The 56,959-nt window shown below is 65.7% G+C and carries 48 protein-coding genes; 25 read left to right on the top strand and 23 right to left on the bottom strand.

Annotated features, from left to right (window positions below):
• Positions 1-55: 55 nt before the first annotated feature.
• Complete coding sequence (locus ACZ1H8_RS07950; protein WP_465180785.1) at positions 56-520, bottom strand: Lrp/AsnC family transcriptional regulator; 465 nt, start codon at positions 518-520, stop codon at positions 56-58.
• A gap of 99 nt (positions 521-619) precedes the next feature.
• Between ACZ1H8_RS07950 and putA the strand changes: the two genes are divergently transcribed.
• A complete protein-coding gene (gene putA / locus ACZ1H8_RS07945) occupies positions 620-4,228 on the top strand; it encodes a trifunctional transcriptional regulator/proline dehydrogenase/L-glutamate gamma-semialdehyde dehydrogenase (RefSeq protein WP_465180784.1) in 3,609 nt (1,202 codons plus the stop codon).
• 278 nt (positions 4,229-4,506) lie between these two features.
• On the opposite strand, the gene ACZ1H8_RS07940 is transcribed toward putA, so the two are convergent.
• Genes ACZ1H8_RS07940 through ACZ1H8_RS07930 form a run of 3 tightly spaced genes read right to left on the bottom strand, consistent with a single transcriptional unit; the run spans position 4,507 to position 6,131 of the window.
• On the bottom strand, positions 4,507-5,286 hold the full coding sequence (locus ACZ1H8_RS07940; RefSeq protein ID WP_465180783.1) for a sulfite exporter TauE/SafE family protein: 780 nt from the start codon (positions 5,284-5,286) through the stop codon (positions 4,507-4,509).
• A gap of 7 nt (positions 5,287-5,293) precedes the next feature.
• Complete coding sequence (locus ACZ1H8_RS07935) at positions 5,294-5,812, bottom strand: rhodanese family protein (protein ID WP_465180782.1); 519 nt, start codon at positions 5,810-5,812, stop codon at positions 5,294-5,296.
• 4 nt (positions 5,813-5,816) lie between these two features.
• Positions 5,817-6,131, bottom strand: a complete 315-nt coding sequence (locus ACZ1H8_RS07930) for an ArsR/SmtB family transcription factor (RefSeq protein ID WP_465180781.1) — start codon at positions 6,129-6,131, stop codon at positions 5,817-5,819.
• A gap of 71 nt (positions 6,132-6,202) precedes the next feature.
• Between ACZ1H8_RS07930 and ACZ1H8_RS07925 the strand changes: the two genes are divergently transcribed.
• Positions 6,203-7,078, top strand: coding sequence for an MBL fold metallo-hydrolase (locus ACZ1H8_RS07925; protein ID WP_465180780.1), 876 nt, complete (start codon positions 6,203-6,205; stop codon positions 7,076-7,078).
• A gap of 393 nt (positions 7,079-7,471) precedes the next feature.
• Here ACZ1H8_RS07925 and ACZ1H8_RS07920 read toward each other — a convergent pair whose 3' ends face one another.
• Positions 7,472-7,615, bottom strand: a complete 144-nt coding sequence (locus ACZ1H8_RS07920) for a hypothetical protein (protein ID WP_465181365.1) — start codon at positions 7,613-7,615, stop codon at positions 7,472-7,474.
• Positions 7,616-8,351: 736 nt separating this feature from the next.
• Between ACZ1H8_RS07920 and ACZ1H8_RS07915 the strand changes: the two genes are divergently transcribed.
• The 3 genes from ACZ1H8_RS07915 to ACZ1H8_RS07905 all read left to right on the top strand — a co-directional run bounded on the left by ACZ1H8_RS07915 (position 8,352) and on the right by ACZ1H8_RS07905 (position 11,554).
• Positions 8,352-9,293, top strand: coding sequence for an ArdC family protein (locus ACZ1H8_RS07915; RefSeq protein WP_465180779.1), 942 nt, complete (start codon positions 8,352-8,354; stop codon positions 9,291-9,293).
• Positions 9,290-9,688, top strand: a complete 399-nt coding sequence (locus tag ACZ1H8_RS07910; protein ID WP_465180778.1) for a DUF2958 domain-containing protein — start codon at positions 9,290-9,292, stop codon at positions 9,686-9,688. The genes ACZ1H8_RS07915 and ACZ1H8_RS07910 overlap by 4 nt, the downstream gene beginning before the upstream one ends.
• 99 nt (positions 9,689-9,787) lie before the next feature.
• Positions 9,788-11,554, top strand: coding sequence for a ParB/RepB/Spo0J family partition protein (locus ACZ1H8_RS07905; RefSeq protein ID WP_465180777.1), 1,767 nt, complete (start codon positions 9,788-9,790; stop codon positions 11,552-11,554).
• Positions 11,555-11,635: 81 nt separating this feature from the next.
• On the opposite strand, the gene ACZ1H8_RS07900 is transcribed toward ACZ1H8_RS07905, so the two are convergent.
• A complete protein-coding gene (locus ACZ1H8_RS07900) occupies positions 11,636-11,851 on the bottom strand; it encodes a hypothetical protein (RefSeq protein ID WP_465180776.1) in 216 nt (71 codons plus the stop codon).
• 382 nt (positions 11,852-12,233) lie between these two features.
• On the opposite strand from ACZ1H8_RS07900, the gene ACZ1H8_RS07895 reads away from it, so the two are divergent.
• The 10 genes from ACZ1H8_RS07895 (at position 12,234) to ACZ1H8_RS07850 (ending at position 20,107) form a co-directional block, all read left to right on the top strand.
• Positions 12,234-12,533: a DUF736 domain-containing protein gene (locus tag ACZ1H8_RS07895; protein WP_110151342.1), complete on the top strand. Its 300-nt coding sequence runs from the start codon at positions 12,234-12,236 to the stop codon at positions 12,531-12,533.
• Between the two features lie 141 nt (positions 12,534-12,674).
• On the top strand, positions 12,675-12,902 hold the full coding sequence (locus ACZ1H8_RS07890) for a DNA-binding protein (protein ID WP_465180775.1): 228 nt from the start codon (positions 12,675-12,677) through the stop codon (positions 12,900-12,902).
• Positions 12,899-13,477 (top strand): S26 family signal peptidase, encoded by a 579-nt coding sequence (locus ACZ1H8_RS07885; RefSeq protein ID WP_465180774.1) that lies wholly within the window; start codon positions 12,899-12,901, stop codon positions 13,475-13,477. Before ACZ1H8_RS07890 ends, ACZ1H8_RS07885 begins: the two co-directional genes overlap by 4 nt.
• A complete protein-coding gene (locus tag ACZ1H8_RS07880; RefSeq protein ID WP_465180773.1) occupies positions 13,465-14,058 on the top strand; it encodes a lytic transglycosylase domain-containing protein in 594 nt (197 codons plus the stop codon). The genes ACZ1H8_RS07885 and ACZ1H8_RS07880 overlap by 13 nt, the downstream gene beginning before the upstream one ends.
• Before the next feature lie 218 nt (positions 14,059-14,276).
• The gene (locus tag ACZ1H8_RS07875) at positions 14,277-14,633 is read left to right on the top strand and encodes a hypothetical protein (RefSeq protein WP_465180772.1); all 357 of its coding nucleotides are present in this window, start codon (positions 14,277-14,279) and stop codon (positions 14,631-14,633) included.
• Between the two features lie 255 nt (positions 14,634-14,888).
• The gene (rlxS, locus tag ACZ1H8_RS07870) at positions 14,889-16,853 is read left to right on the top strand and encodes a relaxase/mobilization nuclease RlxS (RefSeq protein ID WP_465180771.1); all 1,965 of its coding nucleotides are present in this window, start codon (positions 14,889-14,891) and stop codon (positions 16,851-16,853) included.
• Positions 16,854-16,983: 130 nt separating this feature from the next.
• Positions 16,984-17,367 (top strand): DUF305 domain-containing protein, encoded by a 384-nt coding sequence (locus tag ACZ1H8_RS07865; protein WP_465180770.1) that lies wholly within the window; start codon positions 16,984-16,986, stop codon positions 17,365-17,367.
• A gap of 1 nt (position 17,368) precedes the next feature.
• Positions 17,369-18,799 (top strand): YncE family protein, encoded by a 1,431-nt coding sequence (locus ACZ1H8_RS07860; protein ID WP_465180769.1) that lies wholly within the window; start codon positions 17,369-17,371, stop codon positions 18,797-18,799.
• A gap of 7 nt (positions 18,800-18,806) precedes the next feature.
• On the top strand, positions 18,807-19,325 hold the full coding sequence (locus ACZ1H8_RS07855; RefSeq protein WP_465180768.1) for an RNA polymerase sigma factor: 519 nt from the start codon (positions 18,807-18,809) through the stop codon (positions 19,323-19,325).
• Positions 19,322-20,107 carry an anti-sigma factor family protein gene (locus ACZ1H8_RS07850; protein WP_465180767.1) on the top strand — a complete coding sequence of 262 codons (786 nt, stop codon included), beginning with the start codon at positions 19,322-19,324 and terminating at the stop codon, positions 20,105-20,107. Before ACZ1H8_RS07855 ends, ACZ1H8_RS07850 begins: the two co-directional genes overlap by 4 nt.
• Positions 20,108-20,283: 176 nt before the next feature.
• On the opposite strand, the gene ACZ1H8_RS07845 is transcribed toward ACZ1H8_RS07850, so the two are convergent.
• From ACZ1H8_RS07845 to ACZ1H8_RS07830, 4 genes are all read right to left on the bottom strand, one after another.
• Entirely contained in the window at positions 20,284-20,727 is a 444-nt protein-coding gene (locus ACZ1H8_RS07845; RefSeq protein WP_465180766.1) for a hypothetical protein, read from the bottom strand.
• A gap of 245 nt (positions 20,728-20,972) precedes the next feature.
• Positions 20,973-21,926 (bottom strand): ribosome-inactivating family protein, encoded by a 954-nt coding sequence (locus ACZ1H8_RS07840; RefSeq protein ID WP_465180765.1) that lies wholly within the window; start codon positions 21,924-21,926, stop codon positions 20,973-20,975.
• A gap of 265 nt (positions 21,927-22,191) precedes the next feature.
• Positions 22,192-24,315 (bottom strand): Atxe2 family lasso peptide isopeptidase, encoded by a 2,124-nt coding sequence (locus tag ACZ1H8_RS07835; protein ID WP_465180764.1) that lies wholly within the window; start codon positions 24,313-24,315, stop codon positions 22,192-22,194.
• The gene (locus ACZ1H8_RS07830; RefSeq protein ID WP_465180763.1) at positions 24,309-26,900 is read right to left on the bottom strand and encodes a TonB-dependent receptor domain-containing protein; all 2,592 of its coding nucleotides are present in this window, start codon (positions 26,898-26,900) and stop codon (positions 24,309-24,311) included. Before ACZ1H8_RS07830 ends, ACZ1H8_RS07835 begins: the two co-directional genes overlap by 7 nt.
• 255 nt (positions 26,901-27,155) lie before the next feature.
• Here ACZ1H8_RS07830 and ACZ1H8_RS07825 point away from each other — a divergent pair, with 255 nt between their 5' ends.
• The 4 genes from ACZ1H8_RS07825 to ACZ1H8_RS07810 all read left to right on the top strand — a co-directional run bounded on the left by ACZ1H8_RS07825 (position 27,156) and on the right by ACZ1H8_RS07810 (position 33,174).
• On the top strand, positions 27,156-27,887 hold the full coding sequence (locus ACZ1H8_RS07825) for an ImuA family protein (RefSeq protein ID WP_465180762.1): 732 nt from the start codon (positions 27,156-27,158) through the stop codon (positions 27,885-27,887).
• Entirely contained in the window at positions 27,808-29,352 is a 1,545-nt protein-coding gene (locus tag ACZ1H8_RS07820) for a Y-family DNA polymerase (protein WP_465180761.1), read from the top strand. The genes ACZ1H8_RS07825 and ACZ1H8_RS07820 overlap by 80 nt, the downstream gene beginning before the upstream one ends.
• Before the next feature lie 72 nt (positions 29,353-29,424).
• Positions 29,425-29,799, top strand: coding sequence for a hypothetical protein (locus ACZ1H8_RS07815; protein WP_110152038.1), 375 nt, complete (start codon positions 29,425-29,427; stop codon positions 29,797-29,799).
• 57 nt (positions 29,800-29,856) lie between these two features.
• Positions 29,857-33,174 carry an error-prone DNA polymerase gene (locus tag ACZ1H8_RS07810; protein WP_465180760.1) on the top strand — a complete coding sequence of 1,106 codons (3,318 nt, stop codon included), beginning with the start codon at positions 29,857-29,859 and terminating at the stop codon, positions 33,172-33,174.
• A 25-nt stretch (positions 33,175-33,199) separates the two neighbouring features.
• Here the strand turns inward: ACZ1H8_RS07810 and xth are convergent, their stop codons facing one another.
• The gene (xth, locus tag ACZ1H8_RS07805) at positions 33,200-34,018 is read right to left on the bottom strand and encodes an exodeoxyribonuclease III (RefSeq protein ID WP_465180759.1); all 819 of its coding nucleotides are present in this window, start codon (positions 34,016-34,018) and stop codon (positions 33,200-33,202) included.
• A complete protein-coding gene (gene ligD, locus ACZ1H8_RS07800; protein ID WP_465180758.1) occupies positions 34,015-35,886 on the bottom strand; it encodes a DNA ligase D in 1,872 nt (623 codons plus the stop codon). Before ligD ends, xth begins: the two co-directional genes overlap by 4 nt.
• A gap of 103 nt (positions 35,887-35,989) precedes the next feature.
• Between ligD and ACZ1H8_RS07795 the strand changes: the two genes are divergently transcribed.
• Positions 35,990-36,166, top strand: coding sequence for a DUF3606 domain-containing protein (locus ACZ1H8_RS07795; protein WP_110152042.1), 177 nt, complete (start codon positions 35,990-35,992; stop codon positions 36,164-36,166).
• 36 nt (positions 36,167-36,202) lie between these two features.
• Here the strand turns inward: ACZ1H8_RS07795 and ACZ1H8_RS07790 are convergent, their stop codons facing one another.
• Complete coding sequence (locus tag ACZ1H8_RS07790) at positions 36,203-36,610, bottom strand: hypothetical protein (RefSeq protein WP_346245019.1); 408 nt, start codon at positions 36,608-36,610, stop codon at positions 36,203-36,205.
• Between the two features lie 15 nt (positions 36,611-36,625).
• Positions 36,626-37,147 carry an SOS response-associated peptidase family protein gene (locus ACZ1H8_RS07785; RefSeq protein ID WP_110152044.1) on the bottom strand — a complete coding sequence of 174 codons (522 nt, stop codon included), beginning with the start codon at positions 37,145-37,147 and terminating at the stop codon, positions 36,626-36,628.
• 49 nt (positions 37,148-37,196) lie between these two features.
• On the opposite strand from ACZ1H8_RS07785, the gene ACZ1H8_RS07780 reads away from it, so the two are divergent.
• Positions 37,197-37,823, top strand: coding sequence for an SOS response-associated peptidase family protein (locus tag ACZ1H8_RS07780; protein WP_110152045.1), 627 nt, complete (start codon positions 37,197-37,199; stop codon positions 37,821-37,823).
• Between the two features lie 204 nt (positions 37,824-38,027).
• The gene (locus ACZ1H8_RS07775) at positions 38,028-38,207 is read left to right on the top strand and encodes a hypothetical protein (protein WP_465180757.1); all 180 of its coding nucleotides are present in this window, start codon (positions 38,028-38,030) and stop codon (positions 38,205-38,207) included.
• Between the two features lie 67 nt (positions 38,208-38,274).
• Here the strand turns inward: ACZ1H8_RS07775 and ACZ1H8_RS07770 are convergent, their stop codons facing one another.
• A complete protein-coding gene (locus tag ACZ1H8_RS07770; RefSeq protein ID WP_465180756.1) occupies positions 38,275-39,561 on the bottom strand; it encodes a sigma-54-dependent transcriptional regulator in 1,287 nt (428 codons plus the stop codon).
• Positions 39,558-41,237, bottom strand: coding sequence for a sensor histidine kinase (locus ACZ1H8_RS07765; RefSeq protein WP_465180755.1), 1,680 nt, complete (start codon positions 41,235-41,237; stop codon positions 39,558-39,560). Before ACZ1H8_RS07765 ends, ACZ1H8_RS07770 begins: the two co-directional genes overlap by 4 nt.
• A gap of 230 nt (positions 41,238-41,467) precedes the next feature.
• Between ACZ1H8_RS07765 and ACZ1H8_RS07760 the strand changes: the two genes are divergently transcribed.
• Together ACZ1H8_RS07760 and ACZ1H8_RS07755 are read left to right on the top strand one after the other, a co-directional pair.
• Complete coding sequence (locus ACZ1H8_RS07760; RefSeq protein ID WP_465180754.1) at positions 41,468-42,820, top strand: dicarboxylate/amino acid:cation symporter; 1,353 nt, start codon at positions 41,468-41,470, stop codon at positions 42,818-42,820.
• A gap of 10 nt (positions 42,821-42,830) precedes the next feature.
• On the top strand, positions 42,831-44,273 hold the full coding sequence (locus ACZ1H8_RS07755; RefSeq protein WP_465180753.1) for an alginate export family protein: 1,443 nt from the start codon (positions 42,831-42,833) through the stop codon (positions 44,271-44,273).
• A gap of 17 nt (positions 44,274-44,290) precedes the next feature.
• Here the strand turns inward: ACZ1H8_RS07755 and ACZ1H8_RS07750 are convergent, their stop codons facing one another.
• From ACZ1H8_RS07750 to ACZ1H8_RS07725, 6 genes are all read right to left on the bottom strand, one after another.
• A complete protein-coding gene (locus tag ACZ1H8_RS07750; RefSeq protein ID WP_465180752.1) occupies positions 44,291-45,166 on the bottom strand; it encodes a sulfotransferase domain-containing protein in 876 nt (291 codons plus the stop codon).
• Positions 45,167-46,066 carry a hypothetical protein gene (locus tag ACZ1H8_RS07745; RefSeq protein ID WP_465180751.1) on the bottom strand — a complete coding sequence of 300 codons (900 nt, stop codon included), beginning with the start codon at positions 46,064-46,066 and terminating at the stop codon, positions 45,167-45,169.
• A gap of 101 nt (positions 46,067-46,167) precedes the next feature.
• Positions 46,168-47,796, bottom strand: a complete 1,629-nt coding sequence (locus ACZ1H8_RS07740; RefSeq protein WP_465180750.1) for an alkaline phosphatase D family protein — start codon at positions 47,794-47,796, stop codon at positions 46,168-46,170.
• Between the two features lie 14 nt (positions 47,797-47,810).
• Positions 47,811-50,174 (bottom strand): TonB-dependent receptor, encoded by a 2,364-nt coding sequence (locus ACZ1H8_RS07735; RefSeq protein ID WP_465180749.1) that lies wholly within the window; start codon positions 50,172-50,174, stop codon positions 47,811-47,813.
• Between the two features lie 131 nt (positions 50,175-50,305).
• A complete protein-coding gene (phoA, locus tag ACZ1H8_RS07730; RefSeq protein WP_465180748.1) occupies positions 50,306-51,715 on the bottom strand; it encodes an alkaline phosphatase in 1,410 nt (469 codons plus the stop codon).
• Positions 51,716-51,798: 83 nt separating this feature from the next.
• Complete coding sequence (locus ACZ1H8_RS07725; RefSeq protein ID WP_465180747.1) at positions 51,799-54,546, bottom strand: TonB-dependent receptor; 2,748 nt, start codon at positions 54,544-54,546, stop codon at positions 51,799-51,801.
• A 418-nt stretch (positions 54,547-54,964) separates the two neighbouring features.
• On the opposite strand from ACZ1H8_RS07725, the gene ACZ1H8_RS07720 reads away from it, so the two are divergent.
• Positions 54,965-55,903, top strand: coding sequence for a 3-keto-disaccharide hydrolase (locus tag ACZ1H8_RS07720; protein WP_465180746.1), 939 nt, complete (start codon positions 54,965-54,967; stop codon positions 55,901-55,903).
• A gap of 6 nt (positions 55,904-55,909) precedes the next feature.
• Here ACZ1H8_RS07720 and ACZ1H8_RS07715 read toward each other — a convergent pair whose 3' ends face one another.
• Positions 55,910-56,917 carry a LacI family DNA-binding transcriptional regulator gene (locus ACZ1H8_RS07715; RefSeq protein ID WP_110152056.1) on the bottom strand — a complete coding sequence of 336 codons (1,008 nt, stop codon included), beginning with the start codon at positions 56,915-56,917 and terminating at the stop codon, positions 55,910-55,912.
• Between the last annotated feature and the right edge of the window lie 42 nt (positions 56,918-56,959).

Genomic DNA, 56,959 nt, shown 5'->3' with positions numbered 1-56,959 from the left:
ACGATGCCGATATGTTAAGAAGCCGTTGGTCGATTTTACATCCAGGTAAACCGACTTAGCCATCCTTAACAGTCTCCATCGCCACGAACGTCGACGTGCTCGCGACGTGTGGGAGGCTTGAGATCTTCTCGCCCAAGACCGTGCGATAGCGCCGAATGTCAGCTGTCCGAACCTTTAGTAGATAGTCGAAGCTGCCTGCAATCATGTGACATTCTTCCACTTCGGAGATTCGGCGAACTGCCGAATTGAAATCGTTGAGCGCCTGTTCCCGGGTGTCAGATAGCTTCACTTCCGCAAATGCTACATGATTGAGCCCTAGTTTTGCGAGATCAAGCGTGGCTCGAAAGCCGATGATGACGCCCGCGTCGATCAGCCTGCGCATCCGCAGATGACACGGCGTCTTCGACATCCCAACTTTCTTGGCCAAGTCGGTCACGCTCATGCGCCCATCCTCCGCCAGAGCAACTAGGATTTTGCGGTCGAAGACATCTAGTTCGACTTCCTTAGGATGCATTTCCATAATTTTCGTCCCGAATCCTCTAAAAAATAGGTCGAATCGTTAGCATATTTGCCTAATTTTAGGACGGAATAGCTTCGACTTCCAGAGTATGCTGGCTCTATGAATGATCAGCTCCCGTTCGCGTCCTTCGCTGCGCCGATAAGGCCTGCCTCACTGCTGCGGCAGGCCATCACTGCTGCCTATCGGCGCGATGAGGCCGAATGCATCGTTCAGCTACTCGATGCCGCGGCGCTCGAAGAGGGGAGGAAAACCGCTGTTCGCAACACTGCCCGGTCGCTCGTGAAAAAGCTCCGCGCCGCGCATAAGGGTAGTGGTGTCGAAGGACTCGTGCAGGAATATTCCCTGTCGAGCGAAGAGGGAATTGCGCTGATGTGTCTCGCCGAGGCGCTCCTCCGCATTCCCGACGACGCGACGCGCGATGCCCTTATTCGCGACAAGATCGCCGATGGTAATTGGAGCTCCCATCTTGGCGGTGGCCGGTCCCTGTTCGTTAATGCCGCGACGTGGGGCCTGGTCGTTACCGGGAGGCTGGTCGGCAGCGTCGACAATCGAGGCCTGGGAGCAGCGCTCGCACGACTTGTGGCGCGAGCCGGCGAGCCTTTGATCCGTCGCGGCGTCGATTTGGCAATGCGGATGATGGGCGAACAATTCGTAACCGGGGAGACGATCGCCGAGGCACTCAGGCGCGCTCGCGCGAGAGAATCCGGGGGTTTCCGCTATAGCTACGACATGCTGGGCGAAGCTGCGACGACGATGGCAGACGCCGATCGCTATTACGCTGATTACGAGGGCGCAATCCACGCGATCGGTAAGGCGAGCGCAGGCCGCGGCATCTATGAGGGCCCGGGCATTTCGATCAAGCTCTCGGCGCTCCATCCCCGCTATGTACGCGCGCAAGCCGATCGCGTCATGGGCGAACTGCTGCCGCGCGTGCGCAAGCTCGCCCTGCTCGCCAAGGGCTATGACATCGGCTTCAACATCGATGCCGAGGAAGCCGACCGATTGGAATTGTCGCTTGATCTGCTCGAAAGCCTCGCTCTCGACACCGAACTTGCCGGATGGGATGGACTCGGCTTCGTTGTGCAAGGCTATGGCAAGCGCTGCCCCTATGTGATCGATTGGATCGTCGATCTTGCCGGACGCGCAAAGCGGCGAATCATGGTCCGGTTGGTCAAGGGCGCTTACTGGGATGTCGAGATCAAGCGTGCCCAGGTCGATGGGCTTGCCGACTATCCGGTCTACACGCGCAAGATCCATACCGACGTTGCCTACATCGCCTGCGCCAGAAAACTCCTCGCCGCGCCGCAGGCGATCTTTCCGCAGTTCGCCACGCATAATGCGCAAACCGTGGCGACAATCTACCACCTCGCCGGGCCAAATTTCACTGTCGGTCAGTATGAGTTTCAATGCCTGCACGGCATGGGCGAGCCGCTCTATGATCTGGTGGTCGGCAAAGAGAAGCTAAATCGCCCGTGCCGCATCTATGCGCCGGTCGGCACGCATGAAACGTTGCTCGCCTATCTCGTTCGCCGCCTCCTTGAAAACGGAGCAAATTCCTCCTTCGTCAATCGCATCGCCGATCCGACGGTCTCGATTGACGAATTGATCTCCGACCCCGTGGACTTGGTCCGCGCAATGCCGCAGCCCGGGTCGCGGCATGATTTGATCTCGCTCCCCGCCGGTCTTTATCCTGATCGCCGCAACTCGGACGGCGTGGATGTCAGCGACGAGAGCGCGCTCGCCGCGCTGAGCGTCGCGCTTCGCGAAAGCGCCGCAATCGACTGGCGCGCTGCCCCTGCCGATGGGACCGGCACGCCGCGTCCCGTGGTCAATCCCGCCGATAATCGCGATATTGTCGGCACCGTCATCGAAGTCACGCCCAGCAGCGCCGCGGCGGCCGCAACGACGGCGGTCGCTTCACGCTGGGGCACTGTGACCGTGGGCGACCGCGCCGCGATCCTCGATCGTGCGGCGGACGCGGTGCAGGCACGCATGCCAATCCTGCTCGGCCTGATCATGCGGGAGGCCGGCAAGTCGCTCCAAAACGCTATCGCCGAGGTCCGCGAGGCGGTCGATTTCCTGCGCTACTATGCAGCACAAGCGCGCCATACCCTCGGGCCAGGGCAGGCCCCGCTCGGACCCATAGTCTGCATCAGCCCCTGGAACTTCCCGCTTGCGATCTTCACCGGCCAGATCGCCGCGGCGCTGGCCGCGGGCAATCCGGTGCTCGCCAAGCCGGCGGAGGAGACCCCGCTGGTTGCCGCCGAGGCCGTCCGCCTCCTCCACGAAGCCGGCGTGCCTGCCGATGCGCTTCAGCTCCTGCCTGGCGACGGTGCTGTCGGCGCCACGCTGGTCGCGGCACCCCAGACCGCCGGCGTGATGTTCACCGGTTCGACGGAAGTCGCGCGGCTGATCCAGCGCCAGCTCGCCACGCGGCTGTCGCCCGCTGGCAAGCCCATTCCTCTGATCGCGGAGACGGGCGGCCAAAATGCGATGATTGTCGATAGCTCGGCGCTGGCCGAACAGGTCGTCGCTGATGTTATCACCTCGGCCTTCGACAGCGCCGGCCAGCGTTGCTCGGCGCTGCGCATCCTCTGCCTGCAGGAGGAGATTGCCGATCGCACGCTCGTCATGCTCAAGGGTGCGATTAAGGAATTGCGGATCGGTCGCACCGACGCTCTGAAGGTCGATATTGGCCCGGTGATCACCGCCGAGGCCAAGGAGACGATCGAGAAGCATATCGCCGCAATGCGCAAGGAGGGGGCGCGGATCGAGCAGCAGGCCTTGCCGGCTGAAGCGATCAACGGAACCTTCGTCGCGCCGACGATCATCGAAATCAAGAACATCGCGGATCTCAAGCGCGAGGTGTTCGGCCCCGTCCTCCACATTTTGCGCTTTCGCCGCGATCAGCTCAGCGCGCTGATCGATGCGATCAATGCAACCGGTTATGGCCTCACCTTCGGCCTGCACACGCGACTTGATGAGACGATCGCCCATGTCACCGCACGAGTGAAGGCGGGCAATCTGTATGTGAACCGCAACGTGATCGGCGCGATCGTTGGGGTGCAGCCGTTCGGAGGCCACGGACTTTCGGGTACTGGGCCCAAGGCTGGCGGGCCGCTCTATCTTGGTCGCCTCGTTGGTCAGCCGCCGAGTTTCGCGGCGCGCGCTGAGCATCTCGACACTCCGCTCCACGATTTCGCGGAATGGCTCGAAAGCGAAGGCGAGCGCGACACCGCCAGCAAGGTCCGCCGCTATGGCGAAGCGTCTGCGCTAGGTGTGGACGTCGAATTACCGGGCCCAGTCGGTGAAAGCAACCGCTATACCCTGCGTGCGCGGGGGCGCATCCTGATGAAGCCGACAAGTCAGGCTGGTCTCTTCGAACAGATGGCCGTGGTGCTCGCCACCGGAAATCGAGGGCAGATCGAGGGAATGGCGCTACCGACAGGCCTGCCGGCCAATGTCGCGGCGGCATTCGGGGCGGACCCGTCCGGATCCTATAGCGCTGCGCTGGTCGAGGGCGACAGCGCCCTTGTAACCGCTACAGTTGCCGAGGTCGCAGAAATGACCGGGTCGATTTTATCCATACACGTCGCTTTGCCTGATCAGCCGCTCGCATATGCGTGCGACTGGCTGCTCGAAGAAGTCTCGATCTCGGTCAACACTACTGCGGCGGGCGGCAACGCAAGCTTGACAATGATTGGCTGAACCATCTCGATCTTAATCGGCGGAATGCCGGCGTTCGAAATCGAGCACTTGGAGTGGCAAATCACAGAGGGCTCGGAAACGGTTTCTAAGGCAGAAGGCCGTCAGCAGCGCAACAAGCATCCGCCGTCTTGAAAAGCCGGCGATCGTTGGCGTCATGGCCTGAGGTGTTCCCCAAGACCCCTCAAGTCATAGTTGCGGTCCGAGGTCCGGCGCGCCCCCCCTCCCGCCGACATCGACGCAGGAGCAGTACCATGTACTGTGCGACGGAGTGCAAAGCGTCACAAAGAGGACGCGAGAACATATCCGCCAACCGCCATGACCATGACCGCAAAACCCAGGTCCAGAAGCCCTTTTCGACGGACCAGTAGCTTGCTTATTGCAATGCTCATGACTGTCCCGGCGGCACCCCCTGCAACCAACAGCGCGGTTACGCTCCAGTCTACGAGCCCTGACAGCGCGTAGGAGATCGTGGTCGTCAGACCTAGCGCACTGACGACGACCAACGACGTGCCAATGGCAAAAGGCATCGGCATGGCTGTCGCGAGCATGAGCCCAGGCACGATCAGAAACCCGCCGCCGATTCCAAAGAACCCGGCTGCCAGGCCGACGATCAATCCGATTGGCACCAGTCGCGGAAGCAACCTGGGCGCGCTGTCGCGGGTCAGCCGCACGTCAGGCGCCTCTGCCGTGCGGCGGTCACGTAGCATAGACAGGCCGACCCCGATCATGAGCAGCCCAAACAGGGCGAGCAACCGCTTGCCGTCTACCGCCTTGCCCAGTTCGGCGCCTATGGCTGCGCCAATAATCCCCGACACCGCGAACACGCTGGCACAACGCCATTTCACCCGGCCCGCACGGGCATGGCCGATCAGGCCGGCGAGCGCATTGATCGCCACGGCGACGGCTGCCGTTCCGATGGCGGCGTGGGGCGAGCCTATGCCGACGACATAGATCAACAGCGGCACGGCGAGAATCGAGCCCCCTCCGCCCACAAGACCGAGGATCAGGCCGATCACGCCTCCTGACGCCAGGCTGGCGAAGATGGTGGCAGCGTCCACGCTCGCCTCAACCCACCGCGCGGCGGTTCCACGGCATCATGCGAAGCAGATTGGCCATGCCGCACCACCCTGTCACGCCCGCGAACATCAGCCCAGCACCGGCAAGTGCTGACAGACAAAAGAAGACGGGAGCGACGGACGCGCCGAGCCATACACCGATCAATACCAAGGTGCCTGCTGCGATTTGGACCTGCCGCATGATTTCCAGCGGTTGCGAGCGATCGGCCACGGTAGGCTGCCCTGCCTGCCGCCAGGCATCAATGCCGCCCCCGACGACATAGGCCGGCGCCCCACCCACTGCTGCTGCAAGCTGTGCCGCATTGGCCGCGGTGCGCATGCCTGATTTGCAGTGGAAGACGACCGGACGACCGTCGCGCGGCAGATCGTCGATCCGGTCAAGTGGCAGGTTCAAGGCTCCGGGAATGTGCTCACGGGCATATTCGTCGGCACCGCGGATGTCCACCAGACGAGCGCCCGCATTGATTGCGGCGAGCGAGTCAGCGGGCGAGAGAGTGGCAAGTGTCACTGCATCAATCCTTACAGTAAAGTTGGTAAAGGGTGCCGAGCAGCATTTCGACGCGTGCGTCGGCGATGGCGTACCAAAGCGTCTGGCTTTCGCGCCGGTAGGCGACGAGGCCCTCATCGCGCATCTTTGCGAGGTGCTGCGAGCAGGCCGACTGAGAGAGGCCGACATCGCGCGCCAGGTCGCCGACCGTCACCTCGCCACGCTCGACCAACTTGCACAGCAGCATCAGCCTTCGCGTGTTGCCGATCGCTTTCAGCGTATCAGCAACCTGTTCAGCCTTCGCCTCGAATGTAGTCAGGTCCATGGTCAGTTTGAGCATCACCATCACTCCATTAGAGATTGCTTATGTAGTGATATCTAATATATTAGCAAGAGCTAACGGAGGAAATTATGACCAAGCCCTTCATTGAGGCATTTTTTGACGAGCCGACCAACACGATCAGCTACCTCGTCGGCGATCCCGCGACGAGGACGGCGGCGGTGATCGACCCAGTGCTCGGCTTCGACCTAGCGAGCGGTGTCGCAGACACGCGCTCAGCGGAGCGAATCGTCGCCTTCGCGCGCAGACATGGCTGGAGGATCGAGATGGTGCTGGAGACGCACGCACATGCCGACCATCTCTCGGCTGCACCATTCATCAAGGCCCGTACCCGCGCATGGATTGGGATCGGCGCGCATATCCGGGACGTGCAGAAGATCTTTCGCCCGGTATTTGCGATGAACGATCTGAAGGCGGACGGTTCGGACTTTGACAGGTTGTTCGAGGACGGTGACCGGTTCGCGATCGGTGAGTTCGAGGTCGAAGTAATGCACGTTCCCGGGCACACCCCAGCCGACGTCGCCTATCTCATCCGCGACGCGGCCTTTGTAGGCGACACGCTGTTCATGCCCGACTATGGCACAGCGCGCGCCGATTTTCCGGGGGGGAACGCACAGATGCTTTATCGGTCGATCCGCCGCATTTTAGCGCTCCCTGACGAGACGCGGCTGTTTCTTTGTCACGACTACAAAGCGCCGGGACGCGACGATTATCGTTGGGAGACCACCGTGGGCGAGCAGCGCCGGTCGAGTGTGCACGTCCACGATGGTGTGAGCGAGCAGGAATTCGTCTCCATGCGCGAGCAGCGCGATGCCGGTCTCTCGGTCCCTAAGTTGCTGCTGCCCTCGATCCAGGTCAACATTCGGGCCGGCCATTTCGATGAGGCCGAGGCGAACGGCATTTCTTATCTGCGCATCCCCGTTAAATGGGAAGGAGACCAAGATTGATGGGAACCCGGCGCCGGATGATGATGGTATAAATGTCGCCAAGGCAAGGACGACCGCCGCGTCGACTGCGTGGCTATGGTGCGAGGGTCCGGAGCCCCGCGGCTTCCGAGCCCGGCTCAGGCTGATTCTTCGATGGGGCAGGCGTTCTCGCCGTCTGACGACGTTTGACGCGGGCTTCCGCCCCACCACCGGTCGAACAGCGTCCAGGTCACGCCTATCTGCATGAAGGGCTATGCCAGTAGGGCAGTTCATCAATGTCATTGAAGCACCGAAGCCAACTGACGTTCGGGACCCCGTGCGAGGGGCACCACCAGCGTTTCTGCGAAGCGCCGGAGTCTGAGCCCTGGGGACCGTCGCCGAGAGACCGTTGCCATGGGCCCTTGGTCTGCCTGTTCATCTGCGGATTGGCGCGATCCGGTTGGCAAGGTCGGGGGCGGCGACATAATGGGGTGCGGTCCGTGCGCGCGCCTGGACGTCACGCGTGCGTCCCCGCTCGTTCGACCACCAGGCACGATAGTCGCTCGCCGATTGCGGCAGGTCGCCACCATCCGTGCGACCGCCTCGAACGAGAGGTGGATGAGCGGACGGCCATCGGCCTCGAGATCGTCGCGCAGCGGGTCATATTTGGCCGTGCCGACCGGATAGCGTAGCCGCGGGCTTGGAGAAGCCGTTGATTGCGGTGTGCTCGTCGACCGGGGTCACTCCCGGGTGAGGAGCAAGGCTGAGCGCGGGAAGTCGTGCGCCATGGCGCCTCGTGGCGCGATCCTTGTCGGGGCGCGGCTGTCTGATGGGCGCACGCTGGGGTTGCGAGGCAGCCCCAGGGTTCGCGCTCATGGTCCGGGCCGCGCGGCACGCTTGCCTTTGACCGGGGGGCGCGTCGGCGGCTGGCGCACATGTCTGCGCGCGCACGCCGCCGCGCCTGCGGTGCCAGCAAGAGTGCGTGTTCGTCGGGATCGCCGGGCCGCCACCGCGCTCTACGGCTGCGCCGCCGGGCCGCATGCGCGTCCCGGCCCTGCGGGTGACGATCGCTGGCGCTGATCTGCGGTCGGCGCTGGTAGCGCCGGCGTTTCGGGTCCGGCCTCGACAAGCGGGGTGGCCGGCGCGCCCTTCTAGGCCCGCTCGGGCGCGGCGCAACCCGGCCCTGCGAGCCGGGTCCTCCACTTCGTTGCTGCCTCCGGTGCGCCGCGCCCTGGTCCGCGTGCCTTTGCGGGCTTCCTCGCCGCCCACCCCGCTTTCCGGGGCCGGGTGTGGCTTTGGGTCGAGGAGGCTGGGCATGGGCAGGGGTCGAAGGGGTCGCGCGGGGGGAGGGGCAGGGAGCGCCGGGCGCGCCTCGCTCTATGACGAGGTGACGGCGCGGATCGTCGCCGAGCTGGAGGCGGGGCGGTTTCCGTGGGTGCAGCCATGGGACACCGCCGCCGCCGCGCCGGGGCTGCCGCGCAATGCCGTGTCGGGCCGCGCCTATTCGGGGATCAATGTCCTGATCCTGTGGGGCGAGGTCATCGCGCGTGGCTATGCCTCGCAGGGCTGGCTGACCTTTCGGCAGGCACTGGATGCAGGCGGAGGCGTGCGCAAGGGCGAGCGCGGCGTCGGGGTGGTCTATGCCGATCGGTTCACCCCCGAGGCCGAGCGCGAGCGCGCCGCTGCCGAAGGCGGTGAGGCGCGCGCGGTGGCATTGCTCAAGCGCTTCACCGTGTTCAATGTCGCCCAATGTGACGGGCTGCCCGAGCGCCTATTGGCCGGGACCGCCCCGCTGCCCGAGCGCGAGGTCGTGCCGGTCGCCGAGACGCTGATCGCAGCGTGCCGAGCCGACTTCCGGATCGGCGGCGTAGAGGCCTATTATTCGCCGCGCGGCGATTATGTCCGGGTACCGCCCCAGCCCGCGTTTCGCGACCAGATCGACTGGTATCGCACCGCGCTGCACGAGCTCGGTCACTGGACCGGGCATGGGTCGCGCCTCGCGCGCGACCTGTCGAACCCATTCGGCAGCGCCGGCTATGCCCGCGAGGAGCTGGTCGCCGAGCTGACCTCGGCATTCCTGTGCTCGGCGCTCGGCATCGCCCCCAGCGTCCGCCATGCCGATTATCTCGGCGCATGGCTCGAGGTGCTGCGCGCCGACGCGCGCGCGGTCTTCCGCGCCGCCAGCCTCGCCAGCAAGGCGTCCGACTACCTGCTCGCCTTTCTATCGGACGCCAACGCGATGGGAGAGGCCGCATGAGCCTGCTCACCCCCGAACTCCGCGCGGCACTGCGGGTGCAGTATCGCAGCGACGCCGCCGACAAGCGTCCGTTGGCGAAGTTCTTCCACCCGCTTTCCCCCGCGACATGGCTGGCGAGCGAACTCGCCGAGGACGGCGATGCGTTGTTCGGCCTCGCCGACCTCGGGTTCGGCTGCCCCGAGCTTGGCTGGTTCTCGCTGTCCGAGATCGAGGCGCTACGGCTGCCCTACGGGCTCAGGATCGAGCGCGACCTGCACTTCTCGACGACGCTGCCGCTCGCCGGCTGGGCGTCTTGGGCGCGCAAGGCCGGGTCGATCCTCACGGCCGAGGCGCTGCTGCGCCGCGCGAGCGACACTGCCCGCGATCTGGCCGACCGATTTCCGCCGTCAGGGTGACGGCGCGAAAGGCGCGCGGCGCGCCTTTCGCCGCATGTCAAAACCGGTCCCGCCATGCCTCGCCACGGGTGTGACCGGTGCCCACAAGGAGCACGTGTCATGAAACTTCAGTTCATCGAACTCGACAAGCTCTATGTCGACCCCACCAATATGCGTTTCGCCAAGGGCCAGCCCGATGTTACCGACATCCTGCCGAGCATCCGCAAGCGCGGCATCCTCCAGAACCTGATCGTGCGTGCGGACAGCGAGGATCGGTTCGGCATCCTGGCGGGTGCGCGCCGCTTCCGCGCTGCCGAGATCGTCGCCGCTGGACGGGCCGAGGACGACGCCGAGCCATTTCTCCTGCCATGCGCGATCCTCGAAGCCGGCGACGATGCCGACGCGGTCGAGGCGTCGGTGATCGAGAATATGGCGCGGCTCGACCCCGACGAGGTCACCCGCTGGGAAAGCTTCGTGCGGTTGGTGCGCGAAGGCCGCTCGCCCGAGGACATTGCCAAGACCTTCGCCTTGCCGGTGCTGAGCGTCCGCCGCACGCTCGCGCTCGGCAATTTGCTGCCGCGCATCCGCGACCTGCATCGCTACAATGCGATCGACATTGCGACGGTGCGCCACCTCACCCTTGCGACCAAGGCGCGACAGAAGGCGTGGCTGGAGCTCTGGGACGCACCCGATGCGCATTGTCCGATCGGCTGGGAGCTCCGCGCCTGGCTGCTCGGCGGGCGGGGGATCAGCGTTCATCATGCCTTGTTCGATGTCGAGGCGGCGGGGCTGGCGGTGGTCGCCGACCTCTTCGCCGAACAGCGTTACTTCGCCGATGCCGAGGCGTTCTGGCGCGCCCAGAATGCCGCGGTCGAGGCGCGCCGCGCTGCCTATCTGGAAGCAGGCTGGAAAGGGGTCGAGATCATCGGCCCGACCCAGCATTTTCATGGCTGGGAGCATGAGAAGACGCCCAAGCGCAAGGGCGGGCGCGTCTTCATCGATGTCCGCGCCGATGGCGAAGTGGTGTTCCACGAAGGCTATCTGCACGCCAGGGAAGCACGCCAGATCGCTCGCGGCGAGGCACCCGAGGCAGCACCGGCAAAGCCCGTGCGCCCCGAGCTCAGCGGCCCGCTCCAGACCTATATCGACCTGCACCGCCATGCGGCGGTGCGCGCCGCCTTGCTCGCCCGGCCGGGCGTCGCGCTGCGGCTGATGGTCGCGCACGCCATCGCCGGATCGCACCTTTGGCGGGTCGACCCCGAGCCGCAACAGGCCCGCAGCGATGCGGTGCAGGAGTCGGTCGAGACCTGCCGCGGCGAGACCGTCTTCGACGAGAAGCGGCGGACCATGCTGGCGCTGCTCGGCTTCGATCCCGAGGCGCCGACGCTGTGTCGCGGGCATGACGGACGCGGTTTGGTCGGCGTCTTCCTGAGCCTGTTCGACCTGCCCGATGCCGATCTGATGGATGTGATCGCGGTGCTGATGGGCGAGACGCTCGCCGCCGGAAGCGCGGCGGTCGAGGCGGCCGGGTCCGAGCTTGGCGTCAGCATGGCCGAGTGGTGGGAGGCAGACGATGCCTTTCTGGCGCTGGTGCGCGACAAGGAAGTGCTCGCCCGTCTCGTCGCAGACGTGGCCGGCAAGACCATCGCCGATGCCAATGCCGGCGCGACCGGCAAGGCGATGCGGCGGATCGTGGCCGATCATCTGAGCGGTGCCGGAGGGCGAGCGAAGGTCGAGTTCTGGGTCCCGCGATGGATGGCGTTCCCGCCCTCAGCCTACACCACGCGCGGCGGTGTCGGCACGCTCGATGCGCGCGCCGAGCTGGATGCTGCGCTCGCGGCAAGAGCATCCGAGCCGCAGCCGGAACCCCGGCCGCTTGCCGCCTGAACCTATACGGGGCGGCTTCTGGTCGCCCCATTTCCTGGCCTGTGGTCGATTACCTACCGCGATGCGGACGCCGGCAGCGGCTCAGCGTGCGCCTTTGCGGATCACCAGCTTGGTCGCACCGCACAGCGCACACTCGTCCTTGCGGCGCTCGAATCCGTCCCGCCCGGCGAGCTCGCGGCTATTGCTACTGGCATGCTGCCGGATGCCCAGGCCGAGCCGCTGCGCGATACAATCGTCGCACACCGGCTCCGGCGCGAGCCGCTCGATCAACCTGCGGACCTGTTCCAATATCGTCATGCCATCCCCCGGGGCGGGCCTGATAGCGCGCGATACGGTGTCATGCAGCCTGGCTGCGGCGAGCCGATCGGAGATCGACCGAAGCTGCCGATCGCAACGCTCGAGCCAGTCTCTCCTGTGCTCGCAGCCCCATGCGGCCTCTCCACGATGGCCGACTGGCACCGCGCGGCCTTGGCCAGCAACGGCGTCGCCGACTTTCTTCCCCGGCTTGGGGCGCTTCGCCCCGGCGCCTTCCTCGCGAGGCAAGAAAGCCGGCTTTGGCCGCCCTTCGCTACGCTGCGGCCCGGCTCTTCGAGCCCGGTGCATGCCGGCCGCCTGGCGGTGCCCGGGCGTCGCCATCGAGGCCGCACTGGCGCGGCTTCGAAGCACAAGGAGACGCATCATGGCTACCATCGGCACCTTCACCCGCGACGATTCGGGCGTGTTCACCGGCACCATCCGGACCCTGACCCTCAACGCCAAGGCAAGCATCAAACCCTCGCCCAAGGACAATGACAAGGCGCCCGACTACCGGATCACGACCGCGCAGGGCGTCGAGTTCGGGGCCGGCTGGACCAAGGTCTCGCGCGAGGACCGGCCCTATGTCTCGGTCAAGCTCGACGATCCTTCGCTACCCGCGCCGATCTACGCGACGCTGGTCGAGGGCGAGCAGGGCGGCTTCTCGTTGATCTGGTCGCGGTGAGCCCAGGCGCCCCGTGCTGGGCGGCACGGGGCGCCCTCAAGCGGGGGGTGTCGGAATCGGCATCCCCGGTTTTCGACACTCCCGACCAGGTGTCCCGCCCGTCATCCCCGGTCGCGTTCGATGCAATGGAGGGATTTGGGCATGGACGGCGACGATATCGACCGGGCGACCAGTGCCAAGCGTGGTTCGCCCTTCCTGAATACGGATCAGGCGGCAGCCTATCTCGGCATCTCCAGCCGGCTGTTGAAGGGGCTGCGGATGCGCGGGCTGGGCCCTGTGTTCCGGCGGCACAGCCGCTTCGTCCACTATCATATCGACGATCTCGACACGTGGAGCCGCGAGCATAGTGCCCGCGGAACCCGCCCGTGACGGCCCCCCGAGGGCAGGGCGAGACGCCGCTCCTCGCCTGGGGCGAGACACGCCGCGCACACGAGCTGGAACGGTTGCATCGTGTCCGTCTCGCAATCCTCGGCGGTGCTGCGGTGCTGTTGCTCGCGGCACCGCCGGTCTATTCCCCGGCGCCGCGACTGGTTTGGAACGCCAGTGCAAGCGCGCCGATCGGGCTCTACTGGGTGTGGCCGGGCGATGCGCCCGGGCGCGGCGAGATGGCGATTGCCTGGATCCCTCGACGCTGGCGCACGCTCGCTGCCGAGCGCCATTATCTCCCCGGAAATGTCCCGCTGGTGAAGCGCGTCGCCGCCGTGAGGGGCGACCTGGTCTGTGGCTCGGGACCGCGGGTTTTCGTGAACGGCGTGGCGGTCGCGAATCGTCTGGCGCGCGACCCGAGCGAGCGTGCCCTGCCCTGGTGGCAGGGCTGCCGGCGGCTCGGGCGCGGCGACTTTCTGCTGCTGATGGACGCGCCGGGCTCGTTCGACGGGCGCTATTTCGGGGTGAGTTCTGGCCGGGACCTTGTCGGCCGGGCGAGGCTGATATGGCGGCGCTGAGCCTCGCCCTGCTGCTTCTCGCCGGTCGCGTCGGGGCGGACGAGACGTGGCGCTGGTCGGCGCAAATCGACGCTGCAGCTGCGCGCTGCGGCGTCCCGGCCGAGTGGATCGCACGGGTGATGCGGTTCGAAAGCGGCGGCCGGACCACTCTGAAAGGGCGCCCGATCCGCAGCAGCAAGGGCGCGATCGGGCTGATGCAATTGATGCCGGCGACCTGGGCGGAGCTGCGACGCGAGCTCGACCTTGGCGACGATCCCGACCTGCCTGCCGACAATATCGTCGCCGGTGCCTGTTATCTGCGGCGCATGTATGACCGGTTCGGTTATCCCGGAGCGTTCGCAGCCTATAATGCCGGGCCGGCACGCTATGCGGCCTGGCGTGCCGGCAAGGCGCGGCTGCCCGCCGAGACGGTCACCTATCTGGCGCGTGTGACGGGCGCTCCCCCGGCCCCGCCCGGGAGCGAAACCCCAGCGCCGCCGCCCCTGTTCCTGGTGCGCCGGGAGGTGCCCGCCACGCCGCTGGAGCCGTCTGCACCGCCTCCGGGATCGGCGATCTTCATGCTCCGCCGCGAGGGGCCCTGAGATGGACAGGCAGGGGAGGCTCGTCGTGAAGTCCCAGCATGACGGGCGGCGAAGCGGCCCTCAAGGCCCATGGGTGCCCCCCAATTTGCTGCGCAAATCGGTTCCCCCCAAGTCCGCTTCGCGGCGCCTGCGCTTCGCGCAGTCGGCCCTGACCGCCGCTTCGCCGCCCGTCGCCTTGGGCCTGTCCTCGATGGTGAGGGCCGCAAGCGGAGACAGTCATGGCAGAGCTACAATCCCTCTCGGACGCATCGGATCGCGTGATGGCGGCACTGGTTTCAGGGCTCGAGATCGAGTTCGGGGCGCGCACAGGCAGGGCATTGGCGAAGCGTTTCCTCGAGGCGGAGGAAGCCGATTTCCACTGGGACGCACGGCTCGAGGTGCGCTGGCTCGGCCGCTATTTGGATTGCGGCGGGGTCGATGTCGAGCTCGACCGGGTGCGAATTCTCGGCCGGATCGACGGGTGCTGGTTCGTTGCGGTGATGCTCGTCGATGGCGAGGGCGAGGCCCAGGCCATGCTCGGCAAACGCAGATTCGGGCGGGCGGCGCAGGCTAGGCGGGCGTTCTTCGATGCGTGAAAATCACCTCGGTTCGGGCCGGGATGCGCTGCGATATCGGCAGCGTATCCCGGCTCTCTTTTTGTGCCGGATCGGGGGCAGGCAGGGGGAACAGGGAAAACAAGATAAAGGCAGTGTCTCACGACCCTTGCCAAGTGATTGTCTGCACATCTTTTTTTCGGGAGATTCGGCAGCGGCGCCGCGAGGCAGGATCGGCAGGAATGGCGCAGATCCGCGCTTTCCCGCGCTTCTGCGCGAGACTCGGCGAGGCTGGCGGTGAGCGAGGACGAGTTCACGCCCAGGCTCGGCAAGCCCGGGGCGAAGGACGGCAAGCGCCTCGCCAGATATGGCGGCCGGGTCCTTGCTGCGGCGCGCCTTGCCGGCAGCAAGCCGGGTGTGCGCTCGGGGCGGTTCGACGGGAGCCGGATCGGCCGCGGCGCGAGCATCGGCAGGCTGCTTTCGAGCCGGGACCGGTTTGCCGGCGCCCGGGCGCGCCGGGCGGTCGTCAAGGTGCGGCTGGTGCGCATGGCCGGCAGAGGCTTCGCGGCGGCGCGCGCGCATCTGCGCTACATCCAGCGTGACGGCGTGACGCGCGAGGGCAATCCCGGCGAGCTTTACGGGCGCGAGCTCGACGCAATCGACGGCAAGGAATTTCTCGAACGTTGCGCTGGCGATCGCCACCAGTTCCGCTTCATCGTCTCGGCTGAGGATGGCGCCGAATATCCCGATCTCAAGCCCTATGTCCGCCGGCTGATGTCGCAGGCCGAGCATGACCTCGGGACGCGGCTCGACTGGGTCGCGGTCGACCATTTCAATACCGACCAGCCGCACACCCACATCATGCTGCGCGGGGTCGACGACCAGGGCCAGAATCTCGTCATCGCGCGCGAATATATTGCGCACGGGCTTCGCGAGCGCGCGGCCGAACTCGCCACGCTCGATCTTGGCCCCCGCACCGATCGCGAGATCGAGGAGCGGCTGCGCCATGATGTGACCCAGGAAAGGCTCACCGCGATCGACCGCCGGCTGATCCGCGGGATGGACGCCGATCGCGTCACGGGTCCGGCCCATAACGACCCGTTCCAGCAGGCTGTCGCCACCGGGCGATTGCGCAAGCTCGGCACCATGGGGCTGGCGGAAGATCTCGGCGCGGGAAGCTGGCGGCTCGCCGATGGGTTGGAGCAGACGCTGCGCGACATGGGTGAGCGCGGTGACATCATCCGGCTGATGCAGCGCGAGCTGACCGCCTGCCGGGTCGAACGGGCACAGGCCGACCGGGTCATCGACCGCGAGCTGCGGACGCCGGTGGTGGGACGCGTCCTGCGACGCGGTTTCGCAGACGAGCTTCGCGACCGGCACTATCTCATCGTCGACGGGATCGACGGTCGGGCGCATTATCTCGACATCGGCCTTGGTTCTGCGATCGATCCAACACCCCAGGGTTCCATCGTTCGTATCACGCCGCGAACGCTGGCCGTTCGTGAGGTCGACCGGACGATCGCCGCGGTGGCGGCCTCGCAGGGCGGATGCTATTCGGTTGCCCTCCATCTCGAGCATGACCCGCAGACGAGCCGGGCGTTCGCCGAGGCGCATGTCCGCCGCCTCGAGGCAATACGCCGCAGCGGGCTGGTCGACCGCCAAGCGGACGGCAGCTTTCGCATCCCTGACGATCATCTCGAGCGGGTGGCTACCTATGAGGCGCGCCTGCTGCGAGACCGGCCGGTGGTGATCGAGACCCTATCGCCGGTCCCCCTTGAGAAGTTGCCCTCAGCCGATGCCGCCACCTGGCTCGACCGCGCCCTGGCCGGAGAGGATTCCGTTTCGGCGCGTGACGCTGGGTTCGGTCGCGAGGTACGGGTCGCGCTCGCCGCGCGGCGTCAGTGGCTGGTCGAACAGGGGTTGGCGGAGGTCGGAAGCGACGACCAGGTCCGGCTGAAGCGAGGAATGCTCGCCGCACTTCAGCGGCGAGAGCTTTTGCGTGTCGCGAGCGGATTGAGCGAGGAGCTCGGCAAGGCGTTCGTGGAGGTCGGCCAGGGCGCTAAGATCGAGGGCCGGCTGACCAGGAAGGTCGAGCTGGCAGGCGGACGCTATGGATTGGTCGAACGCAGCCGTGATTTCACGCTGGTCCCGTGGCGATCGATACTCGAGCGCGAACTGGGCAAGCCGGTCGCAGGAGTGGCTCGGAGTGAAGGCATCAACTGGCAGCTTGGTCGCAACAGGGCTGGTCCACAGATCTCCTGAGCCTCGCCATTCGGATCGGTCCGGTCGCCCCGCCGTGTCTGGCGTGCTTCGATAAATATTCTCCCGCGCCGGGAATAGTCGGGGTCGGGCGGTGTCCACCCCTGCGACTGCTCTGACGATGGAGGCCGAGATGCGCCGAACCCTGATGCTTCCCCTGACCTTTGCGCTGGGCGCCGCGGCGCATGCCGCCGGCGGATCGAGCGATTTCGCCGCGGCGATGGACACGGCGATGGACCGGATGATGGCCGACATGCATGTCGCGCCGACCGGCGATGCCGACCGCGACTTCGTGACGATGATGATCCCGCATCACCAGGGCGCGATCGACATGTCGGTCGCGGTGCTGAACCATGGCCGCAACCCGCAACTGAAGCGGATCGCGCAGGAGATCATCGTCGAGCAGCAGCAGGAAATTGCGGCGATGCGGCTGGCGATCGGGGATCCGTTGCCGCCCTCCATGCCCGTGCCGACGCAGCAGGGTGGCGCGGCGGACGCGCATCGGGAGGGACATTGAGATGAATATGCTCCCGATCGCAGCGGCGATGGCCGCGCTCGCCACGCCGGCATTCGCCCAGCACGGGCCGCAGGCGCCGTGGGGCCGGGACGTGCCGGCCAGCCACCGCGACCGCGTCTACGCCGCCGAGCAATTCTCCAACACCGTTTCGGTCACCGATCCGGTCGACGGCACCCTGTTGGGCGTGATCCGGCTGGGCGATCCGCAGCCAGCCAATTTCAGCCCGCTCTACAAGGGGCAGGTGCTGGTCCACGGGATGGGCTTTTCGCCCGACGGCCGGACGCTGGCGGTGGTGTCGATCGGGTCGAACTCGGTCACCTTCATCGACACCGCGACCAACGCGGTGAAGCACACGGCCTATATCGGAAGGTCGCCGCACGAGGCATTCTTCACGCCCGACGGGAAGGAAGTCTGGGTCACGGTGCGCGGCGAGGACTATATCGCGGTGCTGGACCCGGTCACCTATCAGGAAACCGCGCGGCTGAAGACGCCGGGGGGACCGGGGATGACGATCTTCACGCCCGACGGGAAATACGGTTATGTCTGTTCGTCGTTCAATCCCGAGCTGGTGGTGTTCGACGTTTCCCAACACGCGATCGTCGGGCGGGTGGCGCAGCCCAGCCCCTTTTGTCCCAACATCGCGGCAACCCCCGACGGGCAACAGGTGTGGTACACGCTGAAGGATGTCGGCAAGACCGTGGTGATCGATGCGAAGCCACCCTTCGCCACGATGAAGGTGATCGATACCGGCCCGATCACCAACCATGTCAATTTCGCGCGGACCGCGCAGGGGCTGTTCGCCTATGTCACCGTCGGCGGGACGGGCGAGGTGCAGGTGTTCCGCACCGACAGCTTCGCAAAGGTCGCGACGATCCAGGTCGGGCGGTTGCCGCACGGGGTGTGGCCGTCGGGGGACGGCAAGACGGTCTTTGTCGGGATGGAGAATGACGATGCGCTGGTCCGGATCGACACCGCCACCAACCAGGTCACGGGGAAGGTGGCGATCGGACAGGCGCCGCAGGCGATCGCCTATGTCGCCGGCGCAGTACCGGCGGGGACGGGTCGCGAGAACCTCCAGCCGCTGGGCGTCGCGGGACAGGCGACCACCCTGGCGCTGGGCGCCGGTGACAAGGGGACGACCAGCGTGACGCTGTTCGACCAGGGGCTGATCCAGATCCTGCAGGCGTCGGTCACCGGGCTGGCGCCCGGACAATCCTATCAGCTGGTTTTGACCGATCAGGCGGACGGAACGGGTACGGTCGAGCCGCTGGCCGACTTCAAGACCAATCCGGCGGGATCGGCGATCGTCAATGCGAGCGGGCCGATCCGGCAGGTGGTGCAGGGTCAGGGTGCCACAGCCAGGCGCTGGCTGGCGATCCGCGCGGGGACGTCGGCCGCGCCGGGGGCGATCGTGCAGAGGCAGATGCCGTGAGGACCGCATGCGCGACATGATCCTGCTGATCGAGCCGGTCATCCCGCGGCTTCGGCGCTATGCCCGGGTGCTTCTGCGCGATCGGGCGGCGGCGGACGACCTGGTGCAGGATTGCCTGGAGCGCGCGGTGGGGCGGTGGCACCAGCGGCGGGGGGAAGGCGATCCGCGAACCTGGATGTTCGCGATCCTCCACAATCTGGCGATGAACCAGCTGCGCCAGCGCGCGCGGCGTGGAACTGCGGTGGCGCTGGACGAGGCAAGCGATGCCGCCCTCGCACGACCGGCGGAGCAGGAGGCGGGGCTGCACCAGCGCGACATCCTGGCCAGTCTCGACCGGCTGCCCGACGAGCAGCGCGTGGTGATCCTGCTCGTGACGATCGAGGAGATGAGTTACGCCGACGCCGCCGAGACGCTGGGCGTTCCGGTCGGGACCGTCATGTCGCGCCTGTCGCGCGCCCGCGCACGGCTGCGCGAGGCACTGAGCGGGGAGGCGCCGCCGGTGATGCATTTGAGGAGCGTGAAATGACCAGTCGTCCGATCGGGGAGGACGACCTCCACGCCTATGTCGACGGCGTGCTGGACCGGCATCGCCGGGCCGAGGTGGAGGCGGTGCTGGACGCGCAGCCCGAGCTTCGCGCCCGGGTGGCACAGGATATCGAAGCGCGCGATGCGCTGCGCGCCGCGCTGGCCGGGATGGCGGACGAGCCGGTGCCGAGCGAGTTGAGCCTGGCGCATGCGATCGAGCGGCGCCGACGGCCCGACCGGCGGCGCTGGACGCTGCCGGTCCAGGTCGCGGCTGCGGCGATGCTGCTGGTAATCGGCGGCGCGGGGGGGTGGATGATGCATGCCAGCCAGCAGCAGCCGACCGTCGGGATCGCGGCGCTCGCCGAGGAAGCGAAGCAGAGCTATGCGGTCTATGCGCCCGATGCGGGCCGGCCGGTGGAGATCGCCGCGTCGGATGCGCCACAGTTCGTGCAATGGGCATCGCGCAGGCTGGACCGGCCGGTCGCGGTGCCAGACCTGTCGGCGGCGGGCTATCGCTTCCTGGGCGGCAGGGTGGTGCCGACCCCGCACGGCGCGGCGGTGATGTTCATGTACGACAATGCCGCCGGCCAGCGACTGACGCTGTTGTCCCGAAACATGGCGGTCGACAAGGAAGCGCCGATGGCGGTGGATCGCGAGGGAGCGGTGACGACCGTTAGCTGGGCGCGGCGCGGGCTGGGGTTCAGCATGGTCGGGACGATCGACGGCGCGGCGCTGCATCCGATCGCGGACGCGGCGCGCGCGCAGCTCGACAAGACGATCTAGCCGGGGCGCCCGCTACGACGCTTGAATTGTCGACCGTGGCTCACGGACGTGTACCCGCTGGCGTCGAGTTCTTTGACGTGGCCTCCGCCCACACCAACGTGGATCGCGGGGCTCGCTGGGCAGCCCGGTATCCGCGCTCCTGGGACAATCCGCAGAACTTCCAACGCCCAGCAGTTCTACATCTGATTGGCAACGCGACGCACATATGTGCGAAACGCGGTAGACCCCGCGTTCAGGTCCGCCTCACCAGCGACATACTCCAGGTCGTATTCCGAGAGATAAATCTTGAAATGAGCATCCCGAGCCTGCGACTGCCACAACTCGCGCTCCGACGGAGTAAGGTGGCCATCTATTCGGCAGATGGTCGCGGCGCACGTAGCCTTGAAGCCCGCTCCGAGATTTGGGTACAGCAGCCTGGTTAGAAGACTGTTTAAGCTGTCCTCGGAGACTCTTGCCCATTCAGGGTCACGTCGCTCGGTGGCCATATACCGATCGAGTTCCTCTAAACGGAAATATGGCCCTTGAGTATCGGCGGGCGCTTTCTCAGCGATGACCGTGGGCGTTGCGTCCGTTGGTGGGAGCGCTCCAAAATTACGTTCATCTTTCTGCAGGATGACCACGTGGCCGTTGCTCGGTATCGGATCGGACCCGAAAGCAAGAGCAAGCGATGCTAGGCAGACCGCAGCTGCGGTGGCGCAAAGTGCAACCCTCATAAATTCCTATCACTTTTATTTGGGGCTGCCGAGATGGCCTTCAGATTTTCTGCTATCAAAGCGTTCCCGACACTGTGCTATTGCAATCGCTTAAGGGCATTGCTGACAGCGGCCTTTGTGACCTGAGCTCCAGCATCAGCACTAGGGAACCGCTATCTCGGAGGTTTGAAGCCTCGTATAATCGCGAGCCGTGCCCTGACGTCGTCAAAGGTATTATAATTTCCCGATCCGGTCAGGAGTGTTCCCCGAGGAGTACCGTTTGCTCTATCCCGGGTCCATGTCGAGATGACGTCCCAATCGTTCTCCAGCGAGATTTGAAGCTGGCCAAGCGGGTGGTTATACGCCGTAGATGCGAAGGCTGCCGAGAACTGACCGCGAACGTCATACAAGCGCGCTGATTCGGAAAGCAGTCCGATCATAAACTGCAATGCCGGACGAGGATTGATGACGCCAGCTCCATGGCTGACTGCGGTCTGCATCGACCGGTCCAACGATTCAAAATGAGCGCGGAAGCTGGCGTAGGATATCACTTGGGTAGCCCTGCCGGTGGAAGGCGGAAATGCTCCATTCAACGGCGACGCCAAACTCGCGTAAGATCCCGTCGTGCCCATTTCATAACTGGTATCGAGCGCCCACTGCTGACCGCTCCGCAATAACGCGCTCCTTAGGCCGCTGTCGCGGAACGCTGCCGTTCTGTTTCCATTTCGGCCTTCAGCGCCGGCCACTCTGTCATAAGCTGTATATCCTAACACATAAAGGTCGTACGGACGCAGCCATAATATAACGTATCTGTTATCCGACCTTCTGACGAGATTTACCCTTATCAAGCCATGATTATTCGTGTCTTGGTTTTGGGTGATGAACATGCGGTCATTGAAATAATGCCCTGAAGCAATACGGATTTGGTTGAGGCCGTCCTCGTAACTGCGACGGGTATTATCTGTGATGCTGTCATCAAACGTGATCGTGACGTTTCTAACGGTATTGGGGGCTACATCAGCCTGTGCGGTCGGAGAGAGGCAGAGAGTAGAAACGCCGAAAGTGGCAGCGGCAGCCCTGAATGACAGGCGAGCGGCATTCGCCAAGATGACTGTATGGAGTTTCATGGATCTCTCTCGCGGTTTGCCGCATCGATTGTTTTTGATGCATGTTGGAAAATTCGAAATGAGGCTAAATAAAATCAGAATTGCCGGCAATATATTAAGTATTACGAGTGTAGCTCGGCTGAGCACTCATCGATAAACCCTAAGATGATATTTGCGGCGATGCACGTCGCCGATATGAAGATGTGCGCGCATCGATCGTGGCGGTGTGGATCCGGCGCCAGTTCTTGCATTTGCTGAACATGTCCCGACCCGGGGGGGGCTGGCGCTAGCGTACCGCGTCATGCGGGTCGGCCGCGGAAGCGGCTTTTTCAGCCGCGTCGGAAATGGTCTCACGCATCGCGGCCCACCGTGCAACCTCCTCGTCGCGGCCTGTAATCCTGGCCCCGTTCAGCCAGAAGTCGAACCAGTCGATCGAGCGGGTATAGACTGCGAGGCGGTGCGCTGGCTGCCATTTGACGTGATGCTCGTCGGGAAAGACGAACATGTCGATCGGCCGGTCGAGTTCGCGCAGCGCGGTATAGGTCTGGAGCGCACTCAGGACTTCATCGTCCGACACCTGGACCAGGATTGGAGCCCGGATCGAACGCGCATTGGGGGAGATTGCAATCCGGTCCCAGAAGGCCTTGGCTGCCGGACTATCGTCCGTGGCCTGCGGATACCCCATATGGTAGAAAAGTCTGGCCGCGCTGGGGCCGACGCGCATCGCCAGGTTGGTGTCCCAGCAGCAGCTGCTCATCGCATAGGCCGCGAAGAGCTTGCTATGGAGCAGCGCAAAGCCGGCGGTCGATGAACCGTCGCTCAGGCCGGTGATCCCAATGCGAGCCGGATCGGCAATGCCACGCGCGACCGCGACCTTGACGGCGGCCTCCAATCCTTCGAGCACGCTGCGGCGGTCGGCGAAGTCCTTGAGGTTGATCCGGTCGGCCTCGATAAAGTCCGTCGTCGACTTGAAACCGACCTGACGTGGTCGGTCGAAGCTCAGCACGGCAAATCCCCGGTTCGCAAACGCCTGGATCGGATAGTCGTCGCCGGTGCCGCCGCGCAAAAAGCCGCGCGAGACATATTGCACCACGACCAGCGGGTAGCGCTTTCCACGCTGATAGCCGACTGGGAGGACGAGATCGGCGAAGGATTCGATGCCGAAGCTGTTGCGCGAGCGGATACGCTCGACCTGGCCGAGCCTGAAATTGGCGAATTCCGGGTTCGGGTCGAACAACACTTCGCGATGCCCGCTGACCGGATCCAGGCGTTCGAGCCGGCGTGGTTGGAGTGGCCCCTCGCGCAGGCAAGTCAGCGTGCCGCCCGCGGGCACGCACCCCAGGAACAAGTCGTCCGTGCCGTAGAGCCGGCGCGCATCGCTCGAGCCGGGCTTCCATTCATAGATCGCGGTCGTGGCCTTCGCCCAGCCTTCGCGCCGCAAGAAGCGCACCGAGTTGCCAGCCCACCATGGATAGCTTGCGTCCGCGCAGGCTGGCGCGTCGCAGGCGATCGTGCGGCTGCCGGACGTTACCGTTAGCTGGCCTCGCGAGGGGTAGAGGGTGTCGGATGGGATCTTAAGCCACGCACGGTCGCCGGCATCCGATAGAACCTCGGTCCAGCTGCCCTCTCGCATCGACGGTTTATCGAGCAGGGCAGCCTCCTCCGGCGTCGCCTTGCGTATCGTTCGGCTTCCGAGGTCTAGGAAGCTAGCCACCCTCGCGATCGGTGCGGGCGCAAAGGGCCGATAGCTGGCCGAGGGCGCGAACCGATCGTCATAGTGAAAGCCCGAGAGCGCTTCCCGATCGATTTTGGCCTCTGCCTCGCGGAGGCCAGGCCTGGTGGCGTAGACGACCCCGCGCCCGTTCTCGGTGAAGCGGAAATCCTCGATGTCGTCCAGGCTCGACGTGATTGCTGCGCTCCCGCCGCCGTCCACTCGAGCTTGCCACAGCTGCACAGCGCCCTGATCGCGTCGGCGATACACGATCCACTTCCCGTCGGGTGACCAGCGGGGCGTGATCGGGTCCGTGAAACCGGTCTTGAACCCGGCCTTGCCCCGAAAGTCGTAGCGAACGCGCATGAACGCCCCGCCCCGGTCGACCACTCGAGGCACGGCGCCTGAGCGGAGGTCGACGACCAGCATCGCGAGGCAGAAGCCGTTGGTCGAGGGATCGCCGCGCCTGAGCTGAAAGGCGGCCTGGCTACCATCGGGCGACACCGAGAACAGACCCTCGTCCTGCTGGTTGGGATCGACCGGCCCGATGTCGCGTAGGCGCACTAAGTCCTCGGGTACCAGATTGCGAAGCGGCAGACTCGTTCCCGACGGCAGCAGGTCGGCGCAATCTGGCGCGGCGGACGCCGCTGCCGGCGCCAGGAGCGATGCGGCAACGAGTGCGATGCGCAGGCTTACCACTGCTTCGTTACCGAGACGCTGACGAACCGCCCCACTGGGGACTGGTTGGTCGAATCGAAGGGGATTGCGGAGGCCGCCGAATTCCTGATCGGGTCGGGTTCCTCGTCCAGCAGATTCTGAAGGTTGAGTCGCAACTCGAGATTCGCGAGCGGTCCCCGGTCAATGGCGGGGCGAAATGCTCCGCTCAGGTCGAGCGTGGTGAAGGCGCCGATCGTCTCCGTATCGGGGAACCGGTTGTCGAGCGTGCTGCCGACATAGTTGATCGTCGCCGAGAGCTGGAGGCTGCCGCGCTGCCAGTTTGCCGAGCCATGTGCCCGGAAGTGTGGCGGTGTAAAGATCAGTCCCGCCCGCCCTTCATAGGGCTGGTTGGCGACGGGCTGACGCTTCCCCTCAAGATAGCTCGCCGAGGCGGCCAGCTGCAATTGGCCGCCCCCCGGTAGTCCTGAGCTGTAATCGACTGCGAGGTCGACGCCGCGCGCCTGCTCGCGCGCTGTGTTGCGCAGGCTTGAGTCGACGATGGCGAACACCTGAGCCGCGTCATAGGCTTGCCCGCTCTGGTTTTGCAGCCCGAGTGGCGCGTCTGCGATGAGCGCCTGCTGCAGGCTGGCACTCGGACCATAGAGGACGAAGTCCGCAGCGACGGGATTGGTCAACGCCGTGCTGAAATCGCTGACCCCGCTTGCGATGCGGCCGCGATAGTCGATGTCGAAATAGCTCAGCTCGACCCGGAGCCCGGCGAGGAAGCGCGGCTCGAACTGGATCGAAAGGGTCGAACTCGTCGCCCGTTCTGCGCGCAGGTCGGGGTTGCCGCCTCCGAGGAGCAGGACGGTCGAGCCGGCGGGAAGCGGCGGAGCCGGCTGCGGCGAGAACTGGTCCTGGCTCAGCAAGATGGCTTCGCGCGGCTGATTGACCTGATTAAGCGTCGGGATCTTGAACGACCGGCCCCAGCTATATTTGAGGACGAGGTCGGGATGAGGCGCGTAAATCAGCCCGAGCTTCGGGGTGGCGACCTCGTCAATGCCCGAATATCGCTCGTAGCGGACCGCAGCGCTGAGGCGCAGGGCATCGATCAGGGGGACGGCATTGGCAGCTCCCACCAACGGCACCGACAATTCGCCATAGCCGAAAGCGCTTTCCCGACGCTCGCTGGCGTCGCGGGTTACGCGGGTGACGCCACCACTGGTCGAGCGAATATTGAAGTCGAGCCTGAACCGACGATAGCCGCCGCCGAGCGCGAGGCGGACATCGCCTCCGGGCAGGCGGACGAGCGGACCTTCGGCGCTCGCCTCGAAGTTGGTGAGGCGATTGTCATAGGCCGAGCGCCCGACCTGCACGACGCCACCGACGTAGCGTCGCGCTGTGCTGACGGTATTGCTCTCCCCGCTCGTCATCTCGAACGTTGCTTCCCAGCCGCCACCGGGCCGCAGATGCAGCGACGGGGTAACCGCATAGGAGCGCACAACCGGCAGACTGAGCTGCCCGAAAGTCGTGACGGGCGCCGTCGCCGAGAACGCGTTGCCCTTGCGCGATCGCCGGTCTGCGAACTGGGCGTCCACCTCGAACGACGCCCAGCTTGCCAGATCCTGGTGGCCGGTGAGCACGCCGCTCACCTGCCGACTTCCGGTCGCGATCATTTGTGTGGGGTGAAGCCTGCGCGAATAGGATCTGTCATCGGCATAGATCGGCGTGGCCCTGTTATAGTCGATCGCCACCATGAAGCCGCCGTCAGCCCAGCGCTGGCCACCGACGCCCCAATATTGCTGCTGTTCGTTGCCGCCTTGGGTGGAGGTGCCAACACGGGCACTGGTGGACAGCCCATCGAAGTCGCGCCGGAGGATGATGTTGGCGACCCCGCCGACGGCGTCAGAGCCGTAGAGTGCTGATGCCCCATCCGCGATCACCTCAATGCGGTCGAGTGCGGCGAGGGGAATGGTCGAGATGTCGACGCCCTGGTTGACTGCGTCGTAAGGAAGGCGGTGACCATTGATGAGCGTCAACGTCGCGTCCGAGCCCAGCCCGCGAAGGTTGAGCGTCGTGGAGTTGTTGAGATTATTATATCCGCCCTGGTCACCGCCCCCCGCGACTCCGGGGTTCTGCCCTCCGGTAAAATTCTGCGGAATGATCCGCGCAACGCTTGCCATATCCGGGAGCCCCTGCTCCTCGATGCCCCGCCTTGTCATCGCGATCAGGGGCGAGGGGCTGCCCGCACCACGGATGCGCGTGCCGGTCACGGTTATGGTGGTGGCGTCGTCCGCGGTCGCGGCGGGCCGGGCCCGTACGACCAGCGCTCCAGCTTCCAACTCGACGACCAGTCCGCTGCCGGCGATCGCCAGCCGCACTGCCTGTTCCACCGTGAAGTTGCCCCGCACCGCAGGCGAGCGCATGCCGTGCACGTCATCATCTGCGAAAAGGATTTCGCGGCCGCCCTGGCGGGCCAAGACACGAAGTGTGGTAGCCAAGTCCTGCGCGGGCACCGCGAACGCCATCGGCGCTTCCTGTGCCTGGGCCGGCAGGGTGACCATGCCGGCTGGGAAAGTGCTGGCGGCTAGCAGTGCGGCGCACAGCGCTTTTTTCGAGATCGTCATCCTACCCTCCCATCGCCGGTTGCTCCGGCCTCGAGAGGGTTGACGCGGCACATCGCGAACTACGGGGCGTCGTGCGAAAATAATTTTCACGCAAGCGGTGTGGCCCGACATCCGCGGATTTCCGGCCTCGCACTGGGATTGCTGCTCGACCCGAAGGCGCCACCCCGCTCGCGGCAGGCAGCGGCTGTCTTGACGACGGGATGCGTTACGGAACAAAAAAGGAACGAATCTTAGCGCTTCCGAGTATTCGATCCCATGAGGCCGCCCAGTGCCATTGCTGACCTGCGTTCCCGCGTTGCCGCCATCGAGGGGGGCGGACGAGCGCGTGAGGCTGTGCCATTCGGTGTTTCGGCGATCGACCGGTGGCTGCCGGGCGGCGGCTTGGTGGCGGGCGCGCTGCATGAGGTTATGGGCAGCTCCGAGCTTTGCGATGACGCGGCGGCAACGGTTTTCCTCGCCGGTATCCTCGCGCGGATCGACGGGCCGGTATTCTGGTGCCTCAGGTGGCGCGACCTGTTCGCGCCGGCACTGGACCTGGCGGGGCTGCACCCCGATCGGGTGATTCATGTCGAGGCAGGCAGCGACACCAATGTCCTGCTCGCAATGGAGGAATGCCTGCGCCACCCCGGCCTGGCCGGGGTCGTCGGCGAAGTCGCCAAGCTGTCGACCACCGCCTCGAAGCGGCTCCAGCTCGCGGCCGAGGCCTCGGGCAGCACCGCTTTCGTGTTTCGTCGTGCGGCGCGCATCGGTGATCAGACGGTAGGGACTGCTGCTGCCACCCGCTGGCGTGTGCTGGCCGCCCCCAGCAAGCCACTCGGCATCCCAAGCCTGGGCCGTCCGCGCTGGGAGGTGCAGCTCGAGCGTATTCGTGGCGGCGTCCCAAAATCCTGGATCGTGGAGGCCTGTGATGCGCAGGGTCGTCTCGCTCTTCCTGCCCAGCTGGTCGACCGACCGGCTGCGACGGAGGGGCGGCGCTTCGCGAGCTGAGGATGTCCCGGCTCCCGACCAGCCGCTCGTTACCGCTCGTCCGGATCATGGCCGCAAGATCCTGGCTGCGGTGAATGGACCGGCGCGCGCACTCGGACTTGTCCCCGGCATGACCCTCACCAAGGCGCGCAGCCTCGCGCCGAGGCTGACCGCGGTCGACGCCGATCCCGAGGCTGATCTCGCCGCGCTCAGGCGTCTCGCTCTTTGGTGTGGTCGCTATTCGCCGTTCGTCGCACCTGATCCGCCGAGCGGCGTCTGGATCGACGTGACCGGCTGTGCGCAGCTGTTCGGCAGCGAGCCGGCGCTGCTCAAGGACCTGCATCGTCGCATTGCCCGCGCGGGCTATGCCCTCCAGATCGCGGCTGCCGACGCGCCGGGCTGTGCGCATGCGGTCGCGCGGCACGTCCCCGCAGGCCGGCCGGTCACGATCCAATCCGGCGATCAGCGCAAGGCGATGGCGTTGCTGCCCATCGCAGCGCTCCGGCTCGAACCCGAGACCGTCGAAGGGCTGAGGAAACTGGGCTTCGAGCGGATCGAGCAGCTGATCGAGGCGCCGCGCGGGCCGCTTGCGCGCCGCTTCGGGCGCCTCCTCCACCAGCGTCTCGACCAGGCACTGGGCTATGCGCCCGAGGTGATCGAGCCGCTGCTACCGCCTCGTGCTCCGCATTGCCGGCGCGACCTGATCGAACCGATCGCGACACCAGAGGCTTTCGCCATGGTTATACGCGACTTGGTTGCCGACCTTGGTGCGCAGCTGGTGCAACTGGGTCATGGTGCACGCCGGCTGGATTGCTATTTCCACCGCGTCGACGGCCAGGCGCAAGCGATCCGCATCGGCACGGCGACGCCCAGCCGCGACACCGCGCACCTTGCCAAGCTTCTGATCGCCCGGATCGAGCAGGTCGAGCCGGGTCTTGGCGTGGAGGGGATGGCCCTCACCGCGCCGCTCACCGAACCTCTCGCCTCCAGCCAGAATGACCTAGCCCGGGCCGGCGAACGCAAACCAGATCTGGGCGGATTGATCGACGCGCTCGCCAACCGGTTCGGGCAGGCAAGCCTGCACCGCGCCGCACCGCGACCCGGTATGCCGGAGCGTTCAGTGGCAATGGTGCCGGCACTGACTCAGGCCACCCGCCGCCGCTGGGCCGACGATCTCCCGCGCCCTGGTCGCCTCCTTGACCCGCCACAGGAAATCCAGGTGACCGCGATGCTCCCCGATCATCCACCGGCGATGTTCGTGTGGCGCCGCAAACGCTTTCGCGTGATCCAGGCGGATGGACCCGAGCGCCTGCACGGCGAGTGGTGGCGGGAGGCCGGACACGAGGCGCGCATGCCCTATGCGGTACGCGACTATTTCCAGGTCGAGGTGGAGGGCGGGGGGCGATACTGGCTGTTTCGCCTGGGTGACGGCGAGCGCAGCGCGACCGGGCCGATGCGATGGTTCATCCACGGTGCTTTCGCCTAGGCCGGAAGCTCGCACTGGAGTCTCCACCTCGTTCCTGTTATGTTCCAATGCTCGCGATTCGGAGAACCGACAGTGACCATCATCCTTACCTCGTTGGCGGACGCGGCAACCCTGCGCGTTACCGGAGACATCGAATCGAGGCTGACGATACCTGCCGACCCTTCGTTCGAATTCGGCGGCGAGAGCTATCTGCACGCCTATTATATCGCGCTCTCGGACGGGTCGCTGATCAAGGCGGTGCGCGACCACGACCCGGACTGGGAGGTGATCATCGAGGGGGCCGCAACGATCGAACCCGGTCCCGACGGCAAGACGCTCATCGTCCATTGGGCGATTGAGTGGATTACGCTCGCAACCAACTGCAACGCCAGCGCGGTTGCGCAGAAGTCGACTCGCAACCTGCCATTGTTTCATCCCGAGCTAGGGAACTTCAACGCGATCGGCTGAAGTTGATTGCTTTCGCACCGGCAAACGCGAACCTCTGACCCCAACCGGCCAGGACCGATGGCTGAGCATTCTCCAACCTATGCCGAGCTGCAGGTCACCACGCATTTCAGCTTCCTGCGAGGCGCCTCGTCGCCCGAGGAACTGCTTGCAGCCGCCGCGGTGCTCGGATTGCCTGCGCTTGGAATTGTCGACCGCAACTCGGTGGCGGGCATCGTCCGGGCCTGGGACGCGCAAAAGGCAACGGGTGTCCGCGCGATCGTCGGCTGCCGACTCGATCTTTCCGACGGTACCGCGTTGCTCGTCTATCCCACCGACCGCGCTGCCTATGGCCGGCTCTGCCGGCTCCTTTCCGCCGGCAAGGCGCGCGCGGGCAAGGGCGCGTGCCATATCGACTGGAGCGACGTCGAGGAATGGAATGACGGGCTGATCGGCGTGCTGGTGCCGGACCGGGCCGATGCTGTTGCTGAAGCCGCGCTTGCCCGAACCGGGCGAATATTCGCCGACCGCTCCTATCTCGCTTTGTCGCTGCGCCGGCGCCCGCGCGACGCCGTCCGCTTGCGCGACCTGGCGGAGATGGCGGCCAAAGCGCGGGTCGCGACCGTCGCGACCGGAGACGTGCTCTACCATTCCCCCAATCGCAGGCTGTTGCAGGACGTCGTCACCTGCATCCGTGAGAAATGCACGATCGACGAACTCGGGGAGCGCCGCGAGTGCGTTGCCGATCGCCACCTGAAGCCGGCAGCCGAGATGGAACGATTGTTCCGGCGCAATCTCGCGGACACCCGCCCGGTCGGGCGTAGCCTCGAGATCGCAGAGCGCTGCAACTTCGATCTTGAGCAGCTCCGTTACCAATATCCCGACGAGATCGGCATGGCCGGCCGCACGCCGCAGCAGGAGCTCGAGCGGCTGACCTGGGAGAAGGCGCCGCAGCGCTACCCCGACGGAGTGACGTCGAAGGTTCGCGGCCAGCTCGAGCACGAACTCCGCCTCATCTCAAAGCTGGATTATGCGCCCTATTTCCTGACCGTTCATTCCATCGTGAATTTCGCCCGCTCAAGGGACATTCTCTGCCAGGGCCGCGGCTCGGCGGCCAACTCAGCCGTATGTTATGTCCTCGGCGTCACCTCGATCGACCCGGTTCGCTCCGAACTGCTGTTCGAACGCTTCGTCTCGGCGGAGCGCCGCGAGCCGCCCGATATCGATGTCGATTTCGAGCACGAGCGCCGCGAGGAAGTGATCCAGTGGATCTACGAGACCTATGGTCGCACGCGAAGCGCGCTCACCGCCGTGGTCACCCGTTACCGGGCGCGCGGCGCGGTGCGCGAGGTCGGCAAGGCGCTGGGCTTGAGCGAAGACCTGACGGCGGGCCTGTCCAGCCAGGTCTGGGGCTGGAGCCGCGACGGTGTGGAGGAGAAGCACGCCGAGGAACTGAACCTGGATATGGCCGACCGCCGGCTCGCGCTGACCCTCGACCTTGCCCGCCAGCTGATCAACACGCCTCGCCATTTGTCGCAGCATCCCGGTGGTTTCGTGCTGACCCGCGATCGGCTTGACGAGCTGGTCCCGATCGAGCCGGCCGCGATGGATGATCGTCAGGTCATCGAATGGGACAAGGACGATATCGACGCACTGGGTTTCATGAAGGTCGATGTCCTCGCACTCGGCATGCTCAGCTGCATGCGCCGCGCGTTCGAGTTTCTCGAGGCCGACAAGGGGCTCATGCTGGATCTCGCGACGATTCCGGCCGAGGACCCCGCCACCTATGCGATGATCCGCAAGGCCGACACCCTCGGCGTCTTTCAGATCGAAAGCCGCGCCCAGATGGCGATGCTTCCCAGGATCAAGCCGCGAACCTTCTACGACCTGGTGATCGAAGTCGCGATCGTTCGACCAGGGCCGATTCAGGGTGATATGGTCCACCCCTATTTGCGCCGGCGCGAGGGAAAGGAGCCGGTCACCTATCCCAAGGAAGAACTGCGCCGTGTGCTCGAGAAGACGCTCGGCGTGCCCCTCTTCCAGGAGCAGGCGATGCGCGTCGCGATCGAATGCGCAGGGTTCACCGCGTCCGAGGCCGACCTGCTGCGCCGCGCCATGGCGACCTTCAAGCTCACCGGCGGAGTCAGCCATTTCCGCGACAAGCTCATCGGCGGCATGGTCGCGCGAGGCTATGACCATGACTTTGCCGAGAAGACCTTCAAGCAGATCGAGGGCTTTGGCAGCTACGGCTTTCCCGAGAGCCACGCCGCGAGCTTCGCGCTCATCGCCTATGCGTCGAGCTGGATGAAGTGCCATCACCCCGATGCCTTTTGCGCCGCGTTGCTCAATGCCCAGCCGATGGGCTTCTATGCCCCAGCCCAGATCGTTCGCGACGCGCGCGAGCATGGCGTCGAGGTCCGCTCGATCGACGTCAACCATAGTCGCTGGGATTGCACCCTCGAGGATGCGGCCGGCCGATACAAGGCCGTGCGCCTGGGCTTGCGAATGGTCCGCGACCTTTCAAACACAGATGCCGCAGCGATCGTCGGCGCCCGCGGCGACCGGCCGTATCGCAGCGTCGAGGAAATCCAGCGCCGCGCCGAGGTCGGAGCGGGTGCGCTCAACCGCATTGGCGAGGCGGATGGGTTCGGCTCGCTCGAACAGACCCGCCGCACCGGACTATGGCAGGTGAAGGGCCTCGCCGACGCCGCGTTGCCGCTGTTCGCTGCGGCCGACCGGAGGGACCAAGCGTGGCGTGACGAGGCGGTCGAGCCGGAGGTGACGCTGATGCCGATGGGCGAGGGGCAGGAAGTGGTCGAGGACTATCGTGCCACCTCGCTGTCGCTGCGCGCGCATCCTATCGCCTTTCTTCGCGACGAGCTTGCTGGCCGCAAGATCCAGCCCTGCTCGGCAACGCGAACGATGAGGGACGGGCGCTGGATCAACCTGGCCGGCCTCGTGCTGGTCCGTCAGAAGCCCGGCTCGGCAAAGGGCGTCATGTTCATCACGATCGAGGACGAGACCGATATCGCCAATCTCGTAGTGTGGACCAGCATCTTCGAGAAGTACCGTCGTGTCGTTCTCGGCGCATCGATGCTGGGCCTGCGTGGCAAGGTGCAGCGGGAAGGGGAGGTCATTCACGTCATCGTCGACCGCCTAGACGATCTGTCGCCGATGCTTGCAAGCGTCGGCACGCGGCAGGATATTGCCGACGTCTATCGCATGTCCCGCGCCGATGTCGTCAAGCACGGTCAGGGCCCGGACCCGCGGGATCCTGCCGAGCGAGCTCTGGGCAAGGGGGCGCGCGATATTTACATCCCCGATCTCCGGCTGGGCTCGGGCATCATTCCCGGGCAGCAGACCGAGGGAATCAAGATAAAACCGCGGGATTTCCGATAAGTCGGAGACTATTCGCGGCCTCGTGTCACCCGGGCTGCTTTGCCGGACGCGCGGCACGTCTTCGCTTCGGCTTGTCGCCGAGCTCAACCCAGACCGGCGCGTGATCGCTGGTCTTCTCCCAGCCTCGCACGTGGCGGTCGACCTGCGCATCCACCAGACGGTCGGCAAGCGTCGGGCTGAGCAGCAGATGGTCGATCCGCAGCCCCGCATCGCGGCCATAGGCATTCCGGAAATAGTCCCAGAAGGTGTAGATGGTCTCATCGGGATGCATCGCGCGGAGCGCATCGGTCCATCCCTGGTCGGTCAGGCGGGAGAATGCGGCACGTACCTCAGGGGCGAACAGCGCATCGTCCAGCCAGCGTTCGGGCTTATAGACGTCGCGTTCGGTCGGCATGACGTTGAAATCGCCGGCAAGCATCACCGGGACGCCGGACTCCAGCAATTCCGCGGCATGCTCGACGAGCTTGTCGAACCAGCGCAGCTTGTATTCGAATTTGGGCCCGGGGCGGGGGTTCCCGTTCGGCAGATACAGTCCACCGATCAGCACCCCATTGACTGCGGCCTCGATGTAGCGGCTCTGGCTCGCGTCCGGGTCCCCTGGCAGGCCCCGGCGCGTTTCGTGGATCTCGCCCACCCGGCTGAGTATGGCGACGCCGTTCCAGCTCTTTTGTCCGTGCCAGATCACGTCATAGCCGAGATCCCGGATCGCCCGTTCCGGAAATTTCTCCTGCGGAGCCTTCAATTCCTGCAGGCAGACCACGTCCGGCTGCGCCTCAGCCAGCCAGCGCAGCAAGACCGGCAGCCGGCCATTGACGCCGTTCACGTTGTAGGTCGCGATCTTCACAGGTCGGGCAGGACCTGATCGGCGCGTCCCCAGCCGGACAGCGCCCTGGAGGCAGCTCGCTTCACCAGCTCGGCAGCATCGCTGATATGGAAATGCGATGGCTTGTCGATCGTCTCCATTTCCTTCCATGTGATCGGCGCTGCCACCGGCGCCTCGGGCCGCGCACGAACGGCATAAGGCATGACCGCCGTCGCGCCGCGCTGGTTGCGCAGATAGTCCACCAAGATCCGGCCCTTGCGCTGGGCCTTGGGCAGGGCGGCGGTGAAGTTGTCGGGATCGCTCTGCGCGACCGCCTGAGCAAGCCGGTGGGCGAAATCCTTTACCTCGGGCCATTCCGCCCTGGGCACGAGCGGGGCAATCACATGGATGCCTTTCCCGCCGGTCGCCATTGGGAAGGTTTCGAGCCCGATCGACTTCAGAATGTCCCGGAAATGGAAGGCCGCCTTACGGACCGCTTCGAAGTCCAGGCCCTCGTCCGGGTCGAGATCGAATACGAGCCGGTCCGCCTTCTCGACATCCTCGATGCGCGCACCCCAGCCATGAAACTCGATCGTTCCCATCTGCACGCAGGTCAGCAGGCCGTCCGCACTGTCGACGAACAGATAGGGCTCCTCATGTCCGTCCTTCTCGAGGATCCCGACATGCTTTACTGCGTCGCCAAAGCTGCCAGCGTCATGTTTCTGGAAGAAGCATTTCTTGGCACGACCCTGCGGACAGCGCACCAGGCTGATCGGCCGGCTTCCGCACCAGGGCAACATAATCGACGCGACGGCGGCGTAATAGTCGGCAAGCTCCCCCTTGGTGATGCTCGATTCCGGGTAGATCACGCGGTCGCGGTTGCTGATCGTGACGCTGGTCGCATCCGGTTCCGTCGCGGATGCAATCGGCGCCTCGACTTCGAGCACCACTGCTTCCGGTTTCTTGTCCTCGCGAAGCCCAAGGTAACTCGGGTGCCGCAGCGTCCCCTCGTTCGTCATCTCGGTATAGGCGATCTCGGCGACGAGCCCGGGTTTCAGCCAGTGCGCGCCGCGCACCTCGGCGCGGGGCGCCTTCACCGTCGCCTCCTTCTGCTCGAGCGGCGCCATGATTTCCATCAGTCGCAGCAGTTCGCCGGTGTTGAAGCCCGTCCCGACCTTGCCGGCGTAGCGCAGCACGCCACCCTCATGGATACCAAGAATCAGTGATCGGAACGTCCGTGACTTGTCCGACGGCGTCCAGCCGACGATCACGAATTCCTGGCGCTTGATGCACTTGGTCTTGACCCAGGTGCCGCTGCGCGAGCCGACATATTTCGCTGTCGCAAGCTTGGAGATGACGCCTTCGAGATCGGCGCTGCAGAAGCTCGCCAGCAGCTTCTCGCCATTGCCGCGGATATGTTCGGAATAGCGTAGATGCGGGTCGCCCTCGGGCAAGATCGCACGCAGCCTCTCCTTCCGCTCAAGGAGGGGCAATCTCGTCAGATCCTCCCCGTTCAGCTCAAGCAGGTCGAAGGCGAAATAGTCGATCGTACCAGGCGCTCCCTTCAGCGCGCCCTGCAATGCCTGGAAGCTCGAACGGCCATCGGCATCGAGCACAACTGCCTCGCCATCGATCAGTGCCGACCGCACGTTGAGCCTGCCAGCCTGCTCGAGGATCGCGGGGTACCGATCCGACCAGTCCAGTCCGGACCGCGTATAGGCGCGGGCAGCGCCACCACCGATCGCGACCAGCGTACGGTACCCGTCATATTTCATCTCGTGTAGCCAGCGGTCGCCGGCTGGAACCGCGTCGACCAGTTGCGCAAGCTGTACCGGACGGAAGGGCGGTACTGCCGCCTCGTCCAGTTTGGCCGAAGCCGCGCGGCGCGAGGGAGAGGCTGACGATCTCATCTGCGCTAGACTCGACTCAGCGACGGTTCGTTCCATCGCCAGTTAACCTTCCGGAAACTCTCGCAAATCGACCGCGTTGAGCGTCCCCATCAGGAGAAGGCATATGGCAGACGACAAGAATTTGCGCGGGCCGCAGGACAGCGCACGGGTGGCAATGGGCGAGGATTACGAAGTTGCCTATTGGACGAAAAAGTTCGGAGTGAGCCGCGAGCGGCTGCAGGAAGCCGTGGATGCCGTCGGCAACAGCGTCGACGCGATCAGCACCTATCTCTCGCGTTGAGGTCGCAGCGACCGAGCGATCGGCACGCCGTCGATCCTACCAGGGCAGTTCCTCGATGAAGAGGATCAGTTCCTGAAAGGCCGACGCCTCGAAATCCAGACCGGCCGCGGTTTGGACCAGGGGCTGGCGCGCCGCCGCTTCGACTACCGCTTGCGCATCGGACTGTCGAAGCGGATCATGCGCCTCCGCCCATTTCTTCACGGCAGCGACGCGAGCATGGAGCGCCGCCCCTGCAAGCGCGTCGTCGGCAAATCCGGCGTCACGAGCATAGGCGTGCAGCGCCGTCGCCTGGGCTCCAAGGTCGCGCTTGTGATCCCGGGGCAGAGTCGCCAGCACCTCGAGTGCTGCGGCAATCTGCGTGCTCTTAAACTGAACTGCGTTCAACCGCTCAGAGAGGCTAGAGGTGGTGGGGGCGGCGAGGCCGGACGATGGTTGCGACAACATGGCTCGGATCCTTGCTTACAAGGCCAGCACGCGCTGGCGATCAGCGAGCCCCTTCGGACCCACCTCCTCGACAATGAAACTGTGTTTGGGCAGAGGGCTCAGGAGCGCTTCCTCGGGCTGGGTGCCGTCAAGCCACGCCATGTTCTGGCGCCGCAGCAGCACGGCACCCTGGCGATCCTGGTAGAAGAAAATGTCGGGGTTGGCCTCGATGGTGATGATCGCATAGCTGACATCGCGGTCGCCAGAGGAGGGGCGCCAGATCCCCGCGAGATAGAAGAAATTTCCGTCATCGAGCAGGACCCGGAACTTGCGGTCGCCGTTGGTGACCTGGAATTCGCTCGCTGGCACGAGGCAGCGCTGGTGGGGGAAGGTCCTTCCTTCCGAACGAATGAACTTGAACGGTTTGCCGTCAGGCTCCCAAGGCTCGAGACCCCAGCTGGCGTCGATCGCCTGGGGCTTGCCCGTGCGCGGATTGCGCCGGATGATGATCTTGCGGCTGCCAAAGGATGCATCCGACTCGAAGGCACTCGCTTGCATGGCGAGAACATAAGTCGAACATGCTTGGTGTGCAAATCAGGGATAGAGCATGTGTAATGATTACCGCCTCGAGGTCGATATCGCCTCGATCATGGAGGATTTTGAAGAGCTTGAGATCGCGGTCGAAGCGCCCGAGGGGATGCCGAACGTTGCGGCGCGCGAAGACATCAAGATCACTGATATCGCGCCCATCGTCACGCGGATCGAAGGCGCCAGTCCAGTCGCCGCATTGCTGAACCGGCGCTGGAGCTGGCCGGGATCCACGGGCAAGCCGGTCTACAATTACCGAGCCGAGGGTCGTGAATTCGGGTCCAACCGCTGCCTGATCCTCGCTGACGGATTCTACGAGTTCACCAAGCCGGAGGAGCTCAAGCAGAAGCGGCAGAACAAGTGGCTCTTCACAATGGAGGATCACGACTGGTTCGCGATCGCCGGTATCTGGCGCAAGCACCCGGCGGCGGGCGAGGCCTTCACGATGTTGACGCTAGACGCCGGCCCTGACGTAGCTCCTTATCACCATCGCCAGATCATCCCGTTGGCACGAAACCAATGGGCCGCCTGGTTGGACCCTGCGATCCCCGCAGCTGAAGTTTTAACCGTCCTGCCCCCAGGCAGCTTGGCGGTACGTCAGGTTCACGGCGCGCCGCCCACACCTGCGTCGCCAGTCCTGCTCTGATGAATGAGAACTTATCGGCCGAGGACTGGGTGCTAGTTTGAATGCTGCACTCTGCTGGTAAATTGCACCACCGCGTCATCTGCCATTCTGAATGGCGAAGCACGACCACGAAATAGTCTAGACAGCACCTCTGCACGCATCTCCCCGTATGCATCTGGACAAACTGCCTCGGATCAAGTATAGAACTAATGTCGGATACGATAGATGGAAGAGGTTCCGAGGGGACTCGAAACGGATTGGCTAAAAAATAGAGGAGCCATTCTGTGGTATAAATGGATGCATCGTTTTTTATTTGAACAAGATAATCAAATCGATGCTTTCATTTATTCAGTTCTCTTCTGGGCACCATTTTCCAAGCCACACATCACAATTGATTTGCCCTGAATGGGCCGATTGGAAGGCGCGCGAAAATGCGACCGGCCGGTCCAGGTGGCGGATCCCGATCATCGACTCATCTATCGGTGTGTCTGCCTCGGGCTTCACGCAGGTCGATGCCGAGCCGTTTCACTCGATAGTAGAAGGTTTTTCGCGGCAGCCCGAGCGCCGCGATCGCGACGTTGATCTCGCCTTCCGCGGTGGTAATCGCGTCGAGGATCGCTTCGCGCTCGAACGCATCGAGGCGCTGGGGAAGCGAGACGCTTTGCGAGGGGGATGGGGATGGTGCGCCCATCGGCACGTCCAGCCCCAGGACCAAGCGCTCGGCGCTCATCTCGAGTTCGCGGACATTGCCAGGCCAGTCGCGGCGGGCGGCGGCATGGGCGGCCTCGGGCAGGGCGACCACGTCGCGGCGGTGGCGCTCGGCGGCAAGCAGCGCGAGGCGGGTGAACAGCAGCGGAATATCCTCGCGCCGTTCGGCGAGCGGCGGCATCCGCAGCGCGACGCCGGCAAGGCGGTGGTAGAGCGCCGGGGGCAGCGCCGCGCGGCCGCCCTCGCCGATGGTGGCGATCATCCGCACATCGACCGGGTCGGGGTCGCGTTGGTCCAGCGCCACTACGCGTTGCTCGGCGAACTGCGCGAGCCGGTGGTGAAGCTCGGGCGGCGCCAAGTGGAGGTTGTCGAGGAGCAGGGTGCCGCGATCAGCGCGCGCGATTAGCCCGCCGCGTGCGAACAGATCGCGCTCGATCATCGCTGCAGGCAGCGCCGCGCAGTCGAGTAACTGGAACCGGTGACGCCCCCGTCGTCCTGCGCGATGGATCAGCCGCGCATAATGTTCCTTGCCGGTCCCGGTCTCCCCCTCGACGATCAGGTCGAGCGCCGTCTCGGCCAAAGTGGGGATCATCTCGCGCAGCCGCCGGATTGCGGGAGCTTCCCCGAGCAGTGCGCCTTCGTCCTCCGCCGCCCCGGCGCGAAGCCGGCGATTCTCCAGCGCGAGCATGCGTGCGATTCCGGCCCGCTGGAGCGCGGCGCTCAGGGCGTCGCTCGGAAAGGGCTTGGTGAGGAAGTCCCAGGCGCCCGCCCTGATGGCATCGACCGCCATCGGCACGTCGCCATGACCGGTCATCAGGATGACAGGCAGCTCAGGGTCAATCTTGCGCAGGCGGGCGAACAGCTCGACCCCCGACATGCCCGGCATGCGCACGTCGCTGACGACGACGCCGGGAAAGTCGCGATCGATCCCCTGCAGCGCGGAAGGCCCATCGACGAACGGGTGCACCTTATGGCCGGCCAAGGTCAGCATCTGCGAAAGCGCGGCGCGCAGATCCGCATCGTCGTCGACCAGGGCAACGGCGATGCTCATGCTCGTCGCAACTCCAGCTCGAAACAGGCGCCGGTTTCGCTCGGCAACCAGCGCAGGGCGCCGCCCAGGTCGTTCATGATGTCGCTGGCGATCACCAGCCCGAGCCCCAGGCCCGCACTGCGACTGGTCGCGAAGGGGGTGAACAGCCGCGCCGCGATCTCGGGCGAAACACCGGGCCCATTGTCGCGGATCCGGACGCGGACCCGGTCTTCCTCCGCATCGACCTCGATCGCGATCCCCGGATCGGTATGGCCGGCCAGCGCCTCGACTGCATTCTGCAGCAAATTGACGAAAACCTGTTCGAGCCGGACCTGCCCCGCCATGACCGTGAGCCCTGCGTCGATCTTCGCCCGGTCGAGGCGAATCGGGCGAAGCTGGTCCTTGAGGATCAGCAACGCGCCGTCGATCGCGTCGGTCAATGCCAGCGCGCGGATCTCACCCGACTGGCGGCGCGAAAAGCCGCGCAACTGCGCGGTGACTGCGCCGATACGGTCGCTCAGGCGGCGGATCGCGTCGAGATTGTCGCGCACCATGTCCGTAGCCCCGGCCTCGAGCAGTTGCACGCTGGTCTCCGCATAGGTGCGGATCGCCGCGACCGGTTGGGCGGTCTCGTGCGCGACGCTGGCGGTTACCTGGCCCAGCGTGGCCAGGCGGTTCGCCTGGCGCAGGCCCTCGCGCAGTTCGGCTGCGCGCGCCTCGAGCGCGGCACGTTCCTCAATCTCCCGGCGAAGTTCGGCCGTCCGTTCGGCGACCGCCGCTTCCAGCTCGGAGGTCCGCCGCCGGGTGAGGGTCGCACGCTGGCGCAGGCTCCAGAAGACAAGTGCCAGCGCCAGCACCGCCATCAGCGTGCCAAGCGCCGCGACCCGCTGCGCCGTGCGCACCGCAGTGCCGACCGGGCGGCGGAACGACAATTGCCAGCCGGACTGGCCGGTCGGGACAGTTGCCTTGACCAGATCGCTACCGGGCGGGGGGAGCAGTGTCGGCGCGCCCGAAGCGATGCCCGCATCGCGGCGCAGCGCCGCCAGCGTCTCGTCCGGTACCGGCCGGGTGATGGCAAAGCGCCATATGGGATTGCTCGCGACCAGCACTAGGCCGCTGGCGTTGCTGACGACCGTATCCCCGCCGGCGCGGCGCCATGCCGCCTCGATCGCGTCGAATTCCAGCTTGACCACCACGACCCCGCCGGCCCGGGTCCGCCGCGCCAGATAGAGGCCAGAATGGCGGCTGACCGTGCCCAGCGCGAACTGGCTCGCTTCGCCCCTGGCCGACGCTTCGGCGAAGTAGCGGCGGAACCGATAGTCGGAACCGACAAAGCTTTGAGGCGACCGCCAGTTGCTTGCGGCGACCGCGCGGCCATTGGGTCCAACCAGATAGATCACCGCTGCGCCGGTGGTGCGGGCCAGTGCCTCGAGCTTCATGTCCAGTGTGCGGCTCGGCGCGCCCGCCAACGTCGCGGCGATGTCCTGATCGTCTGCCAGTGCCAGTGGCAGCAACCGGAACCGGGCGATCTCGCTGTCGAGCAGCGCGGCGCGAAGCTGCGCGCTGGTTGCCGCTCCCGCCGCCAGCGTCTCGCGCGTCCGCTTGCCGCTGACCCAGCCAGCGGCGATCGCGGCGCAAGCCCCGATCAGGACGGCAAGCGCCCAGAACCGCCAGCTGGTCAGCGAGTCGCGCGTCATCTCGCCAGTCTATCGGCCAGCCCGATGCGAGGTGCAAGAAGTTGCACATTGGCAGACAGTCTCGTGCCGATTTCGGCACATCCGGTCGGTCGAGTATTCCGCAACATATTCAAAGATCACCGCTTTATACGTGAGAGAATGGATTTTGCGCGCACCGACAGCACCGCCAGAGTCATCCGATCCAACGGCCGTCGGCACTCGATCGCGGCGACAGGAGAGGACTTCGACCCATGCGCATCGCCGCCGATTCCCCTTCCTCCCTCGAGGATGCAGCACCGCCGCCCAGGCCGCGACGCTGGTACGCCCATCTCTATGTTCAGGTGCTGCTTGCGATCATCGCCGGCGTTCTGGTCGGCCATTACGCGCCGGGGACTGGGGAAGCGCTGAAGCCGGTGGGCGACGGGTTCATCAAGCTGGTCAAGATGATCATCGCCCCGGTGATCTTCCTGACGATCGTCACTGGCATCGCCGGCATGCGCGATCTGGCCGCGGTGGGCCGGGTCGCCGCCAAGGCGTTCGGCTATTTCCTGTTCTTCTCCACCCTGGCGCTGGTCGTCGGCATGGTCGTCGCCAATGTCGTCCAGCCGGGCGCGGGGCTCAACATCAATCCAGCCACGCTCGATGCCGGCAAGGTGGCCGACTATGCCGCGAAGGCGCATGAGAGCACGCTGACCGGCTTCCTGCTCGGTGTCATTCCCGACACGTTTCTGTCCGCCATCACCGGCGGCAACATCCTTCAGACGCTGTTCGTGGCGATCCTGTTCGGGATCGGTCTCGCGCTGATCGGCGATCGCGGCGAGCGGCTGGTGTCTGCGCTCGAGGACGTGTCGCTGGCGATGTTCAAGGTCGTTGCGATCCTGATGAAGGCAGCCCCGGTCGGTGCGTTCGGCGCGATGGCGTTCACCGTCGGCAAATATGGCGTCGGGACGCTCGCCAACCTCGCCATGCTGGTTGGCACCTTCTACGCCACCTCGGCACTGTTCGTCGTGGTGGTGCTCGGCGCCGTGTCGGCGATGGCCGGCTTCTCGATCTTCCGCCTGATCGCCTATCTCAAGGCCGAGCTGCTGCTGGTGCTCGGCACCTCGTCGTCGGAAAGCGCGCTGCCGTCGCTGATCGAGAAGATGGAGCGTGCCGGCTGTCCCAAGACGATCGTCGGGCTGGTCGTGCCCACCGGCTATTCCTTCAACCTCGACGGCACCAACATCTACATGACGCTGGCGGCCCTCTTCATTGCCCAGGCGACGGGGGTGGACCTGACGCTGGGCCAGCAATTGCTGCTGCTCGGCGTGGCGATGCTGTCGTCCAAGGGGGCGGCGGGCGTCACCGGAGCGGGGTTCATCACCCTCGCCGCGACGCTGTCGATCGTGCCGAGCGTGCCGGTGGCGGGCATGGCGCTGATCCTGGGCGTCGACCGGTTCATGAGCGAGTGCCGCAGCCTGACCAATTTCATCGGCAATGCCGTCGCGACCGTGGTGGTCTCGCGCTGGGAAGGACGGCTCGACCGTGCCGCTCTGGAAGAGGCGCTCAGCGGACGGGCGAAGCGGGTCGACCAGCTCCCCGCCGCCGCGGTTCCGGCCGAATAAGGGGCAGGTGATGGCACGCCACCGCATCCTGCTCGCCGGCTGCGCGCTTTCCCTGGCCGCGCCGGCGATGGCCCAGACCGACGAAGCCGCCGGTTATCCCGCTATCGCCGCCGGCGACGGCGCCACCACCGGCGGTTATAGCCTCTCGCGCTGGGCCGAGGACTGGCGCGCGATGTGCGACCCGACCAAGCCCGACGATCCGATCGACCGGCTGAAATGCGTGAAGCTGGATGCGGACGGGGATACCTATCTGACGCTGTCTGGCGAGGCGCGCTTTCGCGTCAACCACACGACCAACCCCAATTTGCGCGGTGCCCGCGCGCAGCGGCAGGACATTTTTCGCCTGGTGGCGGGCGCCGACTTGCACATCGGATCGCATTTACGGGTCTATGGCGAGCTGGCGCATGGCGGTATCAGCGGCGCCGAGCTGGGCGCGCCGGCTGCGACATTGCGCAACCGCATCGCCGTGCAGCAACTGTTCGCCGAGGCGAATGCCGAGGTCGGCGGGGTCACGATCGGCGCGCGCTATGGGCGCCAGGAATTCACCGACGGTCCCAATCTGCTGGTGTCGCAGCGCGACAACAACACCATCCGCTACACGCTGAACGGCCTGCGTCTTTGGGCGCGGGGCAAGACGGTGCGGATCGACGCGTTCGACCTGAAGCCGACCCAATATGGCGACCTGGGCACTGACGACGACGTCATCGATCCGGCACGGCGCTTCTCCGGCGTGACCCTGGGTTTCGTCGTGCCGAAGAAATGGCTGCCGGGCAGCAGCCTCTACATCGATCCCTTCTTCTGGCGGCGCCGCAACAAGGTCGGCACCTGGGGCGGACGGATCGGCCCGGCCACCCGCTATTATCTTGGCACCCGTATCTGGGGCGAAGCCGGCCCGGTCGCGATCGACTGGTCGGTCAATCACCAATGGGGCCAGTTCATGGACCAGCGGATCGACGCCTGGCAGGCATTCTTCTCACAGAATCTGCGGGTCGGAACGGGCAAGACGGCGCCGCGCATCGGCTTCCATGCCGATTATGCCAGCGGCGGGGGCGGCTATGGCGACGGCAGCCTGCGCAACGCCTATGCCCCGTTCGGCAACAACATCTATTACAGCTATGGCCTGTTCCTGACCCCCAGCAACCTGATCGCCTTCGCGCCTACGGTCACGGTCACCCCGACATCGGGCGTGCGGCTGAACCTGGAATATCAGCGGGCGTGGCGCGCCAATGTTCATGACGCGGTCTACCGCGCCAATGGCCAGCCCTTTGCTGGCACCCAGAATGTCCGCGATCCCCATATCACCGATGTGGCGCGCGCGCAGATCGTCTGGACGATCACCCCGCGCCTGTCCTTCACCGGGCGGTACGAGCATCTGATGGCCGGCCCGTCGCTGACCAAGGCAGGCTACAGGGACTCGGATTTCATCGCGGGCTGGCTCAGCTTCCGCTTCTGACGAAACCCATCGCCGGGTCACCTGACAGGCAAAACATGATCCGGAACGTCGGACAGGGTGCCGTCCACACCATAGCCGAGCCGCGACATGACCGCGTGATGGTCGGCCCACAGGTGGTCCGCCTGCTCCGTGCTGATGCCCTGCCGCCACGCTCCGGCCCGACCCTGGCGAAAGAAGGTGCGTTGCTTGCGCCCGCGCTCCTTGAACCCCGAACGTGCTTCGGCTGCCTGCAGGTTCTGGAAGGACGTGGCCGCCACGGTCCTTTGGATCAGGTCGGCATCGATCGCTTGCCCGGTGAATTGGGCAAGCGCCGTATGGCAGGCGACGGGCTGCGCCAGCAGATCCTCGTACCGCAACAGGAGGAGCGGGCGCGGCGCGTCGTCGAGCCAGGATTGCACGTTCGCAGACCAGCTTCCCAATCGCTGCAGCGTGTGAGGCTGTTGCTGCCGCCCCGGAAGGCCGATCGCGAAATCGGGACGGGCCATCAGCGCAATTGCTTCATCGAGTGTGATGCCCAGATGATCCGCCCAGGACGGGGCGACATCACGCGGATCGCGCACGATCAGGACCGTGCCGGCGCTCGGCACCGATCCCAACCAAGCGGCGTCATAGGCATCGTGGATCTTCAGGAAGGCGGGACCGTCGGTGGTCTCGCCGTACAGGCGGCAGGCTTCCGTCCGCATCAGCGCCTGCTCTCCCGGCGTCATGTCACCCACCGGAAGATCGAGCAGGCCCTGCATCCACTCCAGGCTGGCCGCGTTGGGGCAAAGCTCGTCGGGCTCCCCGAGATCCGGCAGGCGGCCTGCGTTGCCCAGGCAGGCGAGTGCGAGCCGCAGCCAGGTGTTGCCGGACTTGGGGTAGGAGGCCAGCCAATAGACGCCTTGCGCCGCCATTCAACCGATCTCCCGCTCGATTAAGGCTGTGACCTCTTCCAGATCCTCGAAGCGCTTGGGCCGCTGGAGGCGATAGACGGGCACCGTCGAGACGATGCGCGCCGTGGCCGCGAACAGCCGGCGCTGACTGCCCAGCGCGGCGGCGACCTGGCGCTGGCAGATATGGGCCTGAACGGCAGGAAGGGCGGCTGTCGGCATCAGTGTCGTCAGTGACGGATCCGGCGCCTCGCCCAATATGACGATGGCGTCCAGCGGCAGGGGCGCGATGTCGAAGCTTCCTTCCAGCGGTACGTCATATTTCTCGATCTGCGGGCGCAGCCGCCGCAGCCCCGTCACGCTGATCCGGGCCGCATCCAGGGTGCTGGCCCACAGGTTCAAACGGGGAAAGGCCGGCCTGATCTCGAGGCGATTATCCGTCTCGCAGATGACCGTGGCGTCGTCCGAAACCAGCCGATGGCCGCGCCGGCTGAGGGCGTGAGCCAAGGTCGATTTGCCGGCCCCCGGCGCTCCGGCGATGGCAAGGGTGCGGCCATCGACGCGCAAGGTCGCGGCGTGCAACGGGAACACACCCTGCTGGTGACACAGGGTGCCCAGAACGGTGCCTAGGAAGAACAGGCGCCAGCTGTCCACATCCTCACGGTCGAGGCGGTCCACCGTCACCCGGCCGCCGTTTCGGATCAGAAAACGCAGGCTGTCGGCGATCCGCAGCAAGACGGTGCCCGCGGGATCGACCATCAGGTAGCGACCCGGGGTCAGCGATCGCTCCAGCGTCTCCGGCACGGCCCCTTCCTCGATGACGATGTCCGGCGGCCGTTCGTCGGCAGAAGGCCAGGGGATCAGCTCCGGAAGCGGCAGGGCGCTGCGGACCCGCCAGCCGCACAGGAAATAATCTTCGACCATGACGGGATTGCGGGTGTCATGCTTCGGCTGCCCGCGCAATCCTGGTCGCGGCGCTTAGTCCGAGGTCCCTGACGGCATGTGAGTGCCGCCAGGGGGAGTCCTCAGGCCTGTTCGACCGGGCGGCGCGCCTTGCCCGGCGCGACGCGGTAGCGTGCCGCGACCGACCGGGTGAACGGCTTGGCATAGATGGTCGAGACGGTGACGAACTCCGCCGTCGCCTGACCCGGGGTCAGCGTGACGAGCGTGTAGCCCTTGCCGTCCTGGTCGCAATAGGCGACCTCGCGATTGGCCTCGGCCAGCGGCTTGCCGAGACCCGGCAGCAGCGAGCCATAGGACGGGCTGGTGATCGCGGTCGCGCCGAACTCGGACGCGACCAGCGTGCCGGCATCGTCATACAGGTCGTTCGCCCAGGCGGCGTGGCTGTCGCCGGCCAGCACGATCGGCCTGGTCCCCGCGCGGCGGAAGGCGGCGTAGAGACGCTCACGCGCCGGCGGATAGCCGTCCCACGCATCGAGGTTGAACGGCAGGCCGGCCTTGTAGCCGACGACCGCCGCGGCCAGCCGGCCGCGATACATTTCGGGCAGGCGGGCGATGCGATCGGCATAGCTGCTCAGATCGGGGCCGGCGACGCGCGCCATCACCACCTGATTGCCCAGCAACTGCCACGGCTTGCCTGCCTTGACCGACTTGGCCAGCACCCCCTCGAGCCAGCGTTGCTGCTCGGCACCCAGCATCTCGCGCTCGGGACGGGCGCGCTCGGCCATGATCGATGCGAATTCGGCGGGATCGGGCGTGCCGCCCTTCACCTCGGCCTGTTTCGACCGGGCGAGCAACCGCGTCTCGACCATCGCCAGCGTCGCGAGGTTGCCGAAGTCGAAGCTGCGGTTGATCGCTTCCCAGGGCCGGCCGGGCTTCGGATCGCGGATCGGCATCCATTCGAAATAGGCCTGCATCGCCGCCGCCTTGCGCGCGCCCCAGTCGCCTTCGGTCGCGGGATCGTGATTCTCAGCGCCGCCGATCCAGCCGTCGTTCGCGACTTCGTGATCGTCCCATACGCAGATGAAGGCGGCGCGGGCATGGGCCGCCTGCATGTCGGCATCCGCCTTCACCTGGGCATGGCGGCGGCGATAATCGGCCAGGCTGACGATCTCGTGCGGCGGATCGGGAAGCCGGCCCAGCTTGCTGCCGATCTCCGCGCCATAACCCTCGGCGCCATATTCATAGATATAGTCGCCCAGGTGCAGCACCGCGTCCAGCTGCGGCAATGCCGCCATGTCGGCATAGGCGTTGAACAGACCGCCCGAAAACAGCTGGCACGACGCCACCGCCAGGACGAGCTGGTCGACCGCACCGGTGGGCAGGGTGCGGAACCGCCCGGTCGGCGACGTCTCGCCGCCTTCGATGGCGAACCGGTACCAGTAATCCTGTCCGGGGCGCAGGCGGGTCAGCTCGACCTTGACCGTATGGTCGGCGGCGGCGCGTGCCGTCGCCTTGCCGCTGGCGACGGGCTTGCCGTCGCGCGATGTCGCCACCTGCCAGGTCACCGGCATGTCGCCGGCCCCGGCGTCGGTCACCCGGGTCCAGATGACCGCGCCGTCCGCGGCAGGATCGCCGCTGGCGACGCCGTGGATGAAGCGTCCGGTCGGTGCCGCCGCCTGCACGGCGCCCGCAAGTCCGAGCGCCGCGCCGCTGCCGAGCAGCGCGAGCGCGCTGCGTCGATTGATCGTCATTTCCGCTGCCGCCCTCAGAACCGTGCGGTGAGCTGGGCGCCGTAGAAGCGCGGCTCGGCCGGAATGAAGGTCGGGATGCCGAAGCTGCCGCCGGTGTTGCCGGCGTCGAGCAGATAGCGCTCGTTGGTGGCGTTGCGGATGTATCCGGCGATCTCGAACCGGTCTTCCATGAAGCTGACCCCGGCGCGGGCGTTGACCAGCGTCACCGGCCCCTGCGACAGTGCCAGGCTGTTGGGCAGTTCGAAGAAGATACGGCTGCGATAGGTCACGCTCGGCGTCGCGAAGAAGCGCATCCCGCCCCCGAGCGGCGCATCGATCGTGAAGCCGGCCGCACCCTGCCATTCGGGCTGAAGGCGGAAGCGCGCGCCCGAATAGGTCGAGGCGAACTGGTCGTTCTTGTCGACGCCGCCATCGATGTAGCCGACATTGCCGAACAGGTTGAGCCAGCTGCTGGCGCGGATGTTCAGCTCGGCCTCGACGCCCAGATTGCTGGCGCTGCCCGCGCTCTCGGCGCGGAAGGTGCCGTCGGGCTGGCGGGCGCTGACCTGGAAGCCGTCATATTTCTGATAGTACACGCCGATCGAACCCGACACCGGGCCGGCGCTGCCCTTCAGACCGACTTCGTAATTCCACACCTGCTCCTCGGGGACGATCGCGAGGTTCGGCACGGTCACCCCGCCGCGCAGCGCGGCACCCAGATTGAACACCGGCGAACGACGGCCCTTGGAGATGGTCGCGAACACATTGGTCTTGTCGCTCAGGCGATACAGGATGTTGAAGCGCGGCAGCACCGCCGAGAAGGAGCGCTGTGCGGTATAGGTCTGGCCGCCCGTGTCATACTGGCCGGGGACCAGCGAGACCGCCAGGCTGGGCAGGCCGGTCAGCAGTGCCGCGCGCAGCGGCGCGGGCAGCAGGCCCGGCAGCACTGGACGCGGCACCTCGGCACGATAGCCCGACTTGCGCTGCTCGATCAGCACGCGGACGCCCGCGGTGATCTCCAGCGAAGGCGATGCGATCCAGGTCGCGTCGCCGAACACCGAATAGCTGTCGTTGCGGCCCTGGTTCTCGAAGGTCGAGCTGTAGGGGATCGACGTCACCGCACCGCCGGTCAGCGTCGGCAGCGCCTGGGCGGCGGTGACCACGCCGGTCGGGCTGATGCAGCCCAGCGCGGGGATCGCGCGCGTCAGGCACTGGATGAAGATGCCCTCGTCGGACGAGAAGGGGACGTTCTGCAGATTGTCCTCGACGAACACGTTCCAGCCGAACGAGGCGCGCCAGTTCGGATCGCTGTACGAGAAGCGGCCCTCATGGCTGGCCTGCCAGCCCTTGGCGATCTCGGCGAATTCCAGCCACCAGGCGGCCGATCCGTCGGCGTCGAACACCTCGCGGCTGTCGAACTCGCGATAGCCGTTGACGGTGGTGAAGGTCAGGCCCGGTGCCAGCTGATAGCTGGCGGTCAGGTTGAGGTCATAGACTTCACGGTTCAGGCCCAGCTGGTCGTCGCCCAGCACCTGCTTCGACAAGGGCGAGCCGCCCAGATTGGCACGGCCGAAAGGATTGCCCGGGCCGTCCTCGGTCGGCAGCGCGCGCGAGATGAACGGCGTGCCGCCATTGCGCTGCTGGTCATAGGTGCCGATCAGGTCGACGGTCAGTGCGTCGCTGGGCGTGAAGCGAAGCGAGGCGCGAACACCCAGCTGGTCCTGCGAATACAGGTCCTTCTTCTGGCGCGGCGAGAGGTTCTCGACATAGCCGTCGCGCTTCTTCCACTCGAAGGCGACGCGTCCGGCGAGGGTCTCGGATCCGGCGTTGACGAAGCCCGACAGCGTCGTCGCATCGTAATTGCCATAGCTGCCGCTCAGCGAGCCCGAGAAGCCGGGGTGCGGGCGGGCGGAGGTCATGCTGATCGCGCCGACCGCCGATGCGGTGCCGAACAAGGTCGCCTGCGGACCCTTGATGACCTCGACGCGCTCCAGGTCGTAGATCGCCTGATAGGAGCCGCGCGAGCGCGAGATATCGACGCCGTTATAATAGAGGGTGACCCGCGGGCCCTGCTGGGCCGAACCCGAATCCGAGGTGATGCCGCGGATCACGATGCCCGGATTGTTGGCGCTCTGCTCCTGGATGTTCAGGCCGGGGATATAGTTGGACAGCTCGTCCAGGTCGCTGACGCCGATCTGCGCCATGCGCTCCCCGGTGATCGCCGAGATGGTGATCGGCACGTCGACGGCGCGCTGTTCGATCTTCTGCGCGGTGACGATGATCTCACTGCTGTCTTCGCCGTCGCTGGTCTGGTCCTGCACAGCGCTCTGCGCGAATGCGGGCGTGGCGATGAAGGCAGTGGTCGCGAGCAGGGCCGCGAGCGGAATCCGGTTTTTCATTTTTGCTCCCCGATTGGTGGGGGGCTGCTGGACCAGGGATGTGAAGCGCTCGCGGCAGCTTTGTTACGATTAAATAACGCGGTCGCGTTTTTCATTGCAACTTGATGGCAATCCGCCCGTCGGGGCGGCGCTCAGTCGAGCGCCAGCGCCTCGCGGATGATGAAATGAAGGTCGGTCTGGTCGAGCAGCCCGCTGACATTCACTGCGCGCGGACCAAAGGCGGCGATGCGCAACTGAGTGCCGGTATGGCCTTGCGATCCTTCTTCGGCGGTGCCGTAGCTGATCGTCATCAGCCCACCCTCCAGCGTGGTGACCGCGGCGGTCAAGCCAGGCGCCCTCGTGCCGTTGCCGACGATCTGACTGCTATGCGCATGGTCGGCGGTGACGATCACCAAAGTGTGGCCGTCCTTTCGGGCGAACTCCAGCGCGACCTGGACCGCTTCGTCGAGGTCGACGGTCTCGCCGATCTGGCCGCACGGATTGGCGGCGTGATCCTGCTTGTCGATCGACGCACCCTCGACCTGGAGGAAGAAGCCGTTGGGCCGGTCCTTCAGCAATTCGATCGCCTTGCCGGTCATGGCGGCCAGCGTCGGCACGTCCGCGGTGCGGGCGGCGTTGGGTGCGCAGCTGATCGGGGGCTGGTCGAGATTGCCGTGATGGCTGGCCCGCGGCCCCGTCCAGCGGACCGGCATATGCTCGTCGGCGAACAGCCCGATCAGCGGCTGGCGATCGTCCGCGCGGGTGACGGCTGCAAGCTCCGCGGCATTGCGGACGATCCGGAAGCCACGCGCCGCTGCCTGATCGAACAGCGGACGACCCTTGTACCTGCCCGCTTTCGCGGTCTCGGCAAAACTTGCGCTGCCGCCGCCCAGGACCAGGTCAGCGCGGGTGTCGAGCAATTGTTCGGTGATCGATCCGGCACCGCCATTTTCAAGCGCATTGCTCGGGCAGGTCTTGCTGGTCTCGACGGGGCCATAGCATTTGCGCTGGGTGACATGCGCCAGCAGCGCGCCCGGCGTCGCATCCTGGATCGCCGCGGTGGAGACGTTGCCGGTCGCCAGGCCCGCTGCCTTTGCGCGCTCGCTCAGCGTGGGCTGCGGCTTGCCGCGGACATCGACGCCGATCGCGCCGTTATAGGTCTTCACGCCCGACGCCCAGGCAGTCGCCGAGGCGGAGCTGTCGGTGACATAGTTCGGCTTCCCCGTCTCGCGGTCGAGCGAATAATGGGTGTAGTGGCCGCTGAACGGCAGGGCATCGATGCCCTTGAAATAGCCGCCCGCGCCCTCGGCATAGTTGCGGGCGATGGTGATCTCCGAGTCGCCCATGCCGTCGCCGATCAGCAGGATGACGTTGCGCACCTCCCCCTCGCGCGACAGCTGACGATAGGTCTCGCGCATGTCGCCGCCGACTCGCCGGGCACCGCCCGGCTCGCGGATGTCGCCGCGCGCCGCGCGGGACAGGTCGGGGGCGTTTTCCTGCGCGAGCGCCGATGGGGCGAGCAGGAACAGCGGGGCGGCGAGCAGGGCGCGAGCGATCATCATGTCTCTCTTCGGCAGGGGCGAAGTCTGTGCAGGTCCGGTCGGTCCCGTCACGGAGCAACGGGACCGACCCTTGGCAGTGCGGGTCAGAACTGGGCGCGCACGCCCAGGCTGATCCGGCTTCCCGAGAATTCGTAGGTGGTCGGGAAGGCGGGATCCATCGTGTAGCCGGTGGTCTTTTCATTGCCGACATTGATGCCCTGCAGCTCGACGCGGAAATTGCGCGTCAACTGATAGCTGGCGGCGATGTCGAACTGGCCATAGGCGTCGCGATAGACCGGATACATGTTGCGCTCGATCCGCTCCACATAGGCACCCTTGCGGTTGTACGAGACGCGCAGCGACAGCGGCCCCTTCTCGTAGAACAAGGTCGCATTATAGGTGTTGTCGGACAGGCCGATCGGCGAGGTCGGAATGTCGAGGTCCGACTGGCCGGTCAGCGAGCTGTCGAGGAAGGTGACGTTGGCGTTGACGCCGAACCCGTCCAGCCAGCCCGCGATCATGCTGAACGGCAGCACCGCGTTCAGCTCGACGCCGCTGACCGTGTAGGAGCCCTCGGCGTTGACGGGCTGATACACGTCGAAGTCGTAGACGCCGTCGATCGTGCCATTGGCATTATATTTGGTCACATTGGGCACGACGCCAGTCAGCTGGTTCTGGACCACGCCCTTGATCTTCTTCCAGAAATAGGACGCCGCCAGGATACCGCGACCACCCAGATATTTCTCGACGCCGACTTCCCACTGATCGGCATAGGTGGGCTTGAGGTTGGGGTTGCCGTCGGTGAAGCGGAAGTCGTTCCAGCTCGCGGTACGCTTATAGGCCAGGTCGGTCAGCGCGGGACGGATCAGCGTCTGCGACGCCGCGGCGCGCAGGATCAGGCTGTCGGTCAGCTCGGCATGGGCGTTAAATGACGGCAGGAACTTCTCGTAGCTTCCCTCGCTGGCGATCGGCGCGTCGGTATAGCCGGTCGTGCCGTCCGGATTCTGGACCTGGTGAAAGCCCTCCGAACGCACCTTGGTGCGGACATAGCGGCCGCCCAGGTTGACGTAGATCGGGAACGACACGTCGAACTCCAGGTCGAGCATCGCATAGCCGGCGATCGTCTCTTCCTTGACCCGGTAATATTGACCGTCGTTGAACGGCGTGACGAACCCGTCGGGACGGAAGAAGTCGCGCGCATAGTCGTTCGAGATCTGCGCCCAGGACAGGTTGCGCGCCTGATAGGCCTTGCCGCCGACGATGTCGGTGACGTTGGTCAGCGGGCTGTCGGCCAGGGTGCGGACATTGACATAGGCGGTGCTGCCGCGCGTCGGGCCCTGGATCTTCTCCTCGCCATATTCGCGCTCGTTGGTCTTGTCGGTGAAGCGCGCGCCGATGTTGAACCGCTTCAGCACCGGCGTTTCGAACTGATAGCTCAGGTCGATCTGCGCGGCATATTTGTCGTCCCTGATCTGCTCGCGCGTGGTCTCATACGCCTCGAAGCGATAGGCGCCCGGCGCATTGTACATGTCGATCGTGCGCGGATTGTCGCTCGGGATCGTCTCGCCGCCCGTCTCGGTATAGCGGGTGCGCGACGGGGCATAGGCGACATGCTTCAGATTGGCGTTGTCGAGCGTCTTGCGCGCGCCCGAATAGCCGCCCAGCACATTGAGCTTCCAGTTGCCGGTTTCCCAGTTCATCTCGCCGCCGAACTGGCGATAGTCGGTCTCGTTGAGATATTCCTTGCTCAGGAATTCATGCTGGGTGTTGGTGTAGGACACGTCGCGCAGCACCACGATGCCGGCGCTCGACAGCGTCGTCGCATCGAACTCGTGGATCCGTTCCAGCGTCGAATTGCTCGAGGCCGAATAGCCGGCGGCGTCATATTCGTCCTCGACCGTGTCATAGGATCCGAGGAACGCGTCGAACGCGAGGCTGAAATTGTTGCTCGGCTTGTACTGAATCGATCCCGACAGCCCCAGCCGGTCCTGGTCGTTCTGATAGACCCGGTCGCCGACCTTATCGAGGAACACGATCTGGTTCTTCATCGCGTCGGTGAAGGTGATGCCGGCGTCGCGCTGGAGCACCGCGATCGCCTGGTTGCGGTTGGTGCCGGCGCGGTCGGTCCAGCGCGAAATCGGCCGGAAGTTGATGCCCGAATTCGAATCGGTACGGTTGCTGCGCTGCTGCTTGGCGACGGACACCAGCACGCCGAAATCGCCGAAGGTGTTGCTCGCCAGGAACGAGAAGTTCGGATCGACCTTTTCAGAGATCGAGTTGTACGCACCCTCGGCACTGCCGATCAGGCGAAGGCCGGGCGCATCGAACGGACGCGCCGTGCGGATCGAGACGGAGCCGGCGATGCCGCCTTCCTCGTCGGCGGCGGTGGGCGACTTCTGGACGGTGACTGACTGGATGAGCTCCGACGCGAAGATGTCGAATTCGACGTCGCGGCCACCCGATCCGGATGCCGTCGCCAGCTTGTTGATCGACACGAAGGTGAATTCGCTCGGCAGGCCGCGGACATTGACGCGGGTGCCCAGGCCCTTGTCGCGCTCGATCGTCACGCCGGGCACGCGCTGCAGCGCTTCCGACAGATTCTGCTCGGGGAAATCGGCGATGTCGGTGGCGACGATCGAATCCGAGAATCCGATCGTGTTGCGCTTCATGTCGATCGCCTCTTCGAGGCTGCGGCGATAGCCCGAGACGACGATCTCTTCCCCCGCGTCCTCGGCTGCGGTCTCCTCGACCGGTGCGGTCTGCGCGGACGCCGCGGTGGCAGTGAGTGCGGCGATCGCGACCCCCATCAGAAGATGCGTGGCGCGTGCGGTACGGCTGAACTTGCGGTGCATAATCATCCCCTTTTGATTCCTCGACGATCGTCGCTCGCATCAGGGCAAGCACCGGCGTTCCCGGACTCGGATGAGTCCGGGTGGCGATGCTCGTTCGAGCTTGCGACATGTCGGCAGCCGAACCCTCAGCGGATTCGACGCCCCTTATCTCCCATGGCCGGACGTGCGATCGCGTCAGCGATCGTCGAATTGCGCCTCCACCCGGCTCGCGGTGCCCGGTGGGGAAGAGTTGTTACGTGGTTGTGACGAAGGGCGATAAACTCGCCCGATCCCGCGACGCCGCGATCCCGCGCCGACCGGGGCGAGACGGCGGCGATATGCGACCATCGAACGCTTGCCTCCGCGCCGGGCGGCGGCCAGAACCGAGCAGCGCCGGGGCCGGGCGCGCCGCTTTCGCAAGGTCATTCAGGGGAAGAAGATGAAGATGATCCGAGCGATTGCAGTCGTAGCCTTATTGCCGACTGCCGCCTTGGCGCAGGACTCGCGTGAGCAGGCCGTCGCCATCGCCGGCGAGCCGCTGCCGGCGCAGGAACTGAAGCTGACCGACATTCCCGCGGCCGCGGGCAAGAAAGTCTCGCTGTTCGATGGGCGTAGCCTGAAGGACTGGGAGCCGTGGCTCGGCTATCCCGATCCGGCGGTCACCTATCGCGCCGATCCGGGCGTGACGCCGGTCGGCATTTCGCGCGACACCAGCGGCGATTTCGCGGTCCGCACGATCGATGGCGAGCCGGCGATCTGGATCAAGGGAGAGACCTGGGGCAGCCTGGTCCACACTGCGGACCTGCGCGACTATCACCTCCGGCTCGAGTTCAAATGGGGCGACAAGACCTGGGCGCCGCGCAAGACCGATCCGCAGAATAACGGCCTGCTTTATCACACGCACGGCAAGCCCGGCGAAGTGTTCGGCACCTGGCGCCCGTCGGTCGAGTTCGAGATCATGAAGGGATCGACGGGCATGATCGTGACGGTCGGCAAGGACGTTCGCGCCCGCACCACCGTAACCTCCGATCCCTCGCTGATCGCGCCGCACCTGCGGTTCCACATGGGCGGGCGCGAGATCGACATGGTCAACGGCACCCCGACCTGGAATGTCGAGGCGGCGCGCGATGCCGAGCGTCCGGTCGGCGAGTGGAACACGCTCGACCTCTATGTGCTGGGCGACCGCGCGGTGCATGTCGTGAACGGCGTGCCGGTGGCAGAAGTTCGCGGCCTGGCGGTCATCGCGCCGGACGGCAGCCGCCAGCCGCTGACCCATGGCCGAATCCAGCTTCAGTCCGAAGGGGCCGAGACCTGGTTCCGGCGGATCACGGTCGAGCCGATCCGCAGCCTGCCGCGCATCACCGTTGCCCGCCCCTGAACGGGGTCAGCGGACCGGCGCGGGGCCGGTGCTGCTGCGCACGACGAGCTTGTGCTCCAGCGTGACCTGGCGGTCGGGCTGGTCGACGCCGCGCAGGATGCCGACCAGCAATTCGACCGCGCGTTGTCCGATCAGCCCCTTGGGCTGGGCGACGCTGGTCAGCGCGGGGTGGAAATAGGGCGCGAAGGGCAGATCGTCGAAGCCGACGACCGAGATCTGCTCGGGACAGGACAGGCCCGCCTGGCTGGCCGCGCTGATCGCGCCCAGCGCCATCTCGTCGCTGAAGCAGAAGATCGCGGTCACACCGCGCTCGATCAACTCGCTCGCCTGGACGAAGGCCGAGCAGGCGGAATAGTCGCCGACACGCACCTGCAGCCGGTCCGCCAGTCCGTGGCGCTCGGCCGCACGCATCGCGCCGGACAGGCGGTCGCGGCTGATCGGGCTGATCGGCGGGCCGGTGATGATGCCGATGTCGCGGTGGTCCAGCGCGATCAGATGCTCGACAGCGTCACTGCTGGCAGCGGCATTGTCGATATGGACGCTCGGTACGCCCAGCTCCGGGCTGTATTCGCAGCCATTGACGATCGGCGCGGCATTGCCCTGCCGCGCCAGGAGCGGCGTCAGGCTGTCGGGCAGGCGATGACCGAGGAAGATCAGGCCGTCGACCTCGCGGCGCGACAGCATCTCGGCATATTGGTCCTCGACATCGGGATCGTGTCGCGTGTCGCCCACAACGACCGCATAGCCCGCGTCGCGCGCCGCTTCCTCGGCGCCGCGGATCACGCTCGCGAAGAACGGGTTCGAGATGTCGGGAACGGTCAGCAGGATCTTCGCCGCGCGCAGCGTTCTGAGGCTGCGCGCCGCGACATTGGGCTGGTAGCCCAGCGCGTCGACCACCTGCAGCACTCGCAGCCGCGTCGTCTCTGCAACGCGCTCGGGCTGGCTCAGCACGCGGGAGACGGTTGCGGTGGATACGCCCGCTTCTGCCGCAACTTCGATGATCGTGGTCGCCATGATCGCTTCATGTCCTGTGCAAGGGGGCGTGTCGATAGGCGT

This window comes from Sphingomonas sp. BL-S-25 (assembly GCF_055521555.1).
Note: the sequence above shows the minus strand (reverse complement) of the source record. Positions and strands in the feature narration are given on the sequence as shown.

Bases quoted from the DNA above. Each gene is read 5' to 3' on its own strand.
- ACZ1H8_RS07950 (WP_465180785.1), bottom strand. From the start codon at position 520: ATGGAAATGCATCCTAAGGAAGTCGAACTAGATGTCTTCGACCGCAAA.
- putA (WP_465180784.1), top strand. From the start codon at position 620: ATGAATGATCAGCTCCCGTTCGCGTCCTTCGCTGCGCCGATAAGGCCT.
- ACZ1H8_RS07930 (WP_465180781.1), bottom strand. From the start codon at position 6,131: ATGCTCAAACTGACCATGGACCTGACTACATTCGAGGCGAAGGCTGAA.
- ACZ1H8_RS07925 (WP_465180780.1), top strand. From the start codon at position 6,203: ATGACCAAGCCCTTCATTGAGGCATTTTTTGACGAGCCGACCAACACG.
- ACZ1H8_RS07915 (WP_465180779.1), top strand. From the start codon at position 8,352: ATGGGCAGGGGTCGAAGGGGTCGCGCGGGGGGAGGGGCAGGGAGCGCC.
- ACZ1H8_RS07910 (WP_465180778.1), top strand. From the start codon at position 9,290: ATGAGCCTGCTCACCCCCGAACTCCGCGCGGCACTGCGGGTGCAGTAT.
- ACZ1H8_RS07905 (WP_465180777.1), top strand. From the start codon at position 9,788: ATGAAACTTCAGTTCATCGAACTCGACAAGCTCTATGTCGACCCCACC.
- ACZ1H8_RS07900 (WP_465180776.1), bottom strand. From the start codon at position 11,851: ATGACGATATTGGAACAGGTCCGCAGGTTGATCGAGCGGCTCGCGCCG.
- ACZ1H8_RS07895 (WP_110151342.1), top strand. From the start codon at position 12,234: ATGGCTACCATCGGCACCTTCACCCGCGACGATTCGGGCGTGTTCACC.
- ACZ1H8_RS07890 (WP_465180775.1), top strand. From the start codon at position 12,675: ATGGACGGCGACGATATCGACCGGGCGACCAGTGCCAAGCGTGGTTCG.
- ACZ1H8_RS07880 (WP_465180773.1), top strand. From the start codon at position 13,465: ATGGCGGCGCTGAGCCTCGCCCTGCTGCTTCTCGCCGGTCGCGTCGGG.
- ACZ1H8_RS07875 (WP_465180772.1), top strand. From the start codon at position 14,277: ATGGCAGAGCTACAATCCCTCTCGGACGCATCGGATCGCGTGATGGCG.
- ACZ1H8_RS07865 (WP_465180770.1), top strand. From the start codon at position 16,984: ATGCGCCGAACCCTGATGCTTCCCCTGACCTTTGCGCTGGGCGCCGCG.
- ACZ1H8_RS07860 (WP_465180769.1), top strand. From the start codon at position 17,369: ATGAATATGCTCCCGATCGCAGCGGCGATGGCCGCGCTCGCCACGCCG.
- ACZ1H8_RS07855 (WP_465180768.1), top strand. From the start codon at position 18,807: ATGCGCGACATGATCCTGCTGATCGAGCCGGTCATCCCGCGGCTTCGG.
- ACZ1H8_RS07850 (WP_465180767.1), top strand. From the start codon at position 19,322: ATGACCAGTCGTCCGATCGGGGAGGACGACCTCCACGCCTATGTCGAC.
- ACZ1H8_RS07840 (WP_465180765.1), bottom strand. From the start codon at position 21,926: ATGAAACTCCATACAGTCATCTTGGCGAATGCCGCTCGCCTGTCATTC.
- ACZ1H8_RS07830 (WP_465180763.1), bottom strand. From the start codon at position 26,900: ATGACGATCTCGAAAAAAGCGCTGTGCGCCGCACTGCTAGCCGCCAGC.
- ACZ1H8_RS07825 (WP_465180762.1), top strand. From the start codon at position 27,156: ATGAGGCCGCCCAGTGCCATTGCTGACCTGCGTTCCCGCGTTGCCGCC.
- ACZ1H8_RS07820 (WP_465180761.1), top strand. From the start codon at position 27,808: ATGCGCAGGGTCGTCTCGCTCTTCCTGCCCAGCTGGTCGACCGACCGG.
- ACZ1H8_RS07810 (WP_465180760.1), top strand. From the start codon at position 29,857: ATGGCTGAGCATTCTCCAACCTATGCCGAGCTGCAGGTCACCACGCAT.
- ligD (WP_465180758.1), bottom strand. From the start codon at position 35,886: ATGAGATCGTCAGCCTCTCCCTCGCGCCGCGCGGCTTCGGCCAAACTG.
- ACZ1H8_RS07795 (WP_110152042.1), top strand. From the start codon at position 35,990: ATGGCAGACGACAAGAATTTGCGCGGGCCGCAGGACAGCGCACGGGTG.
- ACZ1H8_RS07790 (WP_346245019.1), bottom strand. From the start codon at position 36,610: ATGTTGTCGCAACCATCGTCCGGCCTCGCCGCCCCCACCACCTCTAGC.
- ACZ1H8_RS07785 (WP_110152044.1), bottom strand. From the start codon at position 37,147: ATGCAAGCGAGTGCCTTCGAGTCGGATGCATCCTTTGGCAGCCGCAAG.
- ACZ1H8_RS07780 (WP_110152045.1), top strand. From the start codon at position 37,197: ATGTGTAATGATTACCGCCTCGAGGTCGATATCGCCTCGATCATGGAG.
- ACZ1H8_RS07775 (WP_465180757.1), top strand. From the start codon at position 38,028: ATGGAAGAGGTTCCGAGGGGACTCGAAACGGATTGGCTAAAAAATAGA.
- ACZ1H8_RS07770 (WP_465180756.1), bottom strand. From the start codon at position 39,561: ATGAGCATCGCCGTTGCCCTGGTCGACGACGATGCGGATCTGCGCGCC.
- ACZ1H8_RS07765 (WP_465180755.1), bottom strand. From the start codon at position 41,237: ATGACGCGCGACTCGCTGACCAGCTGGCGGTTCTGGGCGCTTGCCGTC.
- ACZ1H8_RS07760 (WP_465180754.1), top strand. From the start codon at position 41,468: ATGCGCATCGCCGCCGATTCCCCTTCCTCCCTCGAGGATGCAGCACCG.
- ACZ1H8_RS07755 (WP_465180753.1), top strand. From the start codon at position 42,831: ATGGCACGCCACCGCATCCTGCTCGCCGGCTGCGCGCTTTCCCTGGCC.
- ACZ1H8_RS07750 (WP_465180752.1), bottom strand. From the start codon at position 45,166: ATGGCGGCGCAAGGCGTCTATTGGCTGGCCTCCTACCCCAAGTCCGGC.
- ACZ1H8_RS07745 (WP_465180751.1), bottom strand. From the start codon at position 46,066: ATGGTCGAAGATTATTTCCTGTGCGGCTGGCGGGTCCGCAGCGCCCTG.
- ACZ1H8_RS07740 (WP_465180750.1), bottom strand. From the start codon at position 47,796: ATGACGATCAATCGACGCAGCGCGCTCGCGCTGCTCGGCAGCGGCGCG.
- ACZ1H8_RS07735 (WP_465180749.1), bottom strand. From the start codon at position 50,174: ATGAAAAACCGGATTCCGCTCGCGGCCCTGCTCGCGACCACTGCCTTC.
- phoA (WP_465180748.1), bottom strand. From the start codon at position 51,715: ATGATGATCGCTCGCGCCCTGCTCGCCGCCCCGCTGTTCCTGCTCGCC.
- ACZ1H8_RS07725 (WP_465180747.1), bottom strand. From the start codon at position 54,546: ATGCACCGCAAGTTCAGCCGTACCGCACGCGCCACGCATCTTCTGATG.
- ACZ1H8_RS07720 (WP_465180746.1), top strand. From the start codon at position 54,965: ATGAAGATGATCCGAGCGATTGCAGTCGTAGCCTTATTGCCGACTGCC.
- ACZ1H8_RS07715 (WP_110152056.1), bottom strand. From the start codon at position 56,917: ATGGCGACCACGATCATCGAAGTTGCGGCAGAAGCGGGCGTATCCACC.